The following is a 56,395-nucleotide window of genomic DNA, read 5'->3' as shown; positions in this document are numbered from 1 at the left end:
GCTGATGGATACTGTCGCAACCATATTCGACCGATACGAGGCCGTGCGACATCGCCTGCCCCCGGCCAGCGCCCCGGATGCAACGGCGCAGATCGCCTCGCTGCACGACATCGCCGCGCAGGCCGATGCCTTTGTCTTCGACGCCTACGGGGTTCTGAACATCGGCGAGGCGGGCATTCCCGGTGCTGCGCAGCGCCTGCGGGAATTGCGCGCCAACGGGCACCAGATCCGCATCCTCTCCAACGCCGCCAGCTACACCCATGCCGGGGCCGCCGCCAAGTTTCGCAAACTGGAGATGGGCGTGCGCGACCACGAGATCATCACCAGCCGCGACGCGACGCTGGCCCATCTGGAGCAGCGCTTGTGGGGCTGCATCGCCGCACCACAGGACGATCTGTCGGACATCCCCGCCCCGACGCGCCGCCTTGTCGACGATCCCGCTAGCTATGATGAGGTCGAAGGATTTCTGTTCCTCTCGACCGAGGTCTGGTCACTGGAGCGGCAGGCGCTGCTGGAGGCATCGTTGCTCGCCCGGCCCCGGCCGCTGGTGATTGCCAATGCGGATCTGGTCGCCCCGCGCGAGCACGGCTTTTCGCTGGAGCCGGGCTATTTCGGGCATCTCCTCGCCGATCGCGGCATTCCCGACATCCGTTTCTTCGGCAAGCCGTTTCCCGCCGTCTACGACATGATCGAGGCGTCGCTGCCCGGCATAGCGCCCGACCGCATCGTGATGTGCGGCGATACCCTGCACACCGATATCCTGGGGGCCGCGGCCCGCGGCTGGCGGACGGTGCTGGTCGAGCGGGACGGGCTGTTTTCCGGCGAGGACACCTGCGCCTATTTCCGGCAGGCCGACCTCTTCCCCAACTGGCGGCTGTTGCGCATCTGACGCCGTTGCGTGCTTGTCGAATCGGCAGCGATACTGCCACCGTCCCTCCATGTGCGGACGTTTCATAGACCCCAACCTGCGCGGCACCGAATTCGAGTTTGCCGAGATCAAGATCACGCCCTTCCCGCGACGGTTCAACGTCAAGCCGACGCAGGAGGTCTATGTGCTTGTGGGACAGGAACTGACCTGCGCGCGCTGGGGCCTGATCCCAAGCTGGCACCGGGGCGAGCTGAAGGACTGGCGCGCCAGCACCATCAACGCACGGATCGAGGAGGCCGCGTCCAAGCCCAGCTTTCGCGGCGCGTGGCGCTATGGCCGCTGCCTGATCCCGGCAGGCGGCTATTATGAATGGACCGGAGCCAAGCGCCCCAAGCAGCCGCATTTCTTCGCCAGCGCCGGCAACGAGGAGACGCTGTGGTTCGCGGGCCTGCTGTCGGTCTGGAACGATCTGCGTACCTGCGCGATCCTGACCCGCGCAGCGAACGACACCGTCACCCCGGTCCATGACCGCATGCCGGTGATCCTTGACGCGGCAGAGCGCGACGACTGGCTGACCGGGAGCACGCGGACCGACCTTGGCGCCGCCTACCGCGTCACGCATCACCCGGTCGCGCGGTTCGGTATCGGGGATGAGGGCGAAGACCTGATCGACCCCGAATAGACGCAGCCGCAGGGGGGAAGATCCTGCGGCTGCGCCCTGCCACCAAGCCTGACGAGGTTAGTCCTGGAGCCTGGAGGTCAACTGGGCCTGAAGATCGGGATCGGTCTGTGCGATCTCCAGAATTTCGACATAGCGATCGACCTCGATATCGGGAGCCTCTTCGACGGCCTGCGCCATCTCGGCCTGCGCCTCGTTGATCAGCTCCTGCTTTTCGGCCTCATCCGTGACGTCTTGCAGCCGCTCACCGTAATCCTGTTCGATGGCGATGACATCCTCGAAGGCGACGACAAAGGCATCGAGCTCTGAGTCCGAGACCTCGGCCTGCGCATCGCTCTGTTGTGCCATGGCCGGCAGCGTCGCGACCGGTGCCACGGCGATGGTCAGCGCCGTAAGCGCTGTGGTGAACATCTTGGCAGTGGGCATTTCAATCCTTTCCGTCATGATTGCTTGCGACGGCCAACCTGGGCGCCATGTCTCTCAGCGCAAATCGGGGCGCAGAAATATGCCGATGCGGATCACTGCCTTTGAAAAGAAGCCCGCGGAAATCCGCCAGCATGCGGTGACACGCCACAAAACCGCGTTGAACATCCCGGCACGCACGATAAGTTTGATCCCATGAGCACTGCATCCAGCCAGATCGGCGCAGTCTGCGCCGCCGCCCCGCCCCGCCCCGTCATGGACGGCCTCTCGTTTCGTCGGTTTGGCGGGCATGTCAGGGACATGGTATTCGGTCTTGTGCTGTCGCTCTTCGCGACGGCGATCGTCTATGCCGAAGAGATGCCCCAATCCTGGGTGCCCGAGGTGCTGACGCTGCCCGATGACGCCGAGGTGCAGATGGACCGGGCCATCGGGTCGAACATCCGGATGTTTTCCTTCAGCACCGCTGCCGATGTGGACGACCTGTTCGCGGACTGGTCCGACGCGCTTGAGAGCGACGGCTATAACATCCGTCCGCAACAGGCCGATCTCGAAGAAACGGCGATCGAGTTTTCGGGCCGGGACATTCTCAACGCAAAGATCGCCCCCGAGGTGGCCAGCGGCGGCGACCGCGTGGTGATCACCTTCGACGCGACCCTCAACTAGGCGGCTCAACGGGTTTCACATCGGGTGACGCGTTGCGGTCTGCGGTTCCCGCGGGTATCCAGCCTCAGAACTCGGCCCAGATGGTGCGGCCCAGATCATCCAGCCGTTCGGGCGAGCAAAACAGCGAGATCGTCATCGTCGCCGTCCAGTCGCGCCCGCCGAGCCGCACCAGCGTGCCGTCCTCCAGCTCCTGCCGGATCGAGAATTCCGGCAGCCAGGCCATGCCCGCCCCCGCCAGCGTGCGCCGCTTGAGCGCCTCGGCCAGCGCATCCATGTAGCGCAGGTCGAGCGCCGGGCGTCGGTTGCCGATGGTCTGATCGACCACGGTGCCGAGGAACGTGTTGGGATCGTAGCTGAGATAGGGCACCTCGCGCCCCATGCGCGCGGGCAGCGTCCAGCCATGGCGCGCCGCCGCCGCGTGCTGTGCCACCGGGATCAGCCGCTCGTCGCAGATATCCTTGCGCTTGAACCGGGTCTCGTCGAGGATCGGGGCCACGTCCTGATGCCGGTAATAGAGCAGGAACTCGCAGCCGCCTTCGCTCAGCAACTGGCAACAGGCGGTCAGGCTGTCGGAAATCACCCGCGTGCGCATCTCGGGATATGTGCGTTCCAGTTCCGCCATGCGCGGTTGCAGGAAATTGACCGAGATCGCGTGCAGCGCCGCAAACCGCTGAAAGCTGGCATTGCCGCGCGCGCGTTCGCGGATCGCCTGGCGGCTGTCGGTGAGATCGGCCACCGTCTGCTGCGCCACCGGCAGGAATTGCCGCCCTGCCTCTGACAGCTGCACCGGATAGGTGGCCCGGTCGATCAGCGGCACGCCGATCCAGTTCTCCAGCGAGCGGATGCGGCGGCTGAAGGCCGATTGGGTGATGTTGCGCTCTTCCGCCGCGCGGGTGAAATTGAGCGTGCGTCCCAGACACACGAAATCGCGCAGCCAGTTGATATCCATGGCGATCAGCCTGCGCCATCGCGGCCCGTCATGCAAGATCGGAATAGTTTGATGACATGTTTGAATTGGCCGACTCGCGCATCGCTGGCCTAGCCTTTTTGCATTGGTCGTTTCCAACGCAGGCGATCCGCCTCTGACCATAATCAATGACGAAGGCCGCAGGAACGGTCTCGCCCACCCCAACACGGAGAGAAACATGACAATTGCCCTCAAAGGACTGATCGCCGCCACCGCGCTCGGCACCACCATTGCAGCGCCCGCGCTGGCCGAGACCACCATCCGCCTCTCGACCTATGTCAACGAGGCCGATATCCGCTATGACGGCTTCGTGCATTTCGCCAAACTGGTCGAGGACAAGACCGGCGGCAGCGTCGAGGTGCAGATCTTCCCCTCTTCCACGTTGCATGGCTGGTCCGAAGGGGTGGATGCGGTGCAGGGCGGTGTCTCGGACATGAGCTGGATTCCCGCCGATGACCGCCTGCCCTGCTACCGGGTGACCTCGCTCTACCCAGCCGCCGTCGATCTGGAAGGCCAGATCGAGATGGACGCCGCCTATGCCGATCTGGTGCGCGATGAGGCCGCAAACGTCAATCTCGTGCCGGTGTTCAACTCCAATTACTCCTACGATCAGGAATGGTGGTTCGAGGGCGGGATTGCCGATCTGGGCGATCTTCAGGGCAAGCAGGTGCGCTCCATCGGGCCGCTGGTCAGCCTGATGATCGAGACATGGGGCGGCGCGCCGGTCTTTGTCGCGCCCAAGGAGGTGTTTCAATCCGCCGAGCGCGGCGTGGTGGACGGCATCAACATGGGCGTCGCCACCTATTCCAGCTGGAAGCTGTGGGACGTCATGCCCTACATGGTCAACGCCAACCTTTTCTACGGCAACGTCAATTACATGATGAACAAGGACAAGTTCGAGTCGATGACTGCCGACGAGCAGACCGCCGTTCTGGAGGCCGCGCGCGAGACCGAGGAATGGCTCAAGCCCCGCTACGAGGATTGGGTCGATCAGCGCGTCGGCAATGCGGTGATGAAGGGCGGCGGCGCGGCCGTCTCGATCAGCCAGGACAAGCGGATGGAGCTGATCAACAGCGTACAAGGCACCTGGAACGAGACCGTGGACGCGGCCTGCGGCCCGGAACTTGCCGGCAAGATCCGCGATCTCTTCGCGCAGCACGCGCCCTGATCCCAAAAGGTGCCGCCGTACGCACGGCGGCACCCGCCCGATTTCCTGACAAGGGAGGCTTGCCATGCAACCCGGTCTCGACCGCTTGATCGGCCATGTGGAACGCGCCGTCGTGTGGCTCGCCGCAGCGGGGGCCATCGTGGTGCTCGTGCAGATGGTGTGGATCACCTACGGCGTGTTCACCCGCTACGCGCTCAACTCCCCCGACCGCATGGTCACAGAGGCGACCGCGCTCTTGCTCTTTCCGGTGGCCTTCGCGGGCCTTGCCTACGCGATGAAGGAAGACGCCTATCCCAAGGTCACGATGCTGACCGACACGCTGCCCCCGATGGGGCGCAAGATCGCCGCATTGGTCAATCTGTGCGTGATGCTGGGGGTGGGTCTCTTCTTCTCGCTCGCGGGTGTGAGCGCCACGATCCGTTCGTTCAACTCGGGCGCCTCGTCGGAAATCCTGCTTTGGCCGCGCTATGCGTTCTGGGCGCCGGGGGCGGTGGCGCTGGTGCTGTTCTCGATCTACGCAACCCTGCGGCTGGTGAAGCTCATCCGCACCCCGGCACGGGAGGTCTGAGCGATGGAATGGTATGAAGTCGGCCTCGGCCTTCTCGGTCTCTTGATGTTTCTCATCGCCATCGGCCTGCCGATCCCCTTCGCGCTGGCGGCGGCCTCGCTGCCCTTCCTGTGGCAAATCCAGTCCTTCGACACCTCCATCGTCTCGGCGGAGTTGAAGCTCTGGGGCGTGTGGATCGACTATATCCTGCTGGCGGTGCCGCTCTTTGTCTTCCTCGGAGAGTTGATCGGCAAATCCAATATCGGCCCCAATCTCTACCAGTTCCTGCATCAGGGCGTGCGCGTGCGCGGCTCGGCAGCTTATGGCTCCATCGGGGCCTGTGCCGGGTTCGGCGCGGTCTGCGGGTCGTCCATGGTCGGCGCGCTGACCATCGGCGGCGTGGCCCTGCCGGAGATGCTGCGGCTGGGCTATGGCAAGCGCCTCTCGTCGGGCGTGCTGGCGGCGGGGGGCACATTGAGCGTGCTCTTGCCGCCCTCGCTGATCCTCTTGTTCTACGGCATCGTCACCGATCAGAGCATCGGCGATCTCTTCATCGCGGGCGTCATTCCCGGCCTGATCCTGGTCACCTCCTTCGCCGTGGTGGTGCTGATCTGGGGTATCCTGAAGCCCGGCGACATCCCCGACCGCGAGTCGGCGGTGAGAATGGGCATCCTACAGATCGCCGCCACCGTGGCCCCCATCGGCCTCATCGGCCTTGTCATCACCGTGGCGATCTATGCGGGCATCGCCACGCCCACAGAGGCGGCGGCGGTCGCGGCCCTGCTCACCGTGATCCTCGCCTTCGGCGTGGGCGGCCTCAAATGGCAGGGCTTTACCGACGCGCTTTTCGCCACCATGCGGACCATGGGCTATCTCGGGCTGCTGCTCTCGGCGGGGGTGCTTTTCGGGTTTGTCCTTACCTACTACCGCGTGCCGCATGAATTCACCCAGTTGTTCCTCAGCTTCGATCTCTCGCCTTACGTTGTGCTGACCATCGTGCTCATTTTCTACATCGTGCTGGGCATGTTCCTCGAACCGGTGTCGATGACCTTCATCACCCTGCCGACGATCTTTCCGCTGATGGCCGCCGCCGGATTCGATCTGATCTGGTTCGGCGTGGTCTACACGATCACCATGGAAATCGCGGTGCTGACACCACCCGTGGGCCTCAACCTCTATGTCATTCAGGGCATCGGGCGCGGGCAGGTCAGCATCGGCGACGTGATCATGGGCTGCCTGCCCTTCATCGGCGCGCTCGTCCTCTTGATCGTCATCCTGATCCTCTTTCCGGAGACTGCCCTGTGGCTGCCCGAACAGATGCGCTAACCGCGCGCAGCGGTCTCAGCTACCGGCGCAAGGGCGCAGGCACCCCGCTGGTGCTGGTGCATGGCTATCTGGGTGGCGCGGCGCAATGGCAGGCGGAGATCGACCGCTTCGCCGACCGCTTCGACGTGATCGCGCCGGATCTGCCGGGCTATGCCGGCTCCGCCGCGCTGCCCCCCGCCGACCGGATTTCGGATTTTGCGGCGGCGGTGGTGTCCCTGCTCGACGAGTTGGGCGTGGACCGCTTCACCCTGCTGGGCCACTCCATGGGCGGCATGATCGTGCAGGACATCGCCGCCACCCATCCCGACCGCATCGCCCGGCTGATCCTCTACGGCACCGGGCCGCTTGGCCTCATGCCCGACCGGTTCGAGCCGCTCGACACCTCGCGCGACCGGGTGCGGTGCGATGGCGTGGCGCAAACCATCCGCCGCATCGGCGCGACATGGTTCCGCGACGGCACGGCGGCGCAGGGCTTCGGCATCGTCGCCGATCTCGGCGCACAGGCCAGCGAGGCCGCCGCCCTTGCCGGGCTCGACGCGATGAGCCATTGGGACGGGCGCGGCGCGCTTGCCCGCCTGAAAATGCCGACGCTCGTGCTCTGGGGCGATGGTGACAAATCCTATCGCTGGCCGCAGGTCGAGGCGCTCTGGCAGGGCCTGCCCGAGGCCGCACTCGCCGTGATCCCCGGCACGGCGCACGCGGTGCATCTGGAAAAACCCGCCCTCTTCCATGCCGTGCTCGACGATTTTCTGAGAGCGTGAGCGAGGACGGCCAACCGCGTCGCGCCAGGGCCAGGGCATGTCGCTCAAAAGCGGAAACCGGATTTGAACTGGTCGAAGACCGAAAATGGAGGGCCTTCCGGACAAGGTGCAGCGCCTTTTCAAATCAGGCGCCTGACGGCACCTCTCTATAATCGCCAACCGCCGTTCCACGCCAAACCACGCTCTCAAATCCCGCTTTACACCTGAACCGAACGGTTTATCTTTCGTCGCAGCCCCCGCGCGAAAGGAGCCTGCGCCATGCAACTCAGTGTCAACGGTGCCGACCACCCGCTCGACGATCTGGAAGCCGAGATGCCGCTGCTCTGGGCGCTGCGCGACGTGCTGGGGATCAAGGGGCCGAAATACGGCTGCGGCATCGCGCAATGCGGCGCCTGCACGGTGCATATCGACGGTCAGGCCGTGCGCTCCTGCCAGGTGGCGGTGGGCGATGTCTGGGGCCCGGTGACCACAATCGAGGGGCTGGGCACGCCCGACGCCCCGCACCCGGTTCAGGCCGCATGGATCGACGCGCAGGTGGCGCAATGCGGCTACTGCCAGTCCGGTCAGATCATGCAGGCAGCGAGCCTATTGTCAGAGACCCCCGATCCCACCGATCAGGAGATCGACGACGCCATGTCCGGCAATCTGTGCCGCTGCGGCACCTATCCGCGCATCCGCGCCGCGATCAAGGCCGCCGCCAAGTCGATGAGCGAGGGGGCCTGAGATGGGACGCGCAAGAACCATCGCCCGGCGCACGTTCCTGATCGGCTCGGTCGCCATCGCGGGCGGCGTCGCATTTGGGGTCTGGCGCTACAAGACGCCCTATGCCAACCCCCTGCTCGCCGACCTGCCCGAGGGCGCGGCGGCGCTTACGCCCTACGTGCGGATCACGGGCCATTCGATCACCCTGATCACCCCCCGCGCCGACAAGGGGCAAGGTGCGGTCTCGGTGCAGGCGGCGCTGATTGCCGAGGAACTGGATGTGAGCCTCGATCAGATCGAGACCGATTTCGGCCCGCCCAGCCCGGCCTATTACAACACCGCCCTTGCAGGCGACGCGGTGCCCTTCCGCGCCACCGATGACAGCTGGATGGCTGAGACCGTGCGCGACCTCGCCGATGCGCCGATGAAGTTCCTCGGCATGCAGATCACCGGCGGATCGACCACGGTGCCCGATGGCTATGACAAACTGCGCCATGCGGGCGCGGTGGCACGCGAGACGCTCAAGGCCACGGCGGCGCGGCTGCACGGGGTGGAGCGGTCCGCACTCGGCACCGAGGCTGGCGCGGTGATCCTGCCCCACGGCACCCGGCTCAGCTATCAGAGCCTTGCGTCAGAGGCCGCGCAGACCGAGCCGGTCACAGATGTCACCCTGCGCGATCCGTCCGAGTGGCGGCTGCTCGGAAAACCGATGCAGCGCATCGACATCGTGGCGAAATCCACCGGCACGCAGGATTATGGCATCGACATCGACCTGCCCGAGATGCTGCATGCCGCGATCCGCCTCAACCCCGGTCAGGGCGCGGCCCTCGCCAGTTATGACGCGTCTGAGGCCAAGACCATGCGCGGCGTCGAAAAGATCGTCGAGATCCCCGGCGGCGTGGCGGTGATTGCCGATAACACTTGGCGCGCCATCCGCGCCGCCGAGGCGATCACCTGCGATTGGGCCGCAGCACCCTACCCCGCCGACATGGCCGACCACTGGCAAACGCTGTCGGACAGCTTCGCAAGCGACGCACAGGACAGCCAATTCCGCGACGCGGGCGATGTCGAGGCGGCGCTGGCCGGCGGCGCGGATATCGAGGTCGAATACCGCGCGCCCTATCTCGCCCATGCCCCGCTGGAGCCGCTCAACGCGACCGTGCGCTACACGCCCGAGCGGATCGACATCTGGACCGGCACACAGGTGCCGCGTTTCATCGAGACCAATGTCGCCCGGATCACCGGAATTGACCGCGACCGCATCCACGTCCACGCGGAGATGATCGGCGGCAGTTTCGGGCACCGGCTGGAGGATGAGGTGGTGCGCCACGCCACCCATATCGCCATGGCCATGCCGGGCCGCCCGGTGAAACTCACCTATTCGCGCGAAGAGGACATGGCGCATGACTTCCCCCGCCAGATCGCCATGGCGCGCGGGCGCGGTCGGGTCGAAAACGGCCACGTCACCGCCTATGATCTGGGCATCGCCATGCCCTCGGTGCTCTCGTCGCAGATGGGCCGCCAGACCATCCCCGCGCCGGGACCGGATCTGCAAATCGTGGCAGGTGCCTGGGATCAGCCCTTCGCCATCCCCGATTACCGCGTCACCGGCTACCGCGCGCCGGAACTGGCCCCGATCTCAAGCTGGCGCTCGGTCGGCGCCTCGTCCAACGGCTTCTTCCACGACAGCCTGCTCGATGAGCTCATTCACGCTGCCGGGGCCGACCCGCTGGAAGAACGCGTGCGCCTGTGCACCCACGCCCCCTCGCGCGCGGTGCTGGAGGCGGTCGGCGAGATGTCGAACTGGGGCAGCGCCATGGCCCCCGGTCAGGGGCGCGGCGTGGCCTATTGCCTGTCCTTCGGGGTGCCTTGCGCGCAGGTGGTGGAGGTCAGCGACGGCGAGGACGGCATCCGCCTCACCCGCGTCTACGTCGCCGCCGATGTCGGCCGCATCATCGACCCGGTGAATTTCGACGGACTGGTCAAGGGCGGCGTGATCTTCGGCCTCGGCCACGCGATGAACTGCCAGATCACCTATGCGGATGGCGCGGCAGAGCAGCGCAATTTCGACCGGTATCAGGGTATGCGCCTCTACCAGTGCCCCGAAATCGAGGTGCGCGGGCTGGAGACTTCCCAAAAGATCCGCGGCATCGGCGAGCCACCCGTGCCCCCGGCCCCCGCAGCGCTGGCCAACGCGATCTTTGCCGCCACCGGCACCCGCCTGCGCGAAATGCCGTTCGACAAGCACGTGACCTTCGCCTGAGCCCCTTGCCCCCGCCCGCGCGGGGTGGTTCAAGACGGGTATGCCGCATATCCTGACCACTCTCGCGCTGCTCGCGCTCTCGGGTCTTGCCGGGTTTGCCGCGCAGGCCATCGGCACGCCGCTGCCGTTCATGCTGGGGCCACTCGCCTCTTCCGCGCTGATCGCCACCGCCCTGCCCGACCGCCTGCCGCAGGGCTACCGCTTTCCCACCTGGCTGCGGCTGGTGTTCATCGCCATCATCGGGCTGATGATCGGGGCGCAGGTGACGCCTGCGCTTTTCACCGAGGCGCATCACTACGCGCTGACGCTTGGCGCGGTCACGCTCTTCGTCGGCCTGGCGCATGGGCTGGGCTATGCGGTGTTTCGCGCCTTGGGCGGCTATGACGGCACCACCGCCTTTTACGCCAGCACGCCCGGCGGGCTATACGAAAGCATCGAGATGGGTGCGGCGGCCGGCGCCGACATGACCCGGCTGATGATGCAGCAATTCCTGCGGATCATCGTGGTGGTGACGCTGCTGCCCCTGGGCCTGTCGCTCTGGCTGGGCGCGCCGGTGGGCAGTGCGGCAGGCCAGAGCCTCGCGCGCGCCGATGTGCCCTGGTCGGACCTGCCGCTGGTGGCGCTGGCGGGCCTTGCTGGCTTGGGTCTGGGCCACGCGCTGCGCCTGCCCGCCGGGCAGATGACCGGGCCGATGGCGGTGGCGGCGCTGCTGTCATTGACCGGCTGGCTCAGCTTCGACATCCCGCAATGGCTGGTGAACCTTGCGCAGATGGTGCTGGGCACCGCGCTCGGCATGCGCTTCACGGGGCTGAGTCGGGGGCTCTTGCTGCGCGGTGCGGGTCTGGCGCTGGTGTCGGTCGGCGGCATGCTGGCGATTGGCGTGGGGCTGGCCGCGCTGCTCCATGCCATGACGGACGAGCCGGTGGACGTGCTGGTGATCAGCCTTGCCCCCGGTGGCGTCACCGAAATGGCGCTGGTGGCGCTCAGCCTTCAGGCCAATCCGGCCTTTGTCACCCTGCACCACATCTACCGCATCCTTCTGACGGTCGTGACCCTGGGGGTGATCACCCGGCTGCGGCGGCGCGCCCGGCCTCGCTGAGTGTATCAGACCGGAACAGGCCGGGTTGCAGCAAACCGATAATGATCATGCCGATAATTCAGTCACATCCCGCGCAAATCACAGCTATAGGTCGGTTGCGGCGCGGTCAGCGTCGCAATTCGGAAAGTGGCGATGCGACAAATTGACGAAAGCTGCGCCAGACTTAACAACGATGCGCGCGCGCAGAGCAAGCAAGGATTTCCCCCCATGTCTGACGAAGAAGACGACATCATCCTGTCGGAACTGGACGACGAAGAACTTGTCCAGCAGATGTTCGACGACCTCTATGACGGTCTCCGGGACGAGATCGAGGAAGGCGTGAACATCCTGCTCGAGCGGGGCTGGGCACCCTACAAGATCCTGACCGAGGCGCTGGTGGGTGGCATGACCATCGTCGGCAAGGATTTCCGCGACGGCATCCTTTTCGTCCCCGAAGTGCTGCTCGCCGCCAACGCGATGAAGGGCGGCATGGCCATCCTCAAGCCGCTGCTCGCCGAAACCGGCGCGCCGCGCGTTGGCAAGATGGTGATCGGCACGGTCAAGGGCGACATCCATGACATCGGCAAGAACCTTGTCGGCATGATGATGGAGGGCGCGGGGTTCGAGGTGGTCGATCTCGGCATCAACAACGCGGTCGAGAAATACCTCGCGGCGCTCGAAACCGAAGAGCCCGATATCCTCGGCATGTCGGCGCTGCTGACCACCACCATGCCCTACATGAAGGTCGTGATCGACACGCTGATTGAACAGGGCAAGCGCGATGATTACGTCGTGCTGGTCGGCGGCGCGCCGCTGAACGAGGAATTCGGGCGCGCCATCGGGGCCGACGCCTATTGCCGCGACGCCGCCGTGGCGGTGGAAACCGCCAAGGATTTCATGGCGCGCAAGCACAACAAGCTGGCCGCGGGCTGACACGGGTCACAGACAGGCGTGACGGCCCGTGCCCCGGTGGTGCGGGCCGTTTGCGTTGAAGGGGAAGCGCATGAGCGAACCGAGTGACGATCTGCTGACCGCGCGGGGGCTGCCGCCCTCGGGTGCGGGCCGCATCCTGCTCATTGCCTGCGGCGCGCTCGCCCGTGAAATCCTGGCGCTGAAACGGCTCAACGGCTGGGACCACATGGACCTGCAATGCCTGCCTGCCAAGCTGCACCTCTACCCGGACCAGATCACCGCAGAGGTGGAAAAGGCGGTGGCGGAGCACCGGGGCGCCTATGACCGCCTCTTCGTGGTCTACGCCGATTGCGGCACCGGCGGGCAGCTACAGGCGAAATGCGCCGAACTGGGCGTCGAGATGGTGGCCGGCCCGCATTGTTATTCCTTCTTCGAAGGCAATGACCGCTTCGCCGAACATGATGACGAGATCACCGCCTTCTACCTCACCGATTTCCTTGTCCGGCAATTCGATGCCTTCGTCTGGAAGCCCATGGGCCTCGACAGGCACCCGGAGCTGCGCGACATGATCTTCGGCAACTACACCAAGCTGGTCTATCAGGCGCAGACCGACGACCCCGCGCTCACCGCCCGCGCCCGCGACTGCGCGGCACGGCTCGGCCTCGAGTTTGAGTATCGCTGGACCGGCTACGGCGATCTGGAAACCGTACTGACAGAGCAGGCGGCAAGGGGATAGGACGGACGCTTTGCAAAGCGCCTAACCCGCCTCACGGCAGGCGTGCCACCGCCTCGATCGTGCCGTGATCGACATATTGCAAAAGGATCGCAAGCGCCGCCACGCCTTCGGGGCGATCGAAGGTCAGTTCCAGCGGCTCCTGCGTGTCCCATTGCGCGAGCGTCTGCATCTCTGTCACGATATTGACATAGGTGATCGTCTTGCCGGCATTCTCGCCGCGCTCGATCTCGACGGTCTCTTCGGGCAGGTAGCGCACGAGATGCACCGCCAGCGGCATGGTGCGGGGTTCGGGCGTGCGTGCCGAAAGATGAACCGCGCCGCCCTCTTCTTGCACGGACACCGCGATATCCTCCGCGGATTGCGCGAGATGCTTGTCGATCAGGTCGATCACATCCTTGAGCCGCGTGCCCACCACATGATCGGCCCCGTTGATGATCATTTGCGGCGTGTAGATCATCTTGCGGTCGCTGGCCCTGGCGTAACCGCGTTGCCGGGCCGTGTGGTCCGGGCTGCCGAACGTGTCCTCCCAGCCGATGTAATCCCAGTAATCCACATGCAGCGACAGCGCGAACACGTCGTCGCGCGCCGCCAGCTGTTCGAGAAACGCATCGGCGGGCGGACAGGAGGGGCAGCCCTGCGAGGTGAACAACTCCACCACCACCGGGCGCTCGCTGGCCCATCCGGGCAGCGTCACGAGCATCATGAGCCCGGCAAGGGCGGTGGTGAGTCTCTGTCGCATGGCGTCTGTCACTCCGATGGAACGGCTGTCGATATCGCGGTAAATACCTAGGACGATCCACCCATGATAACCAATCAAGGTTTCGAGAGACAGAGGCGAAAACTTGAAATCCACCTCAATTGTGTGCAATAGTATACAAAAACGATCCCAGCCCTCTTGATCGGTTCATTCAAATCGGTCAGAAGCAGGGTCAAGTAATCCAGCCTCGACCATGAAAGGACGGCCCCCATGCCCATCAGTGTCGGACAAGACAGCGCAAAGACCCGCAAGACCCTCACCGTTGGCGACCAGTCTGTTGCCTATTACTCGATCGCCGCCGCCGAGGCCGCAGGTCTCGGCGATTTCTCGCGCCTGCCCGCCGCCCTCAAGGTGGTGCTCGAGAACATGCTGCGCTTCGAGGACGGCAAGACCGTCACCGTGGACGATATCAAGGCGTTCTCCGAATGGGCCGCGAATGGCGGCCGCGCCAATCGCGAACTGGCCTATCGCCCGGCCCGCGTGCTGATGCAGGATTTCACCGGCGTGCCGGCCGTGGTCGATCTGGCCGCGATGCGCGACGGCATCGTGGCGCTTGGCGGCGATGCGCAGCAGATCAACCCGCTCAATCCGGTCGATCTGGTGATCGACCACTCGGTGATGATCGACGAGTTTGGCAATCCCCGCGCCTTCCAGATGAATGTGGACCGCGAATACGAGCGCAACATGGAGCGCTACCAGTTCCTGAAATGGGGCCAGGGCGCGTTCAACAATTTCCGCGTCGTGCCCCCCGGCACCGGGATCTGCCATCAGGTGAACCTTGAATACCTGGCGCAGACCGTCTGGACCGACGAGGACCAGAACGGCGAGACGGTGGCCTACCCCGACACGCTGGTCGGCACCGACAGTCACACCACCATGATCAACGGCGTCGCCGTGCTCGGCTGGGGCGTGGGCGGCATCGAGGCCGAAGCCGCGATGCTCGGCCAGCCGATTTCCATGCTGATCCCCGAGGTCGTCGGATTCGAGCTGACCGGCGCTATGATGGAAGGCACCACCGGTACCGATCTGGTGCTCAAGGTCGTGGAAATGCTGCGCCAGAAGGGCGTCGTCGGCAAGTTCGTGGAATTCTACGGTGCGGGTCTCGACACCCTGCCGCTCGCCGACCGCGCAACCATCGCCAACATGGCCCCCGAATACGGCGCCACCTGCGGCTTTTTCCCGATCGACGACGAGACCCTGCGCTACCTGCGCAACACCGGCCGCGACGAGGCCCGCGTCGAACTGGTCGAGGCCTATGCCAAGGAAAACGGCTTCTGGCGCACCGCCGATTACGCGCCGGTCTATACCGATACGCTGACCCTCGACATGGGCACCATCGTGCCTGCGATCTCCGGCCCCAAACGACCGCAGGATTACGTCGCCCTCGATCAGGCCGCCTCGAAATTCTTTGATGTCGTGTCGGAATATCGCGGCGAGGATGAATGCGCCGACGCCACCGACATGGCCGCCGAGGGCCCCGCGCCGGACGCGCTGATCGACCCGCGCAAGTCGGTCAAGGTCAAGGGCGAGGACTATGAACTCCGCGACGGCTCGGTGGTGATCGCCTCGATCACCTCCTGCACCAACACCTCCAATCCTTACGTGATGATCGGCGCGGGCCTCGTCGCCCGCAAGGCGCGGGAACTGGGCATCACCCGCAAGCCCTGGGTCAAGACCTCGCTCGCCCCCGGCTCTCAGGTGGTGTCTCATTACCTCGAGGCCGCCGGCCTGCAAGAGGATCTCGACGCCATCGGCTTCAACCTCGTGGGCTATGGCTGCACCACCTGCATCGGCAACTCGGGCCCGCTGCAAAAGGAGATTTCCGAGGCCATCGCCGAGGCTGATCTCATCGCCACCTCCGTGCTCTCCGGCAACCGCAACTTCGAAGGGCGCATCTCTCCGGATGTGCGCGCCAACTACCTGGCCAGCCCGCCGCTGGTGGTGGCCTACGCGCTCGCCGGTGACATGAATATCGACATCAGCCGCGACCCGCTCGCCCATGACAAGGACGGCAACCCGGTCTACCTCAAGGACATCTGGCCGAGCCAGGCCGAGATCGCCGAGATCGTCGAGCGCACCGTGACGCGCGAGGCGTTCCAGTCGAAATATGCCGATGTCTTCAAGGGCGACGACAAGTGGCAGGAGGTCGAAACCTCCGAGGGCGAGACCTATGACTGGCCCGCGCAATCGACCTACGTCCAGAACCCGCCCTACTTCAAGGGCATGTCCAAGGACCCCGGCACGATCAGCAATATCGAGGGCGCGCGCATCCTGGCACTTCTGGGCGATATGGTCACCACCGACCATATCTCGCCCGCAGGCTCGTTCAAGGAAACCACCCCCGCCGGGCAATACCTGCGCGAGCGTCAGGTGCCGGTGCGCGAGTTCAACTCCTACGGCAGCCGCCGCGGCAATCACGAGGTGATGATGCGCGGCACCTTCGCCAATATCCGCATCCGCAACGAGATGCTGGACGGGGTCGAGGGCGGCTATACCAAGGGGCCGGACGGCGCCGAGACCTCGATCTTTGACGCCGCCATGGCCTATCAGGAACAGGGCACGCCCCTCGTCGTCTTCGGCGGTGAGCAATACGGCGCAGGCTCGTCACGCGATTGGGCCGCCAAGGGCACCGCGCTTCTGGGCGTCAAGGCGGTGATCGCCGAGAACTTCGAGCGCATCCACCGCTCCAACCTCGTCGGCATGGGCGTCATCCCGTTCGAGTTCACCGGCGGTGACACCCGCAAGACGCTGAACCTCACCGGCGAGGAAACCGTCTCGATCCACGGTCTCGATGCTGTGAAACCGCAGCAGGAGGTGCCCTGCACGATCACCTATGCCGATGGCACCGAGAAAGAGATCACGCTCAAATGCCGGATCGATACCGCCATCGAGAAGGAATATGTCGAACATGGCGGCGTGCTGCATTACGTGCTGCGCGATCTGGCCAAATCCGCCGCCTGAGCGACAAGGCGGGGCCGGGACATCCCCGGCCTCGCTTGATCCGGCATCGCCACCTCCCCGTCATCGTCCGGCTCGACCGGACGATCTCTCACCTGTCACCCCCCCGGCCCTCAAACCGGCCGACCACCGAACCAGAAAGGGCGGCCTCTCGCGGGGCCGCCCTTTTTCATGGACTGCGCAAGTTTTGGCCACTCACCCACCTCTTGCACGGTTTTCCGCCGATCACGCGAGGATGACGCAATCGCGCAGGCCTTCCCCCTTACATCCCCGCGCCGTTCCCCCATCTTGGTGGAAAGAGCAGAAAAAAGGCGCATGTCATGAGAACCATCATCATCCTCGCGCAGGCCGCCATCCTCAGCATGGTCGCGGTGATCGGGGCCTACGGCGACAACGACCAGAAAACCCCCTGCCCCCTGCCCGCCGCCGCCGAGGCCGCACAGCATTGCGAGGTGGAGAGGTAGGGAAAGAGGCGAAAGCCTCACCTCTCATAGGGTGCCTCGGGCGGCACATAATTCTCCCGGTCCGCCTGCCACTTGCGCCAATTTATCTGCGCGTCCAATTCATCAAAGTGAATTTTGGGCCAGTGATCCGGAAACTGCAATTTGGCCGGAATGGTCGTTGAAGCATCTCCAAACGCACTGTTCAAATGCTCTTGAGTGATACCATTTGCTTTGGCCAACTTGGTGCTGCAGAGATTGCATCCAGAAATATTCGCTGCCTTTAATTCCGCGCCCGAAAAATCCGCGTATTGCAGATTGGCATCGCTTAGATCAGCACCCTGCAAGAATGCACCCACAGCCGTCGCCCGTTTTAAGTTGGCCTCCCTGAAATCAACAAACTGGGCTTTAGCTGAAGAAAGGTTGGCACCCTCCAAGTTTGCCCGGCTCAGACGCGCAGCTCCAAAATTCGGAGTAAACCGTTCATTTTGTTCAATTGCTTGCATCGTTAGCCTCATCTTTGCCACTTAAGTAACACGTCAAGTGCCGCCTGCACGTCAATTGAGGTATCTTGCACCGGGGTGTCTACTTCCCCGGTTACCGCAGGCTGGTGATACTCAATATAGGCGTTGAGCATCTGCAATACCATAACTCTGTCACTCGGAGAGTCGTCCATTATCCTGTTAAAAGTCAGTATAGCCCCCATACGAACCGATGGTTCAGCATGCCCCAACCCCTCGACCGCCTTGTTGATCCGGTCGGTGATATGCCCCTGCTCCACCGTATCGGTCTGTCGCCGGGTCAGGATCAGCCGGTTGATCGTGATCGGCAGCGCGATCACCGCCCCCAGCACCGTGGTCAGCGCCACAAGCTGCGCCAGCGTGAATCGCCAGTTCCACACATCCTCCGCCCCCTCGGGCGGGGCGTGAAAGATGACCTGCCACAGGATCGCATAGAGCCCGGCAAAGAGCGTGCCCGCGACGATGCCCCATGTCAGAAGAAGGATCAGGAACAGAACCGGGTGCAATCCCTTCATGCCCACCGTCTCGGCCAGCCGCCTGATCCGGTCATCCGGCGCGGTCGGGGCCTCGGCGGATTGGCCAACCACCCGCTGCACCCCGTAGAACACCACCGTCAGGCCGATGAAAATCCACAGCAGCGGGTGGGTCGCGATGGTCAGGTAACTCTCAAGCAATGGCACCGTCCGGACACTGACCTCGGTTCACCCTTAGCCATAGCCGAAACCGCGTCCCCGGGGAACGGCTGTTTGATCGGCGCAGTGCACGGCAATCGCCCTCAAACCGGCTCGATATCGCCCTCTGCGCGCAGCGCATGAAACGCCGCCTCCCATTGCGCGAACCGCCCCTCAGAAATCGCCGCGCGCATGCCTGCCATGATCTCCTGATAATAATGCAGGTTGTGCCAGGTCAGCAGCATGCCAGAGATCATCTCCTGGCTGCGGAACACGTGGTGCAGATAGGCGCGGGAATAATTCCGACAGGCCGGACAGCCACAGGCCTCATCCAATGGCCTCGGATCATCCTGATGCCGCGCGTTCTTGATGTTGACCTGCCCGCGCCGGGTCCAGGCCTGCCCGGTGCGCCCCGAGCGGCTTGGCAGCACGCAATCCATCATGTCGATGCCGCGTTTGACCGCGCCCACGATATCGTCGGGCTTGCCCACCCCCATCAGATAGCGCGGCTTGTCCTCGGGCAGGAACCCCGGCGCGTAATCCAGCACGCCGAACATCGCCTCCTGCCCCTCGCCCACGGCCAGACCTCCGACCGCGTAGCCGTCGAACCCGATCCCGGTCAGCGCCGCGGCGCTTTCCTCGCGCAAATCGGGCGTGACCCCGCCCTGCATGATCCCGAAGAGCGCATGGCCCGGCCGATCCCCGAACGCCTCTTTCGACCGCGCCGCCCACCGCATCGAGAGCCGCATGCTCTCGGCCACCTGCGCCTCGCTCGCGGGCAGCGCCGGGCATTCGTCGAAACACATCACGATATCCGAACCGAGCAGCCGCTGGATCTCCATCGACCGCTCCGGCGTCAACTCATGCTTTGATCCGTCAATATGACTGCGAAACGTCACGCCCTGCTCGGTCAGCTTGCGCAGCCCGGCAAGGCTCATCACCTGAAAGCCGCCCGAATCCGTGAGAATGGGCTTCTCCCAGTTCATGAACCGATGCAGCCCGCCCAAGCGCGCCACCCGTTCCGCGCCGGGGCGCAGCATCAGGTGATAGGTGTTGCCCAAGAGGATGTCCGCCCCCGTCGCCGCCACGCTCTCGGGCATCATCGCCTTGACGGTCGCCGCCGTGCCCACCGGCATGAAGGCCGGTGTGCGGATCTCGCCGCGCGGCGTGGAAATCACACCTGTGCGCGCCAATCCGTCGGCTCCCTTGAGTTTATAGTTGAATAATGCTGTCATCTTAGCCCCATAGCACGAGACAGGTCATATCCGACGAATCCACGCCCATGACAAGGAGCCAAAGCCCATGAGCGATACGCCAGCCACACCCCAGCCCCTGCAATTCGGCTGGGAGGAATGGATTTCGCTCCCCGATCTGGGCGTGCCCGCCCTCAAGGCCAAGGTCGACACCGGTGCGCGCACCTCCGCACTCCATGCCTTCGACATCGAGACCTTCGGGCCCTCCGCGCGGCCCAAGGTTCGGTTTACCGTCCACCCCATTCCGGGGCGTGACGATCTGGTCATTCCCTGTTCGGCGCCCATTCTCGACCGGCGCGAGGTGGCCTCGTCCAATGGCGAGCGCGAATTGCGTTACGTGATCCAGAGCACGCTGTCGGTCAACGGCGACAGCTGGCCGATCGAACTCACGCTCACCAATCGCTCGACCATGGCCTCGCGCATGCTCCTCGGGCGGCAGGCGCTCAAGGATCATATTTCCATCGTCGCCACCGACCGCTTCCTGCAGCCCGAACTCAGCTACGATGTCTATCACACCTCGAAAATGCGCAGCGCCCAGCCCAAGCGCGCGCTGCGCATCGCCGTGCTCAGCCGCGAGAACAACTATTCCACGCGGCGTCTGGTCGAAGAGGGCGAAAAACGCGGCCACACCGTCGAGGTGATCGACACCACGCGCTGCTACATGGCAATCAACGCGCTGGCACCGGAAGTGCATTACGACGGCAAGCGCCTGCCCCGCTATGACGCCGTGGTGCCGCGCATCGGGGCCTCGGTCACCGCCTACGGGGCGGCGGTGATCCGTCAGTTCGAGACCATTGGCACCTTCTGCGTCAATACCTCGGCGGGCATCATCGCCAGCCGCGACAAGCTCTATGCGCATCAGCTGATGGCGCGCGCGCAGGTCGGCATGCCCAACACCGCCTTCGCCGCCTCGCCCAAGGATACCAGCAATCTGATCGGCCTCGTCGGCACGGCCCCGCTGATCGTCAAGCTGCTCGAATCGACGCAAGGCAAGGGCGTGGTGCTGGCCGAGACCAAGAAAGCCGCCGAATCGGTGATCGACGCCTTTCGCGGCCTCAAGGCCAATTTTCTCGTGCAGGATTTCGTCAAGGAAGCGGCGGGCGAGGATATCCGCTGCCTGGTGATCGGCGGCAAGGTTATGGCCTCGATGAAACGCACCGGGGCCGAGGGCGATTTCCGCTCCAACCTGCATCGCGGCGGCTCGGCCAAATCGGTACGTATCACCAAGACCGAACGCGAGACCGCGATCAAGGCGGCCCGCGTCTTTGACCTCAACATGGCCGGGGTGGATCTCTTGCGCGCCGAGAACGGACCGAAGGTGCTCGAGGTGAACTCCTCGCCCGGATTCGAGGGGATCGAGGGCTCCACCGGCAAGAACATCACCGGTGCGCTCTACGACATGATCGAGGCGCGCGTGCGCCCCGCCCCGGTCCGCCGACGCCGCATGGGCGGAAAATCCGACGGCTAGGCATCGCGGCCTCTTCACACCTGTCCGCCCCCTCTGGACGTGAGGGTTTATAAAACTTATATGTTTGCTCAGGATAACCGCAGGACACGATCATGATGAACACATCCGAGCCGCTCGAAGGGGCCCCGCTCATCGCCCCCTCCAGCACCGACCACCCGCTCTACGATCAGGTGGTCGAGGCGTGCCGTGGCGTCTATGACCCCGAGATCCCGGTCAACATCTACGACCTTGGCCTGATCTACACCATTGATATTGATGGCGAAAACGCCATCAACGTCACCATGACCCTGACCGCGCCAGGCTGTCCCGTAGCCGGTGAAATGCCCGGCTGGGTCGCCGAGGCGATCGAGCCTTTGGCAGGCGTCAAGCAGGTCGATGTTCACCTCGTCTGGGAGCCGCCCTGGGGCATGGACATGATGAGCGACGAAGCCCGGCTTGAGCTGGGTTTCATGTAACGAAATCAAGCGACTGAAAGGCGAACCTCATGTTTGGCATTCCCGGAAAGCAGGCGGTCTCCATGACCCCTACCGCCGCCACGCAGATCGCGAAACTGATGGGCCGGGACGGTCATCAGGGCCTGCGCATCGGCGTCAAGAAGGGCGGCTGCGCGGGCATGGAATACACGATGGAGTATGTGACCGAGGTTGACCCCCATGACGAGGTGGTCGAACAGGACGGCGCGCGGGTGATGATCGCCCCGATGGCGCAGATGTTCCTCTTCGGCACCGAAATCGACTACCAGACCTCGCTGCTGGAATCCGGGTTCGTGTTCAACAATCCGAACGTGACCGAGGCCTGCGGCTGCGGCGAGTCGATCAAGTTCGAGGGCATGTGAGCTTCGGCGCTCAACCCGTTGTTTCATAAATGTAATCAGGATGGTCAACGCATGAAACGCAAGCTCGCCGCAGGCAATTGGAAGATGAACGGCACCAATGCCAGCCTCGGCGAACTGCAAACCCTCACCACCGCGCATGCCGACCCGCGCGTCGATATCCTGATCTGCCCGCCCGCCACCTTGATCGTGCAGGCCGCCGCCCTCACCGCCGACAGCGCCGTGAGGATCGGCGGGCAGGATTGCCACACCGCGCCCTCCGGCGCACATACCGGCGACATCTCCGCCCCGATGCTGGCCGATGCGGGGGCCAGCGCGGTCCTGCTCGGACATTCCGAACGGCGCGAAAATCACCATGAAACCAACGAGTTGGTCGCGGAAAAGGCAACGTCGGCCTGGTCTGCTGGTCTCATCGCGGTGATCTGCCTGGGCGAGACGCTGGCGCAGCGCGAAGCCGCGCAGACCCTTGACGTGATCGCCGAGCAACTCGGCGCCTCGCTGCCCGACGGCGCCACCGGCGCCAACACCGTGATCGCCTACGAGCCCGTCTGGGCCATCGGCAGCGGCCTCACCCCCAGCACCGCCCAGACCGCCGAAGTGCATGATTTCCTGCGCGCCCGCCTCAAGGACCGACTCGGAGAACCCGAGGCCAACGCCATCCGCCTGCTCTATGGCGGCTCGGTCAAGCCCTCGAACGCGTCCGAAATCTTCGCCACGTCAAATGTCGACGGCGCGCTCGTTGGCGGCGCGAGCCTCAAGGCCGCCGATTTCTCGCCGATCATCTCGGCGCTTGAGGAACACGCCACAAGTGACTGATATCAAATCGGAAGCATCGTCGTTGACTTGATCTCTTCCATCGACAGAAGCGCCGTGACGTTATGCACCTTCACCTCTGAAATCAGCGCCTGATAGAACACGTCATAGGCGCGTGCATTGGCCACCCGCACCTTGAGGATATAGTCGATATCCCCCGCCAGCCGGTGCGCCTCCATCACCTCGGGCCGGGCATTCAGTGCCTTGAGAAACTGCGCCTGCCAGCCCGCATCATGCTCTGACGTGCGGATCAGGACAAAGAAACACGCCTCGAATCCAAGCGCCTCGGCATCCAGAAGATAGGTCTGCTGCCGGATCACCCCGCCCTCGCGCATCTTGCGAATCCGGTTCCACACGGGCGTCTTGGAACTGCCCACGGCCTTGGCGATATCGTCCAGCGATTGCCCCCCATCCTCCTGCAACTGCACGAGGATTTTCCGATCCAGATCGTCGAGACGGACAGTCATTCCAAGTTTTCCTTTCCAATGGAATTTTTCACCCAACATCCGCGCCAGTCAGAACATACGTCCTTATTGATGCGGCCATATGGCGCTCGGTCGGGAATATTTCCTATATTACGGAGGAAGTCAAACCGCTTGCAAAAGGCCTCGCCATGTCCCGCACTCCGCTCCAACCCGGCACCGTCGCCTTTGTCGGCGCCGGCCCCGGCGACCCCGACCTGCTCACCGTCAAGGCCCTGCGCGCCCTGCAACAGGCCGATGTGGTGATCCATGACCGGCTGGTCGCCCGCGACATCCTCGATCTGGCCAACCCCGCCGCGCACCTCCTCAACGCGGGCAAGGAAGGCTTCGGCCCCTCCATGTCGCAGGATGACATCAACGGTCTGATCGTCGCACAGGCCCTCACCGGCGCGCGCGTCGTCCGCCTCAAGGGCGGCGATCCCACGGTTTTCGGTCGCCTTGTCGAGGAACTCGACGCCGTGAGCGCCGCTGGCATCGACTGGCATGTCGTACCCGGCATCACCGCCGCCTCTGCCTCGGTCGCCGCCATCGGGCAGAGCCTGACGAAACGCGGCCGCAACGCCGCCGTGCGCTTTCTCACCGGCCACGACATGAAGGGCTTTGCCGATCACGACTGGCGCACGCTGGCCCGCCCGGGCGAGGTCGCGGCGATCTACATGGGCAAGAAATCCGCGCGCTTCATCCAGGGCCGCCTGATCATGCACGGCGCCGACCGCACCACGCCCGTCACCGTGATCGAGAATGCCTCGCGCCCCGAACAGCGCGTGCTCTCCACAACGCTGGAGCGGCTGCCTGCCGATCTGGCCGAGGCCAACCTGACCGGCCCGGCACTCACCTTCCTCGGCCTCGCGCCGCGCGCCGCCGAGGCGGTGCTTGTCCAATCGAAACAGGAGCTTGCCTGACATGCCCCGAGACTTCACCCCCAAGGTCGTGACCGCCAATGCCCTGCTCGAAGGCGATGTCGTCTACCTCACCGTCGATGACCAATGGACGCGGCGCCTCTCGGAGGCCGAGGTGCTGACCGACGAAGCCGATGCCGATTATCGCCTGCTTCAGGCACAGGCCCGCGCGAATGAAATCGTGGGCGCCTATCTCGCGGATGTGCGCCCCGGCCCCGACGGCCCCGAGCCCACCCATTTCCGCGAGGATTTCCGGCGCACCGGCCCCTCGAACCTCTTTCACGGCAAACAGTCCGAAGGACTGTCCCGGGCTTGACCCGGGACCTCCCAAGGTAAGGAACCCAGAATCATGTATCAATACAACGACTTCGACGCCGCTTTTATCGCTGAACGCAACCGCCAGTTCCGCGCCCAGGTCGAGCGCCGTATTGACGGCAGCCTGACCGAGGACGAGTTCAAGCCGCTGCGCCTGATGAACGGGCTTTACCTGCAACTGCACGCCTACATGCTGCGCGTGGCGATCCCCTATGGCTCGCTCGACCCGGCGAAACTGCGCCAACTGGCCTATCTGGCCGAGCGGTGGGACAAGGGCTACGGCCATTTCACCACCCGCACCAATATCCAGTATAACTGGCCGCAATTGCGCGACATTCCCGATATGCTCGACGCGCTGGCCGAGGTGGAGATGCACGCCATCCAGACCTCCGGCAACACCATCCGCAACGTGACCTCGGACCATTTCGCGGGGGCGGCGGCGGATGAGCTGGAAGACCCGCGCCCGGTGGCCGAGCTGATCCGGCAATGGTCCACCGACCATCCGGAATTCCAGTTCCTGCCGCGAAAGTTCAAGATCGCCGTGATCGCCTCGGAGGCGGATCGTGCGGTGATGAAGAGCCACGATATCGGCGTGAAAATCGTCGAGCGTGACGGCACGCGCGGCTACGAGATCTGGGTCGGCGGCGGCATGGGCCGCACGCCCATGGTCGCCAAACTGCTCAAGGAGTTCGTGCCCCGCGCCGACCTCCTGCCCTATCTCGAATCGATCCTTGCCACCTACAACCGCCTCGGTCGGCGCGACAACAAGTACAAGGCGCGGATCAAGATCACCGTGCATGAAAACGGGCTCGACGAGATCCGCGATCTGGTCGAGGCCGAATTCCCGCGCCGCCGCGCGGCCTTTTCAGGTGTCGATCAGGCGTGGCTTGATCAGATCAATGCCGCCTTCGTCACCCCCACCCTGCCCGAGCGTGACGCACATGCCTATTACGCCGCCCGCGACGCCGATCCGGTGTTCCGCGCCTGGACCGATACCAATGTGACCCCGCACAAGCATGCCGATCACGGCATCATCACCATCAGCCTCAAGGCGCATGGCGCGACGCCGGGCGATGCGAGCGCGGATCAGATGCGTGTGGTGGCCGATCTGGCGGAACGCTACGGCCACAATGACATCCGCGCCAGCCACGCGCAGAACCTCGTGCTGCCGCATGTGGCACTTGCCGATATTCCCGCCGTCCATGCCGCGCTGCGCGAGGCGGGGCTGGCCACCGGCAACATCGGCCTTGCCTCGGATATCATCGCCTGCCCCGGCATGGATTACTGCGCGCTGGCGACCGCCCGCTCGATCCCCGTGGCCCAGGGCATCGCCACCCGGCTGGACGCGCTCAAGATCGAGCATGACGTGGGCCATCTCCAGATCAAGATCTCGGGCTGCATCAATGCCTGCGGGCATCACCATGTCGGCCATATCGGCATTCTCGGGCTCGACCGGGCGGGGGTGGAAAACTACCAGATCACCCTCGGCGGCGATGCCTCCGAAAGCACGGCAATCGGCACCCGCACCGGACCGGGCTTTGCCTATGACGAGATCGTGCCCGCGATCGAGCGTCTGATCTTCGCCTATCTCGACCTGCGCGAAGGACCGGAAGAGACCTTCCTCGAAGCCTACAACCGCCTCGGAATGGCCCCTTTCAAATCCGCGCTCTACGACCAAGAGGCCCGCGCCCATGCCGCAGAATGATCTGAACGCCCGGGTGCGGGCGCTCAACGACCGCTACCGCCATCACTCGGCGATCTCGGTGCTGGAGCATGCGCTGCGCGACCCCCAGGCGGGCAAGCTGGCGCTGGTCTCCAGCTTCGGGGCCGAATCGGTCGTGCTGTTGCACATGGTCTCGGTCACGCGCGCCACGACGCCGGTGATCTTCATCGACACCGAGATGCTCTTTGCCGAGACGCTGGTCTATCAGCAGGAACTGGCAGAGCGGCTCAACCTGCGCGATCTGCGCATCATTCGGCCCGACGCGCAGGACCTCGCACGCACCGACGCAAAACAGACGTTACACCGACGCGATACCGACGCCTGCTGCGCCCTGCGCAAGACCCGGCCCCTGCAACGCGCGCTTGCCGGTTTCGACGGCTGGATCACCGGGCGCAAACGCTATCAGACCGGCACCCGCGCCACCCTCGACTTCTTCGAGATCGAGGACGGCACCGACCGGATCAAGGTCAACCCGCTGGCCCATTGGGCGCGCGACGACATCCGGACCTACATGGAGGAAAACCGCCTGCCCCGGCATCCGCTGGTGAGCCAAGGCTATCCCTCCATCGGCTGCATGCCCTGCACAACGCCCGTGAAACCGGGCGAAGACCCAAGATCTGGCCGCTGGCGCGATCAGGACAAAACCGAATGTGGCATCCATTTTGTGAACGGCAAACTGGTGCGAAAAGGAGTTTCCGCATGACTGTCATCGTCACCGACACGGGCTTCGGCCCCGAGACCTGGACCACCCCCATCGTGCCTCTGGAAGAGGCCCGCAAGGGCGTGGGCATCACCCTGCCCTCCAGCGCCGATCCGCTGGAACTGGCCGGTCGTCTGCCCGATGTGCAGATGATCAAGGTCCATTTCCCCAGCTTCGCCGACGGGCGCGGATTCAGCATCGCCCGGCAATTGCGGTTGATGGGCTACACCGGACGGCTGCGCGCCTATGGCCACGTGATCGCCGATCAATACGCCATGGCGCGGCGTGCGGGCTTTGACGAGGTCGAGATTTCCGACGATCTCGCCGCCCGGCAGCCCGAGGATCAGTGGCTGTCGCGCGCCAACTGGCAGGCCCACGACTACCAAGAGCGGCTGCGCGGCTGAATACCGCTTTTACCTGACCTGAATCAAAGATTAGAAGAGGATGTCGGTTTAAATGACCGGCAGTTGACACCATGAACGAGATGACCGCCGTGACCCAAGCGACCGCAAAAGCGCCAAAAACCCTCGCGCTGCCCGATGCGCAGACCGTGACAGAGGTGAAACACTGGACCGACCGGCTGTTCTCGTTCCGCGTGACCCGGCCCGCCTCGCTTCGGTTTCGGTCGGGCGAGTTCGTGATGATCGGCCTCATGCAGACGGATGAGAAAACCGGCCGCGAAAAGCCGCTCTTGCGCGCGTATTCCATCGCCTCGCCGTCCTGGGATGACGAGCTGGAATTCTACTCGATCAAGGTGCAGGACGGCCCGCTGACCTCGCGATTGCAGCATATCGAAGTCGGCGACGAGATCATCCTGCGCCCCAAACCCGTGGGCACGCTGGTGCATGACGCGCTCTTGCCCGGCAAACGGCTGTGGCTCTTTGCCACCGGCACCGGCTTTGCGCCGTTCGCCTCGCTGCTGCGCGACCCGCAGACCTATGAGGATTACGACGAGGTGATCATCACCCACACCTGCCGTGAGGTGGGCGAGTTGCAATACGGGGCCGAGTTGATCGACAGCATCCGCAAGGACGAAATCTTGGCCGAACTGATCGGCGAAGGCTTTGCCGACAAGCTGCGCTATTATCCGACCACCACCCGCGAAGAGAGCTCCAAGATGGGCCGCATCACCGACCTGATGCGCTCCGGCGAGGTGTTTGCAGACCTCGGCGTTGCCCCCCTCGCCCCCGAAACCGACCGCGCCATGGTCTGCGGCAACCTCGCCTTCAACCTCGAGATCAAGGAGATGCTGGAGGGTTACGGGTTGCGCGAAGGTGCCAATTCGGACCCCAAGGAATACGTGGTCGAAAAGGCGTTTCTCGACTGAGGGGTGACAGACCAAGAGATCCTCCGGTCAAGCCGGAGGATGACGCCTGCCACGGTTGCCCGTCACCCTCTGGCTTGACCCGAGGGTCTCCTGTAACAAGAGACGTGCCGGAACTATCACAACAAAAAGCCCGCGCAAGCAGCACCTTGCGCGGGCTTTTCAATGTTGCTTTTGGACGGGCTCAGTAGCCAAGCGCCTGACGTGCCGCCTGAAGCGCGGATTGCAGCAATTCGGGATTGTCCTGTGCGGCCCTGATCCCCTCGATCAGCAGGCTTTCCTGCATCGCCCCCAGGTCGGAGTCTTCGATCAGGTTGCGCACGCGCTCCATGTCGAAGCCCTCGACGGTCAATGCCTCGGGGGCTTCTTCGGCTGCAGTCGCTGCGCTGTCGCTTGCAGCGGCGTCACCGGTGGCGGTATCGGTGCTCTCCGTGGCCGTCTCTTCAGTGGCCTCGGTCGCGGTATCCGCAGCCGCTTCGGTTTCGTTGGCCGCCTCGGTGGCGGTATCCGCAGCGTCCTCGGTCGCGGCTTCGGTCTCGCTAGCCGCCTCAGTCGCGGTATCAACGGCTTCCTCGCTTGCAGCTTCTGCCTGATCGACGGCGTCCGACGTGGCGTCGGCCGCCTCTTCCGCAGTTTCGGCGGCATCGCTCGCCGCATCCGTCGCCGCATCAGCCGTGCCGGTTGCCGCATCAACGGCCTCTTGTCCGGCCTCCTGAGCAGCGTCAGCGGCATCGGTCGCCGTGTCTTGCACCGCCTCGACAGCCTCGTTGACCGTCTCCTCGACTGCCTCCGCCGCCTCGCTCGCGGTGTCCTCAGTGGCCTCGACGGCGTCGCTTGTGCCCTCTTGTGCCGCGTCGACCGCATCGCCGACTGCGTCCGCAGTCGTCTCTGCGGTTCCGCCTGCCGCATCTGCGGTATCTTCAAGCGCCTCGGGCACCTCGATCTCCTGGTCGGTGCCGCTCACCTCGTTCACGACCTCATCGACCGTCTTGCCGGTAAAGAGCATGTAACCGCCACCCAGCACGATCACGGCCAGCACGATCCAAATCAGGTTTTTCATAATCGCCTCCCAGAATGCTACCGGGCCCGTTCGATCCGCATCGCGGCCCTTTGTGATCTCTCCTGCCAGATGGTGCGCGCAAAGGAAAGCCGCAAGAGAGAATTGATCCCCATTTGGCTCATATCAGCCGATTTTGCCGCTTGAAAGCCGCCGCACCGGCGTTTACCTTGCACCGTCAAATTGACCCGACAACGTTCAACAATCGAAGGATTGAAGCCATAGCCCGCAGACCCCATAACGCGCCGCCAACCCGCGATACCGGCCCCCGGATCAATGACCGCATCCGGGCCGATGAAATCCGCCTGATCGGCGCAGACGGCGAAAACGCAGGCGTCGTCACCCCGCGAAGGGCGCTCGAGATGGCCGAAGAGGTCGGGCTCGATCTGGTCGAAATCTCGCCGAATGCCAATCCGCCGGTCTGCAAGATCATGGATTACGGCAAGTACAAGTACGAACAGCAGAAACGCGAATCCGAAGCGCGCAAGAAGCAGAAGATCATCGAGGTCAAGGAAGTGAAGTTCCGCCCCGGTACCGACACGCATGACTATCAGGTCAAGATGCGCAACGTTCTGAAATTCCTCGAAGGCGGCGACAAGGTGAAGATCACCCTGCGGTTCCGTGGTCGCGAGATGGCGCATCAGGATCTGGGGCGCAACCTGCTCGAACGCATCGCCGAGGATGTCAAGGACGTGGGCCGCATCGAGAACATGCCCAAGATGGAAGGCCGCCAGATGATCATGATCATCGGGCCCGGCGCGAAATAGCCCGCATCCGAGCGCACAGGCGTCACACCCCCGGCCAGCGGTCCGGGGGTTTTTGTTCGCCCGCTTGCACTGGACGCATGATGCAATAGGATCGGCACTCGTGAAGCAACCGGAGCGTGCCATGCCGCTTTTTGAATACAAGATCCTCCCCGCCCCGACACGCGGCCGCAAGGCGCCCGGCGTCAAGACACCCGAAGCACGTTTTGCCCTCGGGCTCGAAGAGACGCTGAACGAGATGGCCCATCACGGCTGGAGCTATCTGCGCAGCGACATCCTGCCGAGCGAGGAACGTCAGGGCCTGACCTCGAGCCACACGGTCTATCGCTCGGTGCTGGTCTTTCAGCGGGAAATCCGCGCATCGGCCCCGAGGGCCGACGTTGCGAGGATGGATCCGGTGCAAGCGGAACCGCTGGCCGAGACGTTATCACCTCCCGATCCGAAACCTTGAGGGCGTCGTTTCAATTCTCGCAGTGAATCCAGACTGTTAGGCGGGAAAAGCGTGAATCTGCCGCACGCGGTAAACCGCCGTGATGCCGGAAAAAATTTCCCCTGCCCCCTTCAATTCGCCGCGTTTTAGCATACACTCTGCGTCCTGACTCGCAAAGGTGTGCTCAATGTCCAAATCAGATCCTTTCGGTTTCGATATGTCGGTCTCTTCGGCCAAGAAGAAGAACCCGCGCGGTCGGCGCGGGATGTCCGGCGCATCCGAAACCTCGACGCGCATCTGCGACCACGACGGGTGCAACGAGCCCGGAAAGTACCGCGCGCCCAAGGCGCCCGACGTGCTCGACGACTATTTCTGGTTCTGCCAGCAGCATGTGCGCGAGTATAACCTCAAGTGGAACTTCTTCGACGGCACGACCGAGGCGGAACTGAACGCGCAGATGTCCAAGGACAAGGTCTGGGAGCGCGAGACCCGGCGCTTCAACGACCCCGAGGCCCGTGCCTGGGCACGGCTCGGCATCGAGGACCCGCATCAGGTGCTGGGCGGCAACGCCACGCAGAACCCCGGCAAGAAGCGCGGCGGCGGGCGCAAGCTGCCACCGACCGAGCGGCGCGCCATCGAGATTCTCGAGGCCGAAGACACCTGGACCAAGGCGGACCTGCGCAAGGCCTACAAGTCGCTGATCAAGGTGCTGCACCCCGATATCAACGGCGGTGACCGCAGCCAGGAAGAACAGTTGCAACAGGTGGTCTGGGCCTGGGACCAGATCAAGGACAGCCGCAATTTCAAATGAGCATCGGGGGTATGTGACCAGATCACAGACACCAGAGGCACCATCAAGCATGCTGGCGAGGCCGCTACGGGGATGCCCCGTGGCCCAGTTTCAAAAGGTGCTTCCATGCTCAAGAAGAATGTCGGCTCACGCGATCGCGCCCTGCGTATCATCCTTGGCCTTGCCCTGCTGGCAGGCTTTGTCATCAACCGCGACGGAACCTATAGCTGGCTCTACCTGATCGGCATCATTCCGCTGGTTACTGGCCTGATGTCTTCCTGTCCGCTTTATTCCATCTTCGGGCTCTCGACCTGCCCCCTCAAAAAGCAGTAAACCTCAGGGACGGGGATGGCCGTTCAGGTCAACCTCCAGTCGTGTCCCGGCAAGCCATCATTACTCACGGATTCATCCGGGGCTCGTCGGGACGCGCATCTTTTTTTTCCGCATGAGGCGACTGACGCAATCCGGCATGGCAGCTTTCCGCGCAGCGCGTGCCATTGCCTTGGATATTATCCTCCGAGTGCCCATCTTGACGATGTAACGGAGGAACCATGCTACGCATCATCGCTCTCGGCCTTACGGGCCTGACACTGCTCACATCCGCCCCCGCGCAAGCCGCGCCAAAAGGATGCCCGCCCGGTCTTGCCAAGAAGGGCACCGGATGCCAGCCTCCCGGCTTGGCAAAAAAGCAAGGCATCTACCATAGGGGCGACTATATTCAAGGGGATTATGTCATCCTGCGCAATCCCGGGCGCTACGGTCTCGATCCGGATGAAACCTATTACCGCGTCGGCGACCGCGTCTATCGCGTCGACCGCAACACACGCGAGGTGCTCGACCTGATCGGCGCGGCGGCGGCGGTGCTGAACTGAGCCACGCGCCTGCGCCGGGAGCGGCCGGGCCGACCCGCTACTCGGCCGCAACCTTGCGCGCGTTCAACATCTCCTTGAGGTAACGCCCGGTATGGCTGCGCGGTTCATCCGCCACCTCTTCGGGCGTGCCGACGGCGACGATCTCGCCGCCGCCATCGCCACCCTCGGGGCCGATGTCGATGATATGGTCGGCGGTCTTGATCACGTCGAGGTTGTGCTCGATCACAATGACCGAATTGCCCTGCTCGACCAGTTCGTGCAGCACCTCCAGAAGCTTTTTCACATCCTCGAAATGCAGCCCTGTCGTCGGCTCGTCGAGGATATAGAGCGTGCGGCCCGTGGAGCGTTTGGCGAGTTCCTTGGATAGCTTCACCCGTTGCGCCTCGCCGCCCGAGAGGGTCGTCGCCTGCTGGCCCACCTTGATATAGCCAAGGCCCACCCGCATCAGCGCATCCATCTTTTCGCGGATGCTCGGCACCGCCTTGAAAAATTCCTGCGCCTCTTCCACAGTCATATCAAGAACGTCTGCTATGCTCTTGCCTTTAAACCGTATTTCCAGCGTCTCGCGGTTATAGCGCGCGCCCTTGCAGGTCTCGCATTCCACATAGACATCCGGCAGGAAATGCATCTCGATCTTGATGACACCGTCGCCCTGGCACGCCTCGCACCGCCCGCCCTTGACGTTGAAGGAAAAGCGCCCCGGCTTGTAGCCGCGCGCCTTGGCCTCGGGCAGCCCGGCGAACCAGTCGCGGATCGGCGTAAACGCCCCGGTATAGGTCGCCGGGTTACTGCGCGGCGTGCGCCCGATCGGGCGCTGGTCGATGTCGATCACCTTGTCGAGATGTTCCATCCCCTTGATCGTCTCGCAGGGCGCGGGCGTCTGCCGCGCGCCGTTCAGACGCATCGAGGCGGTCTTGAACAGCGTCTCGATGGTGAGCGTCGACTTGCCCCCGCCCGACACGCCGGTCACGCAGACAAACTTGCCAAGCGGAAACTCGGCGGTGACGTTCTGCAGGTTGTTGCCGTTGGCCTTGACCACGGTCAGTTTCTTCTTGTTGCCCTTGCGGCGCTTGGGCGGGACGGCAATCTCGCGCGTGCCCGAGAGGTATTGCCCGGTGATCGAGGCCGGGTCGGCGGCGACGTGATCCGGTGTGCCGTGGCTGACGACCTGCCCGCCATGCACCCCCGCGCCGGGGCCGATGTCAAAGACATAATCGGCGGTGCGGATCGCCTCTTCGTCATGTTCGACCACGATCACCGTGTTGCCCTGATCGCGCAGGTTGCGCAGCGTCTGCAAGAGCCGCCCGTTGTCGCGCTGATGCAGCCCGATGGAGGGCTCGTCGAGCACATAGAGCACGCCGGTCAGCCCCGAGCCGATCTGGCTAGCCAGCCGGATGCGCTGGCTCTCGCCGCCCGACAGCGTGCCGGCATTGCGGCTGAGCGTCAGGTAATCGAGGCCCACGTTGTTGAGAAAGCCAAGCCGCTCGCGGATCTCCTTCAGGATGGCGCGCGCGATCTCGTTCTTCTGCTTGCCAAGGTGTTCCGGCACCGTCTCGCACCAGTCATAGGCCTCGCGGATCGACATCTGCACCACATGCCCGACATGCAGGTCGGCGATGCGTACCGCCAAAGCCTCTTCCCGCAGTCGGTAGCCGCCGCAGGCCCCGCAGGGGCGGTTGTTCTGGTAGCGCTCGAATTCCTCGCGAATCCAGTTCGAATCCGTCTCGCGATAGCGCCGCTCCATGTTGGGGATCACGCCCTCGAACACGCGGCTGACCTGATAGACGCGGCCGCCCTCGTCATAGCGGAACGGGATTTCCTCGTCGCCCGAGCCATAGAGGAACACCTGTTTCACATGCGCGGGCAGATCGCGCCAAGGTGTCGTCTTGTCAAACTCGTAATGTTTGGCGATGGCGGTGATGGTCTGGGTGAAATAGGGGCTCTTGCCCTTGCGCCACGGCGCAATCGCCCCGTCACCGATGCGTAGCGCCTCGTCCGGCACCACCAGTTTCTCGTCAAAGAACAACTCCGCCCCCAACCCGTCACACTCCGGACAGGCCCCGAACGGCGCGTTGAAGGAAAACAGCCGCGGCTCGATCTCGGGAATGGTGAAACCACTGACCGGACAGGCGAATTTTTCGGAAAAGGTCATCCGTTCCGGCTCACCCTCGCGCGGGGCGGTTTCCAAGACGGCGATGCCGTCAGCCAGATCGAGCGCGGTGCGAAAACTGTCGGCGAGCCGCGTCTCCAGCCCCTCCTTCACCACCAGCCGGTCAACCACGACATCGACATCGTGGCGCAATTTCTTGTCGAGCGTGGGCGGCTCATCGAGTTCATAGAATTCGCCATCCACCTTGACCCGCTGAAAGCCGGATTTGCGCAGTTCCAGAAATTCCTTGCGATACTCGCCCTTGCGGTCACGCACGATGGGGGCAAGCAGATAGGCGCGCGTGCCCTCCTCCATTGCCATCACGCGATCCACCATGTCCTGCACCTGCTGCGCCTCGATGGGCAGGCCGGTGGCGGGGGAATAGGGCGTGCCGACCCGGGCAAACAAGAGCCGCATGTAATCGTAAATCTCGGTCACCGTGCCGACGGTGGAGCGCGGGTTCTTCGAGGTTGTCTTTTGCTCGATGGAAATCGCCGGGGACAGCCCGCTGATGTGATCCACATCCGGCTTTTCCATCATGTCGAGGAATTGCCGCGCATAGGCGCTGAGCGATTCGACATAGCGGCGCTGCCCCTCGGCATAGATCGTGTCGAAGGCGAGCGACGACTTGCCCGAGCCGGAAAGCCCGGTGATCACAACCAGTTGGTCGCGCGGAATATCCACGTCGATATTCTTGAGGTTATGCTCGCGCGCGCCGCGCACCTCGATATATTTCAGATCGGCCATTCTGACCCCCGGGATTCACACCTGCCACACATAGAAGAGACGCGGCCCGGGTCCAAGTCAATTTTGCGAACATTACAGGAACGCGGCTTGCATCCGCCTATTTCTGCGCCAGGGCCCAGGCGCAGATCGGGAACTGCGGATCGTTGGTCAGATCATCGGTCTCGGGATCATGCGCCGGGGGCCAGTCAGCTTCGAGATTGCGGGCGGCGGCGGCGCGATTGCCCCATTGCCGCGCGGTGATCCGGTCGTCGGCGAACCCCGCCTCGATCAGCAGGTTCTTCAGCCCCCGCGCGCTCCACCGCGAGCAATCAACCGGGTCACCGTGATAGGGAATGTAGAACGGCACCGCCAGCCAGAACCAGCCATCGGGGCGCAGCATTTCGCGCACATGGCGGGTGGCGGCATAGGGTCGGTCGAGATGTTCCCAGACCTGATTGGCGAGGATGATGTCGAATTGCAGCACCGCCCCACCCTCGCCGGTATAGGGCCCGTTGCAGATGTCGTATTTCGGATAGCGAAACCGCGCATAGCTGCGAAAGCTGTAGCGATGCCCGTATTTGCCGGAAATCTCGGCGGCATCCATCTCTTCGAGGTCGAGCGCCCGCAGCCAACGGCGCGAGACCTGCTGCATCACGATGCGGTTGAGACTGGCCACGCGGGTCCCCTTGTTTGCGCGGTTACACTGCACCGCAACGACAAGGGGCGCAAGCCTTGGCCCACGCCCCTGCACTGATGGAACGGCCTGCGCCGCTCAGATATGGATCACCCGGTCATAGGCGTCGAGCACGCTTTCATGCATCATCTCGCTGAGCGTCGGATGCGGGAAGACGGCCTGCATCAGTTCTTGTTCGGTTGTCTCAAGCTGACGGCCCACCACGTAACCTTGAATAAGCTCGGTCACCTCGGCCCCGATCATATGCGCCCCCAGAAGCTCGCCGGTCTTTTCGTCAAACACCGTCTTGATCATGCCCTCGGCCTCGCCCATTGCAATCGCCTTGCCATTGCCGATGAACGGGAAGCGCCCAACCTTGATCTTGTGGCCCTTGTCCTTGGCCTGCGCCTCGGTCAGGCCGACGCTGGCGACCTGCGGCTGGCAATAGGTGCAGCCGGCGATGCTGTCGGGATCGACAGCATGCGGATGCCCGCCCGCGATCAGCTCGGCCACCATCACACCTTCATGGCTGGCCTTGTGCGCCAGCCACGGCCCGTTGGTGGCATCCCCGATCACGTAGAGCCCCTCGACACCGCTGCGGCAGAATTCATCGGTCACGACAAAGGATTTCTCGATCTTCGCGCCCAGTTTCTCAAGCCCGAGACCCTCGGTATTGGCGACGATGCCCACGGCGGAAATCACCGTATCGAATTCGTGTTTCTCGACCTTGCCACCCACCTCGACATGGGCGGTCACCTTGTCCTTGGCGCGGTCCAGCTGCTTGACCATAGCCTTGACCATGATCTTCATCTTCTGCTTTTCAAAGGATTTCTTGGCGAAGGCGGAAATCTCGGCATCCTCGACGGGCAGGATGCGGTCCATCACCTCGACCACCGTCGTAGCGGCCCCAAGCGTGTTGTAGAAGCTGGCGAATTCGATGCCGATGGCGCCTGAACCGATGACCAGCAATTTCTTGGGCATATGCGGCGGCACCAGCGCGTGCTTGTAGGTCCAGACACGTTCGCCGTCGGCCTCGAGCCCCGGCATTTCGCGCGCCCTTGCGCCGGTGGCCAGCACGATGTTCTTTGCGCTGAGTTCCTCGGTGCCCTTGTCGGTCTTGACGCTAACCTTGCCCTTGGCGGGCAGCGTCGCCTCGCCCATCACCACGGTGATCTTGTTCTTCTTCATCAGATGCGCGACACCCGAACTCAGTTGCTTGGCCACCCCGCGCGAGCGTTTCACCACCGCGTCGAGATCATAGCCGATCCCCTCGGCCTTGAGCCCGAATTCCTTGGCCCGGTGCATCAGGTGAAACACCTCGGACGAGCGCAGCATCGCCTTGGTCGGAATGCAGCCCCAGTTGAGGCAGATGCCGCCCATATGCTCGCGCTCGACAATGGCCACCTTGAGGCCCAGTTGCGCGCCCCGGATCGCGGCGACATAGCCGCCCGGCCCGGCCCCGATCACGATCATGTCATAGCTGTTCGACGCCATCTGGCCCTCCGCTTGCAAAATTAGTTTGGAGTTAAACTATTTTTCGAAAGATCACAACGAGACAAACCCAGCCGGTTGCGCAAACACCCGGCAGACGCCTGTTTTCCCTCGCTTGAAGATCGTTTCAGGCGGCCGCCATCAACTGACGCAGCGTGGCCCCGTACCCGCCTTCGGCCTCATAGGCGCGCTCCAGCGCGGTCGAGGGCCGGTTGAGCGCGGAATTGCGATAGGGAAAACGTCCGAACTGGCGGATCACCTCGCGATGTGCGCGGGCATGGGTCAGGTTCTCGGGGCCATACTCGGGCATCCGCTCGCAGATCAGCCGCACGCAGCGTTCCTGATCACAGAGGTTTTCGGAATGCATCAGGGGCAGGTAGAAGAACTGTCTTGCCGGTTCATTGATCTTGAGATCCCAGCCCCGGTTGATCGCCACCTTGGCCGCTGCGAGCCCGGCCTTGTCGGTGGCAAAGGCCCGAGGATCATCTCGGAACATGTTGCGCGGGAACTGATCGGTCAGGATGATATAGGCCAGCGTACCGGCCGGGTATGTCAGCCACAGACTGTAGGCACCGGCGCGCGCATTCTCCCATCCGGACTGAAACCTCTCGCGGATCGTGTCGTCCAGCGTATCGGACACTTTGTACCACCCTTGCGGGCCGACCTCGTCGAGCCAGAACCCCAGCACTTCATCGGGCGAAACCATAGGACTCTCCTCATTCCCCTATGACAATAACATGACGTTAACGCGTTTTCCGCGCGTTTTCACAGTAAAATAATGCTTCAACCGGGACATAAACACAGAAAATCACGGCGAATTCTCCTCCTGCGCGGTCTCGATGGCGACTTCTTGCGCAAATTCGACGGCCATTGGCGACGAGGACGGCGAAACCGGCGTGTAGCTCTCGGTCTGGGATACCGTCGGCGCGGCGCGCTGCGTCATGCGGTAGAACGCGTAGCCCACCATCGCGAACATCAGCACGGCGATATAGAGGAAATATCCCCCCGGCCCCATGACACCCATCATCCAGCCCACCATCAGCGGCCCGGCAATCGCGCCCAGACCGTTGATGAAGACCATGCCTCCTGCGGCTGCCGCCATGTCGTCATGCTCCAGAAAGTCGTTGGTATAGGCGATCAGCAGCGAATAGAGCGGATTGGACGATCCGCCGACCAGAAAGGCCGCGAGCAGCAGAAACCAGAAGTTGTCGCCCAGCATCATGCCGACTACGCCGCCCAGGCCGGTGACCAGCGACACCATGGCGATCAGCTTGCGCCGGTCCATCCGGTCCGACAGCCAGCCAAGCGGGTATTGCGCCACCACCGCCGCCACGTAGAAGGACGCCACGAAGGTCGAGATCTGCCCCACGCTCAGCCCCGCCTCGGCGCCATAGACCGCCGCCATGCCGAATTGCGCGGCAAAGACCCCGCCGGTGAGCAGCATGCCGACGCAGCCCAGCGGCGAAATCTTCATGATCTGCCGCAGCGACAGCGGCTTGGTGGTGTCGAAGGCCGGCGTCGGGCTGACCGAGAGCAGGATCGGTGCGAAGGCCAGTGAGACCAGCACCGACGGGATCACGAAGAGCACGTAGCCCGACGGATCGGCCAGCACCATGATGCCCTGCGCCGAGACGATACCGACCATCTGCACCATCATGTAGAGCGACAGCGCCTTGCCGCGCGTCGCATTGGTCGCCGAATTGTTGAGCCAGCTTTCCGCCGTCACGTAAACGCCGGAAAAGCAGAAGCCGATCACCACCCGGCCCACCGACCAGGCCCAGGGTTCGGTCACCGTGGGATAGAGGATCAACACCGCCGAGATCATCGAGCCGAGCGCCGCGAAGACCCGCACATGCCCGACCCGGCGGATCATCTCGGGGGCCATTCGTGATCCGAAGAGAAAACCGAGGAAATAGGACGACATCACGACTGACATCTCCAGGGTCGAAAACCCCTCGAGCGCCCCCCGGATACCCAGAAGCGTGCCCTGCATGCCATTGCCAACCTGCAAGAGCATCATGCCCAAGAGCAGCGCCCAGGCCCCCGATAATACCTGAAACATCGTCTCTCTCCGTCAGCCCACCCCAGCCTCGCAAGGCCCGGGCGCGCGCGTCTGTGTCAATCGCGACTCATTCTGTCGCGCCTGTTATCCGCCTGTCAGGCTTTGGCGCCGGTATCAACAGCGAAGCATCCCCGTAGGAAAAGAAGCGATAGCCCTGCGCCACGGCATGCGCGTAAATTTGCCGGATGCGGTCTTGCCCCATAAAGGCCGAGACGAGCATCATCAGCGTTGATCTGGGCAGATGGAAATTGGTCATCAGGGCATCGGTCACGCGAAACTGAAACCCGGGATAGATGAAGATGTCGGTATCGCCCTGCCACGGCACGATCCCGCCGGTGGCCCGCGCCGCCGTCTCGATCAGGCGCAGGGCGGTGGTGCCGACCGGAATGATCCGCCCGCCCGCTGCCTGCGTCTCGGCGATCTCGGCGGCGGCCTGCGCGCTCACCTCGCCCCATTCGGCATGCATCTTGTGGGTGGTAACATCCTCGACCTTGACCGGCAGGAAGGTGCCCGCCCCGACATGCAGCGTCACATGGGTGAAGCTGACGCCGCGCGCGCGCAGATCGTCGAGCACGACCTCGTCGAAATGCAGCGAGGCCGTGGGCGCCGCCACGGCCCCCACGTTGCGCGCCCAGAGCGTCTGATAATCCTCGCGATCCTGTGCATCCGCAGGCCGCTTGGCCGCGATATAGGGCGGCAGCGGCATGGCCCCTGCTGCATCGAGGGCGGAGTCGAAGTCATCGCCCGTCAGGTTGAACCGCAGCCGTGCCTGCCCCTCTGCCTTGGTCTCCAGCACCGCCGAGAGCACATCGGAAAACACGATCTCCTCACCCTCGGCCACCTTCCTGAGCGGCTTGATCAATGCCGACCACGTGCCGTCCGCCCCCGGTTCCAGCAAGGTAACCTCGATCCGCGCCTCGCTTTCGCCTTGCGCGCCCGCGCGGCGCCGCCGTCCGCTCAACCGCGCCGGGATCACCTTGGTATCGTTGAGCACCAGACGATCACCGGCCTGCAACAACTGGCCAAGATCGGCCACGGTGGCATCATGGATTGCATCGCCCTGCGCCACCAGAAGCCGCGCCGACCGGCGCGGGCGGGCGGGCCGCGTGGCTATCAGCGCCTCGGGCAGGACGAAATCGAAGTCGCTGAGTTTCATCTATCGTTTCCGACATAGGGTGGCTGTTTCTCCCGCCCCGCGTCGGGCTCCGATTGGCGCGACATCGCGGGAGGCCCGACCCCCTCGACCTGCGGCGCGGGCCTGCGGAACATCTCGCGCAGGAACCCCGGGGTCAATGCCGAGAGCGGGTTGATGCTGACATCCGGGTTCGAGGCCGACCCGGTGATCGTGTAGTTGAAGCCGATAAGCCCTTCGCCGGGGCGCGTAAAGGCCTCGCCGATCGCGTTCAGCACGTAAACCGGAGAGATCACGCCCTGCATGTCCATCCGCTTTGTCCCGACATTATAGAACCCGTCCATCGACAGACCGACCGAGGCCCCGACCGCGCTGCTCTCGAGCAGCACGAGGCGGGTCGGACTCAGCCGAAACCGCGCGTCGATCCGCGAAAAGTGCAGACCCTGCCCGTCAAGTTGCTCGAGCAACCCGACCACGCTGATCGTGTTCAGGAGCGCCGCGAGGGCCGGCGCCTCCTTGATACGGATCTCGTCGATCCCCAACACGCCATCATAGCTGCCCGGCTCTGGTGCGGGTGTCAGGATAAGCTCCATCCGGCCGTCGCGTGCGCTCTTGAGCAGGTTGGCCGAGCCCAGAACGCCACCGGCGTCGTCACTGCGGATCCGGAAGGCACTGCGCCCCGCTCTCGGGACGATGTCTCCGGTGATCGCCGTCTTGCCATTGACCCGGCCGGTAAACGCCCCCTGCATGCCACCTGCCGTTTGCAGATCAGCGTTGAACTCGGTCAGGGTGATCGCGTCGGAAAGCTGCAACCGGTCGAGCCGGAGCACGACCGGGCCTCCGCCTGCCGCACCCGCCTCGGACGGCGTCACGTCAGACGAGCCGCCAAACACCGTCTTGCTGCGCAGATCGAGCGCGCCGCCGGTGACCTCGATGCGCGGGGCGCGACCCGGGCCGCGCCCGATCAGCGTGACGGGCGCATTCAGCCAGTCGCCAATCTCGACGCTGGAGAATGTGGCCCGCTCAAAGCCACCGTCCTCTGCCGTCGTGACTGCGCCGCGCGCGCGCAGCCCGGCGGCGTCGAGGCTCAGGCCTTCGATCTCCGGCTGGGGGCCGAGCGTGCCCGTCACGTCGAGCCGCCCGGTGCCCGCCTGGCTCAGCGCCCAGTCGACCTGCGGCAGGCGCAGTCCCAGCCCCGCCAAATCCGAGGTGAGCGCGAATTGCCCGGGGCTGTCCTTGCCAAAACCGATCTCGACCTCGCCTTGCGCGGCCCCCGAGAATGTGCCCGGCGGCAGGCCGATGCCGAATTCCCGGGCAAATCGTTCCGACAGTTCGATTTGCCCGCGCACCCGGCTGACTCCACCGGTGTTCGGACCAATCGGCATGCTCCAGTTCCCCGACAGCGGAACCGTGCCGATCCGCGCCTCGCCGCCGATCCGGATGCCGCGATTGCTGGCCTCCACCGCGAGAGCCGAGGCGGACAGAACCCGCCCCTTGACCAGTGTCTCCGAGCGCAGGTCGCGCAACGCGCCGGTCACCTCGAAGGCCACCTCCTCGGGGGTCAGCCGGTCCTTCATCAGGAAATTCAGATCGCCCTTCAGTCGCGCGCGCCCGTCGGCGAGGCTCACCGGCTGCCCGGCCTTTTCCAGAAAGCGGAAGGGCGGCGAATCGAGCAGCGACAGGGCGGCGGTGATGGTACTTTCGGTCCGCAGGCGCGCCCGTGCCGGGCTTTGCTTGATCCGGATGTCGGGGATCGAAAACGTGGTGCCTGCAATATCTATGCGCCCACCCTGCGCGGCCGTCACGTGGCCTTGAGCGGCATGCATGACAAAGCGGTTGTCGCGGATCGAGGCATGCCCTTGTGCGTCCTCGATGGGCGGCACGTCGCGCACATAGACCGTGCTGAGATTGTCGAAATCGAAGCCGAGGAAGAAATCCGGCAGGGCCCCCGCCCCGGCCCGCAGCGCGACCTGGATATCGCTCAGTGTGATCTCGCGCACATTCTCGGTGATCCAGTCACGGGTCTTGGGCTTGACCGAGCGCGGCCAGAGCGCCAGCAGCCGCTCTGGCGCGATCCCGTCCAGCGCCCCCTCAAGCGCCAGCGCCCAGCCGTCCGGCTGTCCCCGCGCCTCGCCGCTGAGGCGCAGCGTGCGGCCCTGATCGTTCAGCCGCAACGCCCCGAGCGACAGCACGAAGGGATCGAGCTTGAGACGCATGTCCATGGCGGCCCCCTCGAAGGCTATCGGCTCGGAGTAGAGATCCGGAGGATCGGCCACGATCTCGGCAAACGAAATCTGCGCCTGCAACTCGCGCGGCCAGCCGGTCTCCATCCCGATCAGACGCGCGGTGCCATCGGCGCGGGCGCGGCCCCAACCGCTATCGACCGACAATTCGGAAAATCGGATCGTCTGCGTCGCCGGGTCATAGGTGAAATAGCTGCGTGCCGCCTCGAAGGGGATCGGCGAGGTGGCCGGATTGGGTTGCAACGCGCCCGCACCGATCTGCAGCGTGGCATTGAGGGGCCCGAGCCGTCCCGCCTCGTCCACGGCGGCCCGCAGCGCCCCCGAGATCGGCGCATCGAGCGCGGCCAGCCAGGCCAGCGCGGGCGACTGTCCCGCGATCTCGCCCGCCGGGATATCCTCAAAGCGCACGCCGAATTCCGCTGCTGTCGCGCCGACCTGAGCGCTATAGTTGACCTCGATCGAGGTGGCGTATTCGCGCGCACCCAGGACCGTGACATTGCCGCGCAGCGTCATCTGATCGCCTTCGCGCGTCAGGCTCGCCTGCCCGCCATCGGCGGACCAGGCCCGCCCGGCGCGCGCATCCTCGTAGCGCAGGCTCAAATTTTCGGCCGTCACCTCGCGCAGGGAGGCCAATTGCGGCTGCGCCAGCAGCGCGCCAATCTGTTCGGTGACAGTGCCCTGAGCGGGTGCGCCGCCGCCCTCGACCTCGATCGACAACTCGCCGCTCTCACGCCGCCGCAGCAGGAGCCGCCCGCCCTCGAGCCGTATCGCCGAAGCGCGCACCTCGCCGCGCAGCAATGCTGCCCGCGACAGCCTGATCTGCAAGCCCGCGAGATCGGCGAGGCGGTGCCCGCTCGTGTCATCCAACGAGACGGTGCGCAGCTCTACCCTCGGGGCCATGTCGGGCCCGAGGCTGAGGCCCATCCCCTCGAAGCGCAGCACGTGGTTCGGCAGATCGCGGTTGATGCGTTGGCTCAGGTCGGACCGGACCCATCCGGGCACCTCGACCCCCGCCGCCAGTACGGCGACCACTCCCAGCGTGACCACGAGCACCAGAATCGAACACCCGAAGCAGAACTGGCCGACATGGTGCAAAGCCCGCCGCGCAGGAGATGCCCGGCGGGAACGACGCTCGCGCACCGGATCCGGCGCCGCTTCGGGCGGGCGGTCGTTTGGCCTGTCGGTTTCGCTCATCTTTTCCGGTCGGACGCTTTCTTTGCGTCCTGCTTCTGCCTCATCACTTTATTCTCGCCTGTCACGGGCTAATATGGAACTCACAATTTTCATCACAAGGAATGCCCATGTCCGACATATCGCAGCCCGCCCCCGATTTCACCCTGCCGCGCGATGGCGGCGACAGCGTGACACTCTCGGCCCTGCGCCCGCGCGCCGTGGTGCTGTTCTTCTATCCGCGCGATGACACATCCGGTTGCACCAAGGAAGCGGTCGGCTTTTCCGGCCTGCAGGTCGAGTTCGAGGCCGCAGGTTCCGTCGTCATGGGCATTTCCAAGGACAGCATTGCCAGCCACGAGAAATTCCGCGACAAGCACGGGCTGAGCGTGCCGCTCTTGTCGGATGCCGAAAACGAGGTCTGCGAGGCGTTCGGCGTCTGGACGGAAAAAAGCATGTATGGCAAGACATTCATGGGCATCGAACGCTCGACCTTCCTGATCGATGGCGAGGGTCGCATCGCGCGTGAATGGCGCAAGGTCAAGGTGCCCGGTCATGCCGAAGAGGTGCTCGACGCGGTGCGCGCATTGTGAGTGCCAAGACCCTTGCAGAGAAGGCCGTCGAGGTGCTGGGCACAGCCGACGGCCGCGCCAAGACCGCACTGTCGCGCGCGCATGCGGCCACGTGGTCTGCGGCGCGGGCGGCAGGCCGCGACATCCCGCTGGGCCAGGCCACACCGCCATTGCGCCCGGCGCGTCCCGACCGACCCGAATTGCTTGACCCGCGCGAGGTGCCGCGCCGCCGCCCCGGATCGGACAAGGGCCGCATCGCCATGCTGCACGCGGTGGCGCATATCGAACTGAACGCCGTCGATCTGCACTGGGACATCATCGCGCGATTCACCGACACGGCGATGCCCATGGGGTTCTATGATGACTGGGTGAAGTCGGCAGATGAGGAATCCAAGCATTTCAACCTGATCTGCGATTGCCTTGAGGAAATGGGCAGCCATTACGGCGCCCTGCCCGCGCATGCGGGCATGTGGCGCGCCGCCGAGGATACCGCCGATGACCTGATGGGCCGCCTTGCCGTGGTGCCGATGGTGCTCGAGGCGCGCGGCCTCGACGTGACACCCGGCATGATCGCGATCTTCGAGCGCGCGGGGGCCACGCGGGCGGTTGACGCGATGCGGGTGATCTATGCCGAGGAGGTGCATCACGTGGCCTATGGCTCCAAGTGGTTCCATTTCCTCTGCGGCCGCCACGATCTCGATCCCAAGCAGGTCTTTCACGACCGCGTGCGGCGTTATTTCCATGGCGCGCTGAAGCCCCCCTTCAACGAGGAAAAGCGCGCCGAAGCCGGATTGCCGCCGGATTTCTACTGGCCGCTGGCCGAGAGTGCCGCAACGCCCGGTTGAACCGCGCCGTCGAGCATAGGCGAATTTCCGCCCACTTGGCGGGAAACGGCCCAGATGACCCCTCTATTTGGTCAAATTTCTTGCCCAAACTCTGCCCGGTGGCTAAGCACTAGCCCAAGACGTCGGCCAACTGCCTCAAAGAACGTCGACTGGTGGAAGGACAACAAGGGACCAGACCGCGTGAGAACACGACTCGGCATCAAGCTTCATTCATTCCTCGAACGCTACTTTCCCGAAAGACGGGTCTTTCTGCGTTCCGATACCGACACACGCTTCATCCGACTTGGCCCGGCGACGCAGCTGATCGCATGCGGCGGTGCCGCGACCATCGTGGCCTGGTCGATCATCGCGACCTCGGTGCTGGTGATGGATTCGATCGGCGCGGGCAACTTCCGCGAACAGGCCAAACGCGAGCTTCAGACCTACGAAATGCGGCTCAATGCCCTTGCCGCCGAGCGCGACAAGCGCGCGCAGGAGACGCTCGCGGCGCAGGAACGCTTCAGTTTCGCGCTCGAACAGATTTCCGCGATGCAATCTGAGCTGCTGGCCTCCGAAACCCGGCGGCAGGAGCTGGAGACCGGCATTGAGGTCATCCAATCCACGCTGCGGCGCACGATGACCGAACGCGAGACCGCCGAGGCCGAGGCCGAGCGCCTTGCCGCACGGATCGAAGCGGGCGGTGAAATCGGCGATGACGAAAACGGCAACCCTGGCAGCGACAGCACGGTCGATTTCCTGTCCGCCGCTCTTGCCGATACCGCCGCGGCGCGCGACAAGACCATCGCCGATGCGCAGGAGGCGCTCGTCCGGGCCGACGAAATGGCCTATGAACTGCGTCTCTTGCAAGATCAGAACGACCAGATTTTCAGCCAGCTTGAAGACGCCATGGCGATCTCGGTCGAACCGCTCGACAAGATGTTCCGCGCCGCCGGCCTCAATACCGACCGGCTGCTCGACACGGTGCGCCGGGGCTATTCCGGTCAGGGCGGGCCGCTGATGCCCGCCTCCTTTTCGACGCGCGGCGAGACGCTTTCGCCGGACGCAGAGCGCGCCAATCGCATTCTCGGTCGCCTTGACGAGCTCAACCTGTACCGCCTTGCCGCCGAAAAGGCCCCCTTCGCCCTGCCCGTCAAGAGCGGGTTCCGCTTCACCTCGGGATTTGGCACGAGATGGGGGCGCCTGCATGCAGGAACCGATTTCGCAGCCCCGCACGGCACTCCGATCTTTGCGACCGCCGACGGCGTGGTCAGCCATGCCGGCTGGCTGGCGGGTTACGGTCGCCTTGTCAAGATCGAGCATGCCTTCGGGATCGAGACCCGCTATGCCCATATGTCGCGAATCCGCGTGCAGCCCGGTCAAAGGGTCTCGCGCGGGGACCGAATTGGTGATATGGGCAACACAGGACGGTCCACCGGCACCCATCTGCACTACGAAGTCCGCGTGGACGGCAAGGCCGTCAACCCCATGACCTATATCAAGGCAGCGAGAAATGTTTTCTAAGAGCAAGATCAACGAACCCGCGCAGAAGCCCGCCGAGAGCAAACCGGCCGCCCCCGAGAACCGTCTCGACAGCGCCCGCCCCGACAGCAGCGCGGGCGAGTTCAAGACCCAATCCGCCAAGGCGAAACCCCCCGCGTCGGTGCTCTCGTCCGACCTGCACATCACCGGCAATCTCAAGACCACCGGCGACATCCAGGTCGAGGGCACGATCGAGGGCGACATCCGGGCGCATCTTCTGACGATCGGAGAGGGTGCCACGATCAAGGGCGAGGTGATCGCCGATGACGTGGTGATCAACGGCCGGATCGTGGGCCGGGTGCGCGGCCTCAAGGTGCGCCTCACCTCCACCGCGCGGGTCGAGGGCGACATCATTCACAAGACCATCGCCATCGAAAGCGGCGCGCATTTCGAAGGCTCGGTGCAGCGTCAGGACGATCCGCTTTCTGGCAACAAATCCGCCGCCAAACCTGCACAGTCCCATGGCCAGCAGCCTGCCGCCAAACCGGCAGAGGCAACGGCTGCAGACGCCAAGCAGTCCTGATTTTCTGAAGATTTTGAAGGGTGCCCGGCCCCGGCCGTGGCACCTTTTTCATGCGCTTCGCCAGTGCAGGCGTTGCCCGAGTAGCGGCCCCGCACCCAACCCGGCGCCGACCCTGTCGTGATCGACTTCGCGATGCCGATAGCGCGCCCAGATGAAATGCCGGTGCCGTGCCTGCCAGTTGATTTTCACAGTAAGCTGCGAGGTCAGGTCAGATCCGGCCCCGAAGCCGCCAGCGCACCGGCCGACCGAAGCCGGGAACCACCCCGCTCCGCGAGATTTTCGACGCGGAACGGTCACCTGTTGCAACGAACCGGTCGTGCCGGAAAAACTTCGAGACGTAGAACGCGCTATCGAGATCCGCCCTCACATCCGACGGCCTCTCTTCGATATGCAGCGAGCCCCCGGAACCGCCGTGATGATCGTGCCCGCCCCGCAGCCGGGGCACGCGGCGTGCCGCGAAGACGCAGGCAGTGACGAAGCGCCCTTGCCTCGCAGCGCGTCCTTCACGACCGCATCCCCCTTCATCAACTGCTCGCGCGTGCACCGCAGCATCTTTGCCCGAGTGCTGCTTTTGCGCAAGACGGATGTAGACGCTCGCTCAGGAGACATCGCGTCGGCAACCTGGTCGGAACAGGCCGAGGACTGGCGCGACATCGCGGTAGAGGCGGCAACCGGAACGCACGGGATTGCCCCAAGCCCCGGATGTCACCCTCGACCGCGGCGGGCCTCGCGTCCGGCAGCGATAACATCCCTGGCCGCAACCCGGCTCAGCGTCGAGGTGCAGGATGTCCGGTATCGTCGCGCGGGTCGGATGCTCACTCGGCGTGCACTTCCGCGGCGAGACTGTATCCCGCACCATGAACCGTCCGGATCAGCGACTCTTCGTCGCTGGGTCGCACGATCTTCTTGCGCAGTCGCGCTACATGGGCGTCGATGGCGCGGTCCGTCACGGTAATGGCATGGCCGTAGATGGTCTGCATGATCTTGTCGCGGCTGACCACGTCGCCGGCATTTTCGGCCAGCACCTTGAGCAGATTGAACTCCATCCCCGTGAGCGCCACCTCGCGCGCGTCCGGCCCTGAAAGTTGCCGCCTGGGCAGATCGAGCACGAAGCCCATGAAGCGCAGGGTGCGGACCTCGGGCAGCGCCTCGTGGGTCGCCCCCATGGCCTTGGATCGGCGGAGCACGGAGCGCACCCTTGCCAGGAGTTCGCGCGGCTCGAACGGTTTGGAGACGTAATCATCCGCGCCCAATTCCAGACCGATGATCTTGTCGAACACATCCTCGCGTGCGGTCAGCAGGATGATCGGCAGCCGCGACGAGCGGCGCAGTTCGCGCGTCACCTCGAAGCCGTCGATATCGGGCAGGCCCACATCAAGCAGAACGAGATCATACTCGGCATGCTCCATCGCCAATCCCATGCGGGTGGCAGAGCCGACGCACTGCACGTCAAAGCCCTGCTTGGTCAGGAAACGGTCCAGAAAGCCCGTCATCTGACGGTCGTCATCGACGACAAGTATCCGCTCTGTCATTGAGGTGCATCCCCGCACAAGTTCTTGCCACGGTATGGCAATGGCGCGATTGTAGCGGAACTCGGAAAGGCCCGACATGACCTCGATCAAACGCACCTACAAGCTTGCGATGGCCGCTGCGCTGCTGGTGCTGGTCACGGTGGCAACCGGCCTTTACCTCGGCGCGCAGACACGCGCGCAATTCACCGATATCGCCGATAGCTGGACGGATTACGCCGAGGACCCCGAGAAGAAAGGCGTCTGGATCAGTTCGCTGCGTGGTTATCTTGGCTATGGCGGGATCATCCACAATTTCAAGAATTACGTCATTCGCAAGGATGACGCCTATCGCACCCGGATGATCGATCAATTGACGCAGTTCGATGCGGTCATGGCCAGCTACCTGTCCGAACCACTGCCGGGCGCCGAGCGCCGCGCGCTGGAAACCATCCGGGCCACCATCGAGGACTATCGCGCGCGCATCGAGATCGCGGATCGCGCCGTGGACGGGAATTGGCCCGCAGAGCGCACCGACCGGCTGGTCAGGGTCGACGATACCGAGGCGATCCTGGCGCTGCGCAATCTGGAAATGCTGTGGATGGACAGCCGGGCGCGCAGCACCGAGCGGATCATCGCGGCGGTGATGCGGGGCGAGACGCTGATCGGCTACGGATTTCTGGCGATGGTGCTGCTGGTGGCGGCGGCGCTGAGCATTGCGGTTTTGATCTTGCTCTTGATCCGCGACATGCGCGGGGCCAATATCCGCCTGACCGAAGAGCTTGAGCGCCGCCGTGCGCTGCAACGTTCCGAACAGCGGCTGGCGCAGGCGGTCGAGCAGAGCCCGGCCACAATCCTGATCACCGACACCCATGGCCGCATCCAATATGCCAACCGCCGGTTCGAAGAACTGTCGGGCTGGTCGCGCGACGAGATCACCGGGCGCACGCCCAAATTCCTGCAATCGGGTGAGGTGCCCGAAGAGACCTACGCCGATCTGCGCGCCACGCTGGAGCGTGGCGCGGTCTGGCGCGGCGTGCTGCGCAATCTCGACCGGGCGGGGCGCAGCTATTGGGTCGACAGCACCATCCTGCCACTGCGCGCCGAGGATGGCACCATCCACAGCTATCTCGGCATCGGCGAGGATATCACCGAAAAGCGTCAGGCGCGCGAGCAGGTGGCGCGGGCACAGAAGATCGAGGCGGTCGGCCTTTTGGCCGGTGGCATCGCGCATGATTTCAACAATATTCTGACCGCGATCCTCGGGGCGGCGCATCTGGCCTCTCTCGATGCCGCGGCGGGCAGCGACCTGGCCGAGGAGGTGGAACAGATCGACATCGCCGCACGACGGGCGCAGGCGCTGGTGCGTCAGCTTTTAGGATTTGCCCGGCGCGAACCGGGCACGCCCCAGCCCACCGACCTTTGCGGCGCGATTTCCGAGGTCAACCGCCTGATGCGCGCCGCCATCCCGCCGACGATCCGGATCGAGGGGGTGCGCGATTGCACGCCCGTCACCGTGCAGGCCGATCCGACCCATCTGCACCAGATCCTGATGAACCTGACCGCCAATGCAGCTGAGGCGATCGGTGATGCTACGGGGCATATCCGCATTTCTGCGCACGTCATGGATGTGCCGCCCGAGGGCCTGCCCACGCGGGCCGAGGGCTGGGTAGAACTTGTGGTCGAGGATGACGGGCCGGGAATGTCCGAGGACAGCGCCGCGCGCATCTTTGACGCCTTCTACACCACCAAGCCGCTGGGCAAGGGAACCGGGTTGGGCCTGTCGGTGGTGCAGGGGCTGGTGCAGGACATGGGTGGGCGGATCACGGTCGAGACGAGCCCGGGCAACGGCACGCTGTTCCGCCTTCTGTTGCCGGGAGCCGCGGCCGAGATGCGGCAAGAGGCCGCAATCCCCGTGCCCGAGCGCGGCCATGAAAGCCTGATGATCGTCGATGACCAGACCGAGGTGGCGGCAACCCTGCGTCGGGGTCTCATGCGGATGGGCTATCAGGTCGAGGCCTATACCTCGCCGCGCATCGCGCTGGAGCGGTTCGAGAAGGCCCCCTTGCGCCACAGCCTGCTGATCTCGGACGTGGTGATGCCCGAGATGAACGGCATCGAGATGGCCCGCGCGATGCGCGAGATGCGCCCCGACCTGCCGGTGATCCTGTGCACCGGGTTCAATCCCACGGGTGTCGCGCTGCCGGGCGGGCCGACCGAGGTTCTGGCCAAGCCGCTCGACCCGGTGGAGCTTGCGCGCCATGTGCGGCGCATGCTGGATACGCGCCGCGCCGCCTGATCGGGCCTCATCGCTCCGTCACATTTCGTCACAACTTTTCGCATTTCGTCACAGCGCCCGCAACAACCGTGCGGCTGCGCGTGGCTATGCTCCGGTCAAAGCCAGGAGCGGGCCAGCCCGATCCAAGCGGTCAACGCGCTCCGGCAGAACACCAGATCGGAGGATCAGATGACACGATCAACCAGACCAACGCGGAGACCGGCGCTGCTGGTCGGGATATCCGCCTTGGCAGTGAGCCTTGCCGCGCCCATGGCAAGCGCGGAGGAGGTCGCGCCGCTCGCCCCCCTGCCCGACGCGGCAGAGGTCAACACCGCGCGCGCAGAATTGGGCAAGAAGCTGTTTTTCGACGCCCGCATGTCGGGCGATACCGCGCTGTCCTGTGCGTCCTGTCATGACCCCGAACAGGGCTGGGGCGATGGTGAGGCGCTGTCGGACGGCTATGGCGACCTGCTCTATTTCCGCAACGCACCCGGCCTCTTCAACGTGGCCAACCGCAATTATTTCATGTGGGACGGGCGGCTTGACGGATCGGATCTCGGCACCGCGGTGCGCGACATGCTGACCGAGGCGCACACCATGCACATGGACAGCCGCCTTGCGCAGGAGCGCCTCAAGCAGGTGCCGCAATACATGGAGATGTTCGATGCGGCCTATGGCAACGAGCCCTATGGCGGGCGCATGTATGGCGCGATCGGCGAGTTCCTGAAGACCATCCGCACCGAGAACGCACCGTTTGACGCCTACCTGCGCGGGCAAGAGAATGCGATTTCCGACGCCGCCAAGCGCGGTCTGGCGCTATTCGAGGGCAAGGCGGGCTGTGCGTCGTGCCATTCGGGCGAAATGCTCTCGGATGGCGGTATGCACGCGACCGGCGTGCCGGATCACCCTGACCTTCTGGGCCTTGATCCCGAAAAGCTTGAGGAAACGGCGCAGCGCCAGATCACCATGTTGCGCCATTACGCCACTATGGGCACCCCCAATTACATGAACCTGCGCGAGGATGTGGGCCAGTATGTCGTGACCAAGGACGATGCCGATATCGGCAAGTTCACCACACCGTCGCTCTGGGATGTGGGGCAGACCGCACCCTATATGCATTCAGGTGTCTTCGATACGCTGGCCGAGGTGGTGGAATTCTATAACGCTGGCAATGGTCGCATGACGCCGCTGAAGCTGTCCGAGACAGAAAAAGCCGATCTGGTGGCCTTCCTTGAAAGCCTGACAGGCGACGAGCCATCTGTGACCGAACCCGAGCTCCCGGACTACGAGCTTCGTGACGTTGGCAAGAACTGAGGAGATGGTTCGATGAAAAAGACTTCAGCAATCTTGACGGTTGGCTCCGTCCTTGCAATGGCAAGTTTTGCCTTCTCGCAAGAAGGCGGCACGCTCCTCGAAACCTTGCCTGCGCCTCCGGTTCCTGCCGATAACCCGATGACGCCGGAGAAAGTTGCGTTGGGCGAAAAGCTGTTTTGGGACGGGCGGCTTTCGGGCAACGGCTCCATGCCCTGCTCGGCCTGCCACCTGCCCGATCTGGGCTGGGGCACCGGGGGTGCCATCAGTTTCGGCTATCCCGGCACGCAGCACTGGCGCAACAGCCAGACCATCCTCAACAGCGCCTATTACAACAAGCTTTTCTGGGAGGGCAGCGCCACGTCGCTTGAATCGCAGGCCAAGGGCGCGGCGGGCGGTGCCGTTGCTGGCAATGGTGACGGCTCGATGATGGAGATGCGCCTGCGCTTCGTTCCCGACTATGTCGCGGCCTTCAAAGAGGTGTTTGGCACCGAATGGCCGCAGGTCGCGCATGCCTGGGACGCCATCGCCGCGTATGAGCGCACCATCGTGACCGATGCCACCAAGGTGCCGTTTGACCGCTATCTCGCAGGTGATGCGGAGGCCATGAGCGACGCCGCAAAGCGTGGCATGGAGCTTTATAATGGAAAGGCGGGCTGTATTTCGTGCCACAACGGCGCGCTCGCCTCGGATCAGAAGTTCTATGACACCGGCGTGCCTGCTGCGGCGGAGTTCGAGCAGGATCCGGTTCATCAGATCACGCTACGCTGGGAGCTTTACCAGAAGGGCGTGCCCGAGGAGGTCTATCGCAAGGGCGATGACGATCTGGGGCTCTACCACGTCACCAAACGTCCGGGCGACAAGGGCAAGTTCCGCACGCCCTCCTTGCGAGAGCTGCGTTGGACCGAGCCTTACATGCACAATGGCGCGCTCTGGTCGCTGGAAGAGGTTGTCGATTTCTACGACGCGGGCGGCGGCGAGGGGCAGAGCGCCGGGCTGCAACCGCTGGGGCTGAATGAGGGCGAAAAGGCCGATCTCGTGGCCTTTCTCGAGGCGCTCTCGATGGACGAGCCGATGCTGGCCGAGCCGCCGGAACTGCCCGAAACCGCAACATGGTCGGAGTTTCTGAAATGACCCAAGTCACCAAGTCGAACCCGAAGGCGCATGACTGCACGTCCTTCAGCCGCCGCAATTTCCTGATCCTGGGCGGTGCGTCGATCACCGTGCTGGCTACCTATGGTGCAGGGGCCGAGGCGCAGGAACTCGTTTCCTCATCCTATGTGCGCACGGTTGTGGGCCGTCTTTCGGAGCTGGAGCCGGGCGTCGCCACGACCTTCTATTACCCCAATGATGACATCGAGAATGTCCTTGTCATGCTCGACGAGGCCGCCGGTGGCGGTGTGGGCGAGGGGCGCAACATCGTGGCCTTCAATACCATCTGCCCGCATCAGGGCGGCTATATGGGGGCCGCGGATTTCAAGCAGCCGCATTCGGTGCTGGGGCCGTGCCCGCTGCATTTGTCGACGTTTGATCTGACCAAGCACGGCATGCTGGTCTCGGGTCATGCGGTCGAAAGCCTGCCGCAGATCGTGCTTGAGATCGACGGCGACGACATTGTCGCGACCGGGGTGATGGGGCTGTTCTACGGCTACAGCCAGAACCCGACCGGCGCGTGAGAAAGGATAGAGACATGGCACAATCCACCGTCAAGAACCGCGAATTCGTCCCGCTTCCGCCGCCCGATGCGGAGATCCTTACCACTGCGTGCAGCTATTGCATCGTGGCCTGTTCCTACAAGGTCTACCGCTGGCCGGTGGGCCGCGAGGGCGGCACGCAGGCCGACCAGAACGCCTTTGGCGTGGATTTTCCCACCTTTGGCGCACCATGGGTCGCGCGCAGTCAGCACAATATCGGCATGCATGACGGCACGCCGCACCACTTTGTCGTCATCGCCGATGCCGATGCCGAGGCAGTCAACCCTGGCGGCAATTACTCGGTGCGCGGCGGCACGCTGGCGCAGAAGATCTACAACCCCGACACGCCGACCAAGGACCGCCTGAAATACCCGATGGTGCGCATCGGCGGCGTGCTCACACCGGTCAGCTGGGATCTGGTGACGGATGTGATGGCGGAAGTCTCGCAACACGTGCTCTCGAAATACGGCGAGCACGCCTGGGGGATGAAGACGTTTTCCTATGAGTATTTCGAGAACACCTATGCCATCCGCAAGCTGGTGGATCGTGCGATCGGCACGCCGGTCCATGCCTGGCACGACAAGCCGATGCGTGGGCCGGACGCGACCGGGCTCGATGATGCCGGGATCAACTCCTTTGCCGCCACCTACGAGGATTGGGGCAAATGCGATGTAGCGTTCCTGTCGGGCGTCGACCCCTATGAGACCAAGACGGTGCTCTTCACCGAATGGATGATGGGCGGCGAGAATCCGGGCAAGAAGATGATCTTTGTCACCCCGCACCGGACGATGGGTGTGGAATACGGGATCAAGAATGGCGGTCTCTGGCTGCCCGTCATCCCCGGCACCGACACCGCGCTGCATCTGGCCATCGCCAAGATCATTATCGACAACGGCTGGCAGGATCAGGCGTTCATCGACACGTGGGTGAACAACCGCTGGGAGCTTGAATCGGGCTACGGGCGCGGCACCCGCAACACCGGCTGGCAATGGCGCACCACATGGGGCCGCTGGCAATCGGACTGGGAGGATTTCCAGGAATTCATCGCCAACGAGCCCGCCGCTGTGCTCGAAGAGGCCGCGCGCATCACCGGTCTGCCCGCCGAGGATATCCAGCGCGCCGCCGAGATGATCGCCAAGCCGCGCGAGGATGGCAGCCGCCCGAAAACCTCCTTCATGCTGGAAAAGGGCAATTACTGGTCCAACAACTACATGAACACCGCCTCGCTCTCGACACTTGGCCTGATCTGCGGCGCGGGCAACCGCCCCGGCCAGGTGATCAGCCGTGGCGGCGGGCACCAGAGAGGCGGCATGAGCGCGGGCCCCGGCAAAGGCTGGCTCAGCCCCGAAAAGCACCCCGGACGCCGCAAGAAGCCGCTCAACGTCGATCGCTGGGTGATGGACGGCAAGGTGCGCTTCATGTGGACCATGGGCGTCACCTGGTTCCCGGCGATGCTGGCCAGTCAGGAACTGGCAAGCCGGGTGGCCGATCTCACGATGCGTAACGAGCACCAGCCGCGCTCGGTTGATCGTGATCACCTCGTCGAGGTGCTGAAGGCGCGCGTGGACAGTGGTGGCATGGTGCTGGTCGACAGCAACATCTACCCCGTGGAGCCGCTCAACACCCAATACGCCGATATCGTGCTGCCTGCGGCGGGTTGGGGCGAGGTGGATTTTGCCCGCTGCAATGCCGAGCGCCGCCTGCGCCTTTATGCCAAGTTCAACGACGCGCCGGGCGAGGCAAAACCCGACTGGTGGGCGATCGGCCAATTCGCGCAGAAGATGGGGCTCGAAGGGTTCGAGTGGGCCGAAAGCAACGATGTCTTTGAGGAGGCCGCGCGGTTCTCGCGCAATGGCGTGCTCAGCTACAACGTGCTGGTGAAGGAGGCGCAGAAAGAGGGCAAGAAGGGCCACGAGAAGCTGCGTGAACTGGGCACCACGGGCATTCAGACCCCGATCCGCATGGTGAATGGCGAGATGATCGGCACCGGACGCCTGCATGATCCCGCCAATGACTGGGGCGAGGTCGAGGGCGACACCAAGGACCAGAAATGGCTCTATGCCTTCGGCACCCATACCGGCAAGGCCAACATCCTCAAGACGCCGTGGGTGAACGACAGTTGGTCGGATTTCTACGAGGCGATCAAGCCACGCGCCGAGAAGGGCGAGATCTGGATCACCAATGGCCGTGTGAACGAGGTCTGGCAGTCGGGCTTTGACGATCTGCGCAAGCCCTATCTGGCGAAACGCTGGCCCTGGCCGCATATCGTGATCCACCCCGATGATGCCGCGCCGCATGGCATCGAATCGGGCGATCTGGTCGAGGGGTTCAACGACAC

At 64.1% G+C, this 56,395-nt stretch carries 54 protein-coding genes (1 of these 54 running past the window's edge); 38 read left to right on the top strand and 16 right to left on the bottom strand.

Translation table 11 applies throughout. From position 1 onward, the window contains the following. Positions 1 to 4 precede the first annotated feature (4 nt). Entirely contained in the window at positions 5 to 889 is an 885-nt protein-coding gene (locus ACSSV4_RS10355) for an HAD-IIA family hydrolase (protein WP_454275066.1), read from the top strand. Between the two features lie 49 nt (positions 890 to 938). Then, positions 939 to 1,550: an SOS response-associated peptidase gene (locus ACSSV4_RS10350; protein WP_454275065.1), complete on the top strand. Its 612-nt coding sequence runs from the start codon at positions 939 to 941 to the stop codon at positions 1,548 to 1,550. A gap of 57 nt (positions 1,551 to 1,607) precedes the next feature. Here ACSSV4_RS10350 and ACSSV4_RS10345 read toward each other — a convergent pair whose 3' ends face one another. Next, on the bottom strand, positions 1,608 to 1,973 hold the full coding sequence (locus tag ACSSV4_RS10345; RefSeq protein ID WP_454275064.1) for a DUF4168 domain-containing protein: 366 nt from the start codon (positions 1,971 to 1,973) through the stop codon (positions 1,608 to 1,610). A gap of 192 nt (positions 1,974 to 2,165) precedes the next feature. Between ACSSV4_RS10345 and ACSSV4_RS10340 the strand changes: the two genes are divergently transcribed. Then, entirely contained in the window at positions 2,166 to 2,633 is a 468-nt protein-coding gene (locus tag ACSSV4_RS10340) for a hypothetical protein (RefSeq protein WP_454275063.1), read from the top strand. Between the two features lie 64 nt (positions 2,634 to 2,697). On the opposite strand, the gene ACSSV4_RS10335 is transcribed toward ACSSV4_RS10340, so the two are convergent. Next, positions 2,698 to 3,582: a LysR family transcriptional regulator gene (locus ACSSV4_RS10335; RefSeq protein WP_454275062.1), complete on the bottom strand. Its 885-nt coding sequence runs from the start codon at positions 3,580 to 3,582 to the stop codon at positions 2,698 to 2,700. Positions 3,583 to 3,778: 196 nt separating this feature from the next. Here ACSSV4_RS10335 and dctP point away from each other — a divergent pair, with 196 nt between their 5' ends. The 9 genes from dctP to ACSSV4_RS10290 all read left to right on the top strand — a co-directional run bounded on the left by dctP (position 3,779) and on the right by ACSSV4_RS10290 (position 13,093). Then, positions 3,779 to 4,768, top strand: coding sequence for a TRAP transporter substrate-binding protein DctP (dctP, locus tag ACSSV4_RS10330; protein WP_454275061.1), 990 nt, complete (start codon positions 3,779 to 3,781; stop codon positions 4,766 to 4,768). A gap of 64 nt (positions 4,769 to 4,832) precedes the next feature. After that, positions 4,833 to 5,336 (top strand): TRAP transporter small permease, encoded by a 504-nt coding sequence (locus tag ACSSV4_RS10325; protein ID WP_454275060.1) that lies wholly within the window; start codon positions 4,833 to 4,835, stop codon positions 5,334 to 5,336. Positions 5,337 to 5,339: 3 nt separating this feature from the next. After that, positions 5,340 to 6,641 (top strand): TRAP transporter large permease, encoded by a 1,302-nt coding sequence (locus tag ACSSV4_RS10320; RefSeq protein WP_454275059.1) that lies wholly within the window; start codon positions 5,340 to 5,342, stop codon positions 6,639 to 6,641. Then, positions 6,617 to 7,402, top strand: a complete 786-nt coding sequence (locus ACSSV4_RS10315) for an alpha/beta fold hydrolase (protein WP_454275058.1) — start codon at positions 6,617 to 6,619, stop codon at positions 7,400 to 7,402. Before ACSSV4_RS10320 ends, ACSSV4_RS10315 begins: the two co-directional genes overlap by 25 nt. 258 nt (positions 7,403 to 7,660) lie before the next feature. Then, the gene (locus ACSSV4_RS10310; protein WP_454275057.1) at positions 7,661 to 8,125 is read left to right on the top strand and encodes a (2Fe-2S)-binding protein; all 465 of its coding nucleotides are present in this window, start codon (positions 7,661 to 7,663) and stop codon (positions 8,123 to 8,125) included. A gap of 1 nt (position 8,126) precedes the next feature. Next, on the top strand, positions 8,127 to 10,367 hold the full coding sequence (locus ACSSV4_RS10305; RefSeq protein ID WP_454275056.1) for a molybdopterin cofactor-binding domain-containing protein: 2,241 nt from the start codon (positions 8,127 to 8,129) through the stop codon (positions 10,365 to 10,367). 40 nt (positions 10,368 to 10,407) lie between these two features. Then, positions 10,408 to 11,466 carry an AbrB family transcriptional regulator gene (locus ACSSV4_RS10300; protein ID WP_454275055.1) on the top strand — a complete coding sequence of 353 codons (1,059 nt, stop codon included), beginning with the start codon at positions 10,408 to 10,410 and terminating at the stop codon, positions 11,464 to 11,466. Between the two features lie 207 nt (positions 11,467 to 11,673). Further along, positions 11,674 to 12,378, top strand: coding sequence for a corrinoid protein (locus ACSSV4_RS10295; protein ID WP_454275054.1), 705 nt, complete (start codon positions 11,674 to 11,676; stop codon positions 12,376 to 12,378). A 70-nt stretch (positions 12,379 to 12,448) separates the two neighbouring features. After that, positions 12,449 to 13,093 (top strand): DUF1638 domain-containing protein, encoded by a 645-nt coding sequence (locus tag ACSSV4_RS10290; protein WP_454275053.1) that lies wholly within the window; start codon positions 12,449 to 12,451, stop codon positions 13,091 to 13,093. Positions 13,094 to 13,124: 31 nt separating this feature from the next. Here ACSSV4_RS10290 and ACSSV4_RS10285 read toward each other — a convergent pair whose 3' ends face one another. Then, the gene (locus ACSSV4_RS10285; RefSeq protein WP_454275051.1) at positions 13,125 to 13,832 is read right to left on the bottom strand and encodes a DUF1223 domain-containing protein; all 708 of its coding nucleotides are present in this window, start codon (positions 13,830 to 13,832) and stop codon (positions 13,125 to 13,127) included. Positions 13,833 to 14,060: 228 nt separating this feature from the next. Between ACSSV4_RS10285 and acnA the strand changes: the two genes are divergently transcribed. Together acnA and ACSSV4_RS10275 are read left to right on the top strand one after the other, a co-directional pair. Next, positions 14,061 to 16,811, top strand: a complete 2,751-nt coding sequence (gene acnA / locus ACSSV4_RS10280) for an aconitate hydratase AcnA (RefSeq protein WP_454275050.1) — start codon at positions 14,061 to 14,063, stop codon at positions 16,809 to 16,811. A 317-nt stretch (positions 16,812 to 17,128) separates the two neighbouring features. Further along, positions 17,129 to 17,272: a hypothetical protein gene (locus ACSSV4_RS10275; protein WP_454275049.1), complete on the top strand. Its 144-nt coding sequence runs from the start codon at positions 17,129 to 17,131 to the stop codon at positions 17,270 to 17,272. Positions 17,273 to 17,289: 17 nt separating this feature from the next. On the opposite strand, the gene ACSSV4_RS10270 is transcribed toward ACSSV4_RS10275, so the two are convergent. The 3 genes from ACSSV4_RS10270 to tgt form a co-directional block, all read right to left on the bottom strand. Continuing rightward, a complete protein-coding gene (locus ACSSV4_RS10270; protein ID WP_454275048.1) occupies positions 17,290 to 17,754 on the bottom strand; it encodes a pentapeptide repeat-containing protein in 465 nt (154 codons plus the stop codon). A gap of 8 nt (positions 17,755 to 17,762) precedes the next feature. Further along, complete coding sequence (locus ACSSV4_RS10265) at positions 17,763 to 18,443, bottom strand: hypothetical protein (protein WP_454275047.1); 681 nt, start codon at positions 18,441 to 18,443, stop codon at positions 17,763 to 17,765. 101 nt (positions 18,444 to 18,544) lie between these two features. Next, positions 18,545 to 19,675, bottom strand: a complete 1,131-nt coding sequence (tgt, locus tag ACSSV4_RS10260; RefSeq protein WP_454275046.1) for a tRNA guanosine(34) transglycosylase Tgt — start codon at positions 19,673 to 19,675, stop codon at positions 18,545 to 18,547. A gap of 67 nt (positions 19,676 to 19,742) precedes the next feature. Here tgt and rimK point away from each other — a divergent pair, with 67 nt between their 5' ends. The 4 genes from rimK to tpiA all read left to right on the top strand — a co-directional run bounded on the left by rimK (position 19,743) and on the right by tpiA (position 22,809). Next, a complete protein-coding gene (gene rimK, locus ACSSV4_RS10255) occupies positions 19,743 to 21,161 on the top strand; it encodes a 30S ribosomal protein S6--L-glutamate ligase (protein ID WP_454275045.1) in 1,419 nt (472 codons plus the stop codon). Positions 21,162 to 21,253: 92 nt separating this feature from the next. Then, entirely contained in the window at positions 21,254 to 21,616 is a 363-nt protein-coding gene (locus ACSSV4_RS10250) for an SUF system Fe-S cluster assembly protein (RefSeq protein ID WP_454275044.1), read from the top strand. A 29-nt stretch (positions 21,617 to 21,645) separates the two neighbouring features. Next, complete coding sequence (locus ACSSV4_RS10245) at positions 21,646 to 21,996, top strand: HesB/IscA family protein (protein ID WP_050662416.1); 351 nt, start codon at positions 21,646 to 21,648, stop codon at positions 21,994 to 21,996. A gap of 51 nt (positions 21,997 to 22,047) precedes the next feature. Next, complete coding sequence (gene tpiA, locus ACSSV4_RS10240; protein WP_454275043.1) at positions 22,048 to 22,809, top strand: triose-phosphate isomerase; 762 nt, start codon at positions 22,048 to 22,050, stop codon at positions 22,807 to 22,809. Positions 22,810 to 22,811: 2 nt separating this feature from the next. Here the strand turns inward: tpiA and ACSSV4_RS10235 are convergent, their stop codons facing one another. Further along, positions 22,812 to 23,273: an Lrp/AsnC family transcriptional regulator gene (locus ACSSV4_RS10235; RefSeq protein WP_454275042.1), complete on the bottom strand. Its 462-nt coding sequence runs from the start codon at positions 23,271 to 23,273 to the stop codon at positions 22,812 to 22,814. 146 nt (positions 23,274 to 23,419) lie between these two features. Between ACSSV4_RS10235 and cobA the strand changes: the two genes are divergently transcribed. The 6 genes from cobA to ACSSV4_RS10205 all read left to right on the top strand — a co-directional run bounded on the left by cobA (position 23,420) and on the right by ACSSV4_RS10205 (position 28,252). Further along, entirely contained in the window at positions 23,420 to 24,190 is a 771-nt protein-coding gene (cobA, locus tag ACSSV4_RS10230) for a uroporphyrinogen-III C-methyltransferase (protein WP_454275041.1), read from the top strand. A gap of 1 nt (position 24,191) precedes the next feature. Next, entirely contained in the window at positions 24,192 to 24,503 is a 312-nt protein-coding gene (locus tag ACSSV4_RS10225) for a DUF2849 domain-containing protein (protein WP_454275040.1), read from the top strand. A gap of 33 nt (positions 24,504 to 24,536) precedes the next feature. Next, positions 24,537 to 26,207, top strand: coding sequence for a nitrite/sulfite reductase (locus tag ACSSV4_RS10220; RefSeq protein ID WP_454275039.1), 1,671 nt, complete (start codon positions 24,537 to 24,539; stop codon positions 26,205 to 26,207). Beyond that, a complete protein-coding gene (locus ACSSV4_RS10215; protein WP_454275038.1) occupies positions 26,194 to 26,928 on the top strand; it encodes a phosphoadenylyl-sulfate reductase in 735 nt (244 codons plus the stop codon). The genes ACSSV4_RS10220 and ACSSV4_RS10215 overlap by 14 nt, the downstream gene beginning before the upstream one ends. Continuing rightward, complete coding sequence (locus ACSSV4_RS10210) at positions 26,925 to 27,329, top strand: DUF934 domain-containing protein (protein WP_454275037.1); 405 nt, start codon at positions 26,925 to 26,927, stop codon at positions 27,327 to 27,329. The genes ACSSV4_RS10215 and ACSSV4_RS10210 overlap by 4 nt, the downstream gene beginning before the upstream one ends. Before the next feature lie 71 nt (positions 27,330 to 27,400). Then, positions 27,401 to 28,252, top strand: coding sequence for a ferredoxin--NADP reductase (locus ACSSV4_RS10205; RefSeq protein ID WP_454275036.1), 852 nt, complete (start codon positions 27,401 to 27,403; stop codon positions 28,250 to 28,252). Positions 28,253 to 28,433: 181 nt separating this feature from the next. Here the strand turns inward: ACSSV4_RS10205 and ACSSV4_RS10200 are convergent, their stop codons facing one another. Then, positions 28,434 to 29,309 carry a translation initiation factor 3 gene (locus tag ACSSV4_RS10200; RefSeq protein WP_454275035.1) on the bottom strand — a complete coding sequence of 292 codons (876 nt, stop codon included), beginning with the start codon at positions 29,307 to 29,309 and terminating at the stop codon, positions 28,434 to 28,436. Between the two features lie 167 nt (positions 29,310 to 29,476). Here ACSSV4_RS10200 and infC point away from each other — a divergent pair, with 167 nt between their 5' ends. The 5 genes from infC (at position 29,477) to ACSSV4_RS10175 (ending at position 32,162) form a co-directional block, all read left to right on the top strand. Beyond that, entirely contained in the window at positions 29,477 to 30,073 is a 597-nt protein-coding gene (infC, locus tag ACSSV4_RS10195; protein ID WP_454275034.1) for a translation initiation factor IF-3, read from the top strand. A gap of 121 nt (positions 30,074 to 30,194) precedes the next feature. Continuing rightward, positions 30,195 to 30,521, top strand: a complete 327-nt coding sequence (locus tag ACSSV4_RS10190) for a hypothetical protein (RefSeq protein ID WP_454275033.1) — start codon at positions 30,195 to 30,197, stop codon at positions 30,519 to 30,521. A gap of 166 nt (positions 30,522 to 30,687) precedes the next feature. Then, entirely contained in the window at positions 30,688 to 31,311 is a 624-nt protein-coding gene (locus ACSSV4_RS10185; RefSeq protein ID WP_454275032.1) for a DnaJ domain-containing protein, read from the top strand. Between the two features lie 105 nt (positions 31,312 to 31,416). Next, positions 31,417 to 31,623, top strand: coding sequence for a YgaP family membrane protein (locus ACSSV4_RS10180; protein ID WP_454275031.1), 207 nt, complete (start codon positions 31,417 to 31,419; stop codon positions 31,621 to 31,623). A 344-nt stretch (positions 31,624 to 31,967) separates the two neighbouring features. Next, complete coding sequence (locus ACSSV4_RS10175) at positions 31,968 to 32,162, top strand: hypothetical protein (RefSeq protein WP_454275030.1); 195 nt, start codon at positions 31,968 to 31,970, stop codon at positions 32,160 to 32,162. A gap of 37 nt (positions 32,163 to 32,199) precedes the next feature. Here ACSSV4_RS10175 and uvrA read toward each other — a convergent pair whose 3' ends face one another. The 7 genes from uvrA to ACSSV4_RS10140 all read right to left on the bottom strand — a co-directional run bounded on the left by uvrA (position 32,200) and on the right by ACSSV4_RS10140 (position 43,832). After that, positions 32,200 to 35,058 (bottom strand): excinuclease ABC subunit UvrA, encoded by a 2,859-nt coding sequence (gene uvrA, locus ACSSV4_RS10170; protein WP_454275029.1) that lies wholly within the window; start codon positions 35,056 to 35,058, stop codon positions 32,200 to 32,202. Positions 35,059 to 35,155: 97 nt separating this feature from the next. Next, complete coding sequence (locus tag ACSSV4_RS10165; RefSeq protein WP_454275028.1) at positions 35,156 to 35,713, bottom strand: methyltransferase domain-containing protein; 558 nt, start codon at positions 35,711 to 35,713, stop codon at positions 35,156 to 35,158. A 96-nt stretch (positions 35,714 to 35,809) separates the two neighbouring features. Continuing rightward, a complete protein-coding gene (lpdA, locus tag ACSSV4_RS10160) occupies positions 35,810 to 37,204 on the bottom strand; it encodes a dihydrolipoyl dehydrogenase (RefSeq protein ID WP_454275027.1) in 1,395 nt (464 codons plus the stop codon). Between the two features lie 124 nt (positions 37,205 to 37,328). After that, entirely contained in the window at positions 37,329 to 37,907 is a 579-nt protein-coding gene (locus ACSSV4_RS10155) for a DUF924 family protein (protein ID WP_454275026.1), read from the bottom strand. A 102-nt stretch (positions 37,908 to 38,009) separates the two neighbouring features. Beyond that, on the bottom strand, positions 38,010 to 39,263 hold the full coding sequence (locus ACSSV4_RS10150) for an MFS transporter (RefSeq protein WP_454275025.1): 1,254 nt from the start codon (positions 39,261 to 39,263) through the stop codon (positions 38,010 to 38,012). Between the two features lie 67 nt (positions 39,264 to 39,330). Next, positions 39,331 to 40,419 (bottom strand): tRNA preQ1(34) S-adenosylmethionine ribosyltransferase-isomerase QueA, encoded by a 1,089-nt coding sequence (gene queA, locus ACSSV4_RS10145; protein ID WP_454275024.1) that lies wholly within the window; start codon positions 40,417 to 40,419, stop codon positions 39,331 to 39,333. Beyond that, a complete protein-coding gene (locus ACSSV4_RS10140) occupies positions 40,416 to 43,832 on the bottom strand; it encodes a YhdP family protein (protein WP_454275023.1) in 3,417 nt (1,138 codons plus the stop codon). Before ACSSV4_RS10140 ends, queA begins: the two co-directional genes overlap by 4 nt. Positions 43,833 to 43,939: 107 nt before the next feature. Between ACSSV4_RS10140 and ACSSV4_RS10135 the strand changes: the two genes are divergently transcribed. From ACSSV4_RS10135 to ACSSV4_RS10120, 4 genes are all read left to right on the top strand, one after another. Further along, a complete protein-coding gene (locus ACSSV4_RS10135; RefSeq protein WP_454275022.1) occupies positions 43,940 to 44,401 on the top strand; it encodes a peroxiredoxin in 462 nt (153 codons plus the stop codon). Then, the gene (locus tag ACSSV4_RS10130) at positions 44,398 to 45,225 is read left to right on the top strand and encodes a ferritin-like domain-containing protein (protein ID WP_454275021.1); all 828 of its coding nucleotides are present in this window, start codon (positions 44,398 to 44,400) and stop codon (positions 45,223 to 45,225) included. Before ACSSV4_RS10135 ends, ACSSV4_RS10130 begins: the two co-directional genes overlap by 4 nt. A gap of 180 nt (positions 45,226 to 45,405) precedes the next feature. Continuing rightward, positions 45,406 to 46,725 carry a DUF5930 domain-containing protein gene (locus tag ACSSV4_RS10125; protein WP_454275020.1) on the top strand — a complete coding sequence of 440 codons (1,320 nt, stop codon included), beginning with the start codon at positions 45,406 to 45,408 and terminating at the stop codon, positions 46,723 to 46,725. Beyond that, positions 46,715 to 47,266, top strand: coding sequence for a bactofilin family protein (locus ACSSV4_RS10120; protein WP_454275019.1), 552 nt, complete (start codon positions 46,715 to 46,717; stop codon positions 47,264 to 47,266). Before ACSSV4_RS10125 ends, ACSSV4_RS10120 begins: the two co-directional genes overlap by 11 nt. An 815-nt stretch (positions 47,267 to 48,081) precedes the next feature. On the opposite strand, the gene ACSSV4_RS10115 is transcribed toward ACSSV4_RS10120, so the two are convergent. After that, entirely contained in the window at positions 48,082 to 48,798 is a 717-nt protein-coding gene (locus ACSSV4_RS10115; RefSeq protein WP_454275018.1) for a response regulator transcription factor, read from the bottom strand. 76 nt (positions 48,799 to 48,874) lie between these two features. Between ACSSV4_RS10115 and ACSSV4_RS10110 the strand changes: the two genes are divergently transcribed. The 5 genes from ACSSV4_RS10110 to ACSSV4_RS10090 form a co-directional block, all read left to right on the top strand. Beyond that, positions 48,875 to 51,073, top strand: a complete 2,199-nt coding sequence (locus ACSSV4_RS10110; RefSeq protein ID WP_454275017.1) for a hybrid sensor histidine kinase/response regulator — start codon at positions 48,875 to 48,877, stop codon at positions 51,071 to 51,073. Between the two features lie 168 nt (positions 51,074 to 51,241). Further along, complete coding sequence (locus ACSSV4_RS10105; RefSeq protein WP_454275016.1) at positions 51,242 to 52,366, top strand: cytochrome-c peroxidase; 1,125 nt, start codon at positions 51,242 to 51,244, stop codon at positions 52,364 to 52,366. Between the two features lie 57 nt (positions 52,367 to 52,423). Further along, a complete protein-coding gene (locus tag ACSSV4_RS10100; protein ID WP_454275015.1) occupies positions 52,424 to 53,497 on the top strand; it encodes a cytochrome-c peroxidase in 1,074 nt (357 codons plus the stop codon). Next, complete coding sequence (locus tag ACSSV4_RS10095) at positions 53,494 to 54,039, top strand: Rieske 2Fe-2S domain-containing protein (RefSeq protein WP_454275014.1); 546 nt, start codon at positions 53,494 to 53,496, stop codon at positions 54,037 to 54,039. The genes ACSSV4_RS10100 and ACSSV4_RS10095 overlap by 4 nt, the downstream gene beginning before the upstream one ends. A gap of 14 nt (positions 54,040 to 54,053) precedes the next feature. After that, on the top strand, positions 54,054 to 56,395 hold the 5' portion of the coding sequence (locus tag ACSSV4_RS10090; protein WP_454275013.1) for an arsenate reductase (azurin) large subunit. 325 nt of this gene lie beyond the right edge of the window; the window shows 2,342 of its 2,667 coding nt (coding positions 1-2,342); the start codon lies at positions 54,054 to 54,056; its stop codon lies off the right edge, out of view.

Source organism: Roseovarius sp. MBR-154, from assembly GCF_053628595.1.
Note: the sequence above shows the minus strand (reverse complement) of the source record. Positions and strands in the feature narration are given on the sequence as shown.

Coding starts and splice junctions, on each gene's coding strand:
- ACSSV4_RS10355 (WP_454275066.1), top strand. CDS start 5: ATGGATACTGTCGCAACCATATTCGACCGATACGAGGCCGTGCGACAT.
- ACSSV4_RS10350 (WP_454275065.1), top strand. CDS start 939: ATGTGCGGACGTTTCATAGACCCCAACCTGCGCGGCACCGAATTCGAG.
- ACSSV4_RS10345 (WP_454275064.1), bottom strand. CDS start 1,973: ATGCCCACTGCCAAGATGTTCACCACAGCGCTTACGGCGCTGACCATC.
- ACSSV4_RS10340 (WP_454275063.1), top strand. CDS start 2,166: ATGAGCACTGCATCCAGCCAGATCGGCGCAGTCTGCGCCGCCGCCCCG.
- ACSSV4_RS10335 (WP_454275062.1), bottom strand. CDS start 3,582: ATGGATATCAACTGGCTGCGCGATTTCGTGTGTCTGGGACGCACGCTC.
- dctP (WP_454275061.1), top strand. CDS start 3,779: ATGACAATTGCCCTCAAAGGACTGATCGCCGCCACCGCGCTCGGCACC.
- ACSSV4_RS10325 (WP_454275060.1), top strand. CDS start 4,833: ATGCAACCCGGTCTCGACCGCTTGATCGGCCATGTGGAACGCGCCGTC.
- ACSSV4_RS10320 (WP_454275059.1), top strand. CDS start 5,340: ATGGAATGGTATGAAGTCGGCCTCGGCCTTCTCGGTCTCTTGATGTTT.
- ACSSV4_RS10310 (WP_454275057.1), top strand. CDS start 7,661: ATGCAACTCAGTGTCAACGGTGCCGACCACCCGCTCGACGATCTGGAA.
- ACSSV4_RS10305 (WP_454275056.1), top strand. CDS start 8,127: ATGGGACGCGCAAGAACCATCGCCCGGCGCACGTTCCTGATCGGCTCG.
- ACSSV4_RS10300 (WP_454275055.1), top strand. CDS start 10,408: ATGCCGCATATCCTGACCACTCTCGCGCTGCTCGCGCTCTCGGGTCTT.
- ACSSV4_RS10295 (WP_454275054.1), top strand. CDS start 11,674: ATGTCTGACGAAGAAGACGACATCATCCTGTCGGAACTGGACGACGAA.
- ACSSV4_RS10290 (WP_454275053.1), top strand. CDS start 12,449: ATGAGCGAACCGAGTGACGATCTGCTGACCGCGCGGGGGCTGCCGCCC.
- ACSSV4_RS10285 (WP_454275051.1), bottom strand. CDS start 13,832: ATGCGACAGAGACTCACCACCGCCCTTGCCGGGCTCATGATGCTCGTG.
- acnA (WP_454275050.1), top strand. CDS start 14,061: ATGCCCATCAGTGTCGGACAAGACAGCGCAAAGACCCGCAAGACCCTC.
- ACSSV4_RS10275 (WP_454275049.1), top strand. CDS start 17,129: ATGAGAACCATCATCATCCTCGCGCAGGCCGCCATCCTCAGCATGGTC.
- ACSSV4_RS10270 (WP_454275048.1), bottom strand. CDS start 17,754: ATGCAAGCAATTGAACAAAATGAACGGTTTACTCCGAATTTTGGAGCT.
- tgt (WP_454275046.1), bottom strand. CDS start 19,675: ATGACAGCATTATTCAACTATAAACTCAAGGGAGCCGACGGATTGGCG.
- rimK (WP_454275045.1), top strand. CDS start 19,743: ATGAGCGATACGCCAGCCACACCCCAGCCCCTGCAATTCGGCTGGGAG.
- ACSSV4_RS10250 (WP_454275044.1), top strand. CDS start 21,254: ATGATGAACACATCCGAGCCGCTCGAAGGGGCCCCGCTCATCGCCCCC.
- ACSSV4_RS10245 (WP_050662416.1), top strand. CDS start 21,646: ATGTTTGGCATTCCCGGAAAGCAGGCGGTCTCCATGACCCCTACCGCC.
- tpiA (WP_454275043.1), top strand. CDS start 22,048: ATGAAACGCAAGCTCGCCGCAGGCAATTGGAAGATGAACGGCACCAAT.
- ACSSV4_RS10235 (WP_454275042.1), bottom strand. CDS start 23,273: ATGACTGTCCGTCTCGACGATCTGGATCGGAAAATCCTCGTGCAGTTG.
- cobA (WP_454275041.1), top strand. CDS start 23,420: ATGTCCCGCACTCCGCTCCAACCCGGCACCGTCGCCTTTGTCGGCGCC.
- ACSSV4_RS10225 (WP_454275040.1), top strand. CDS start 24,192: ATGCCCCGAGACTTCACCCCCAAGGTCGTGACCGCCAATGCCCTGCTC.
- ACSSV4_RS10220 (WP_454275039.1), top strand. CDS start 24,537: ATGTATCAATACAACGACTTCGACGCCGCTTTTATCGCTGAACGCAAC.
- ACSSV4_RS10215 (WP_454275038.1), top strand. CDS start 26,194: ATGCCGCAGAATGATCTGAACGCCCGGGTGCGGGCGCTCAACGACCGC.
- ACSSV4_RS10210 (WP_454275037.1), top strand. CDS start 26,925: ATGACTGTCATCGTCACCGACACGGGCTTCGGCCCCGAGACCTGGACC.
- ACSSV4_RS10205 (WP_454275036.1), top strand. CDS start 27,401: ATGAACGAGATGACCGCCGTGACCCAAGCGACCGCAAAAGCGCCAAAA.
- ACSSV4_RS10200 (WP_454275035.1), bottom strand. CDS start 29,309: ATGAAAAACCTGATTTGGATCGTGCTGGCCGTGATCGTGCTGGGTGGC.
- ACSSV4_RS10190 (WP_454275033.1), top strand. CDS start 30,195: ATGCCGCTTTTTGAATACAAGATCCTCCCCGCCCCGACACGCGGCCGC.
- ACSSV4_RS10185 (WP_454275032.1), top strand. CDS start 30,688: ATGTCCAAATCAGATCCTTTCGGTTTCGATATGTCGGTCTCTTCGGCC.
- ACSSV4_RS10180 (WP_454275031.1), top strand. CDS start 31,417: ATGCTCAAGAAGAATGTCGGCTCACGCGATCGCGCCCTGCGTATCATC.
- uvrA (WP_454275029.1), bottom strand. CDS start 35,058: ATGGCCGATCTGAAATATATCGAGGTGCGCGGCGCGCGCGAGCATAAC.
- lpdA (WP_454275027.1), bottom strand. CDS start 37,204: ATGGCGTCGAACAGCTATGACATGATCGTGATCGGGGCCGGGCCGGGC.
- ACSSV4_RS10155 (WP_454275026.1), bottom strand. CDS start 37,907: ATGGTTTCGCCCGATGAAGTGCTGGGGTTCTGGCTCGACGAGGTCGGC.
- ACSSV4_RS10150 (WP_454275025.1), bottom strand. CDS start 39,263: ATGTTTCAGGTATTATCGGGGGCCTGGGCGCTGCTCTTGGGCATGATG.
- queA (WP_454275024.1), bottom strand. CDS start 40,419: ATGAAACTCAGCGACTTCGATTTCGTCCTGCCCGAGGCGCTGATAGCC.
- ACSSV4_RS10140 (WP_454275023.1), bottom strand. CDS start 43,832: ATGAGCGAAACCGACAGGCCAAACGACCGCCCGCCCGAAGCGGCGCCG.
- ACSSV4_RS10135 (WP_454275022.1), top strand. CDS start 43,940: ATGTCCGACATATCGCAGCCCGCCCCCGATTTCACCCTGCCGCGCGAT.
- ACSSV4_RS10120 (WP_454275019.1), top strand. CDS start 46,715: ATGTTTTCTAAGAGCAAGATCAACGAACCCGCGCAGAAGCCCGCCGAG.
- ACSSV4_RS10115 (WP_454275018.1), bottom strand. CDS start 48,798: ATGACAGAGCGGATACTTGTCGTCGATGACGACCGTCAGATGACGGGC.
- ACSSV4_RS10110 (WP_454275017.1), top strand. CDS start 48,875: ATGACCTCGATCAAACGCACCTACAAGCTTGCGATGGCCGCTGCGCTG.
- ACSSV4_RS10105 (WP_454275016.1), top strand. CDS start 51,242: ATGACACGATCAACCAGACCAACGCGGAGACCGGCGCTGCTGGTCGGG.
- ACSSV4_RS10100 (WP_454275015.1), top strand. CDS start 52,424: ATGGCAAGTTTTGCCTTCTCGCAAGAAGGCGGCACGCTCCTCGAAACC.
- ACSSV4_RS10095 (WP_454275014.1), top strand. CDS start 53,494: ATGACCCAAGTCACCAAGTCGAACCCGAAGGCGCATGACTGCACGTCC.